At 41.8% G+C, this 47,182-nt stretch carries 45 protein-coding genes and 1 pseudogene; 29 read left to right on the top strand and 17 right to left on the bottom strand.

Annotation, left to right across the window (positions count from 1 at the left end):
- Nucleotides 1-386: 386 nt before the first annotated feature.
- The gene (locus BLQ44_RS15080) at nucleotides 387-755 is read right to left on the bottom strand and encodes a hypothetical protein (protein ID WP_093194724.1); all 369 of its coding nucleotides are present in this window, start codon (nucleotides 753-755) and stop codon (nucleotides 387-389) included.
- Nucleotides 756-1,058: 303 nt separating this feature from the next.
- On the opposite strand from BLQ44_RS15080, the gene BLQ44_RS15075 reads away from it, so the two are divergent.
- From BLQ44_RS15075 to BLQ44_RS15045, 7 genes are all read left to right on the top strand, one after another.
- Entirely contained in the window at nucleotides 1,059-1,316 is a 258-nt protein-coding gene (locus tag BLQ44_RS15075) for a hypothetical protein (RefSeq protein WP_143004730.1), read from the top strand.
- Nucleotides 1,316-1,639: a hypothetical protein gene (locus tag BLQ44_RS15070; RefSeq protein ID WP_093194722.1), complete on the top strand. Its 324-nt coding sequence runs from the start codon at nucleotides 1,316-1,318 to the stop codon at nucleotides 1,637-1,639. The genes BLQ44_RS15075 and BLQ44_RS15070 overlap by 1 nt, the downstream gene beginning before the upstream one ends.
- A gap of 970 nt (nucleotides 1,640-2,609) precedes the next feature.
- Nucleotides 2,610-3,728 carry a protein kinase family protein gene (locus BLQ44_RS15065; RefSeq protein ID WP_093194721.1) on the top strand — a complete coding sequence of 373 codons (1,119 nt, stop codon included), beginning with the start codon at nucleotides 2,610-2,612 and terminating at the stop codon, nucleotides 3,726-3,728.
- Nucleotides 3,729-3,922: 194 nt separating this feature from the next.
- Entirely contained in the window at nucleotides 3,923-5,932 is a 2,010-nt protein-coding gene (locus BLQ44_RS15060) for a type I restriction-modification system subunit M (protein ID WP_093194720.1), read from the top strand.
- A complete protein-coding gene (locus BLQ44_RS15055) occupies nucleotides 5,929-7,284 on the top strand; it encodes a restriction endonuclease subunit S (protein ID WP_093194719.1) in 1,356 nt (451 codons plus the stop codon). Before BLQ44_RS15060 ends, BLQ44_RS15055 begins: the two co-directional genes overlap by 4 nt.
- On the top strand, nucleotides 7,281-10,274 hold the full coding sequence (locus tag BLQ44_RS15050) for a type I restriction endonuclease subunit R (protein WP_093194718.1): 2,994 nt from the start codon (nucleotides 7,281-7,283) through the stop codon (nucleotides 10,272-10,274). Before BLQ44_RS15055 ends, BLQ44_RS15050 begins: the two co-directional genes overlap by 4 nt.
- A 191-nt stretch (nucleotides 10,275-10,465) precedes the next feature.
- Nucleotides 10,466-11,011 carry a hypothetical protein gene (locus BLQ44_RS15045; protein ID WP_093194717.1) on the top strand — a complete coding sequence of 182 codons (546 nt, stop codon included), beginning with the start codon at nucleotides 10,466-10,468 and terminating at the stop codon, nucleotides 11,009-11,011.
- Between the two features lie 116 nt (nucleotides 11,012-11,127).
- On the opposite strand, the gene BLQ44_RS15040 is transcribed toward BLQ44_RS15045, so the two are convergent.
- Both BLQ44_RS15040 and BLQ44_RS15035 read right to left on the bottom strand, forming a co-directional pair.
- Nucleotides 11,128-11,685 carry a recombinase family protein gene (locus tag BLQ44_RS15040; RefSeq protein ID WP_093194716.1) on the bottom strand — a complete coding sequence of 186 codons (558 nt, stop codon included), beginning with the start codon at nucleotides 11,683-11,685 and terminating at the stop codon, nucleotides 11,128-11,130.
- Between the two features lie 344 nt (nucleotides 11,686-12,029).
- The gene (locus tag BLQ44_RS15035) at nucleotides 12,030-12,623 is read right to left on the bottom strand and encodes a YczE/YyaS/YitT family protein (RefSeq protein WP_093194715.1); all 594 of its coding nucleotides are present in this window, start codon (nucleotides 12,621-12,623) and stop codon (nucleotides 12,030-12,032) included.
- A gap of 118 nt (nucleotides 12,624-12,741) precedes the next feature.
- On the opposite strand from BLQ44_RS15035, the gene BLQ44_RS15030 reads away from it, so the two are divergent.
- From BLQ44_RS15030 to BLQ44_RS14985, 10 genes are all read left to right on the top strand, one after another.
- Nucleotides 12,742-13,194: a MarR family winged helix-turn-helix transcriptional regulator gene (locus BLQ44_RS15030; protein WP_093194714.1), complete on the top strand. Its 453-nt coding sequence runs from the start codon at nucleotides 12,742-12,744 to the stop codon at nucleotides 13,192-13,194.
- 25 nt (nucleotides 13,195-13,219) lie between these two features.
- On the top strand, nucleotides 13,220-13,738 hold the full coding sequence (locus tag BLQ44_RS15025) for a GNAT family N-acetyltransferase (protein ID WP_093194713.1): 519 nt from the start codon (nucleotides 13,220-13,222) through the stop codon (nucleotides 13,736-13,738).
- Nucleotides 13,739-13,759: 21 nt separating this feature from the next.
- The gene (locus tag BLQ44_RS15020; RefSeq protein ID WP_093194712.1) at nucleotides 13,760-14,371 is read left to right on the top strand and encodes an FMN-binding negative transcriptional regulator; all 612 of its coding nucleotides are present in this window, start codon (nucleotides 13,760-13,762) and stop codon (nucleotides 14,369-14,371) included.
- A 280-nt stretch (nucleotides 14,372-14,651) separates the two neighbouring features.
- Entirely contained in the window at nucleotides 14,652-15,194 is a 543-nt protein-coding gene (locus tag BLQ44_RS15015) for an RNA polymerase sigma factor (RefSeq protein WP_093194711.1), read from the top strand.
- Between the two features lie 4 nt (nucleotides 15,195-15,198).
- Entirely contained in the window at nucleotides 15,199-15,960 is a 762-nt protein-coding gene (locus BLQ44_RS15010) for a hypothetical protein (RefSeq protein ID WP_093194710.1), read from the top strand.
- Nucleotides 15,954-16,841, top strand: a complete 888-nt coding sequence (locus BLQ44_RS15005) for an ATP-binding cassette domain-containing protein (protein WP_093194709.1) — start codon at nucleotides 15,954-15,956, stop codon at nucleotides 16,839-16,841. The genes BLQ44_RS15010 and BLQ44_RS15005 overlap by 7 nt, the downstream gene beginning before the upstream one ends.
- Nucleotides 16,838-18,076 carry a hypothetical protein gene (locus BLQ44_RS15000; protein ID WP_093194708.1) on the top strand — a complete coding sequence of 413 codons (1,239 nt, stop codon included), beginning with the start codon at nucleotides 16,838-16,840 and terminating at the stop codon, nucleotides 18,074-18,076. The genes BLQ44_RS15005 and BLQ44_RS15000 overlap by 4 nt, the downstream gene beginning before the upstream one ends.
- Nucleotides 18,077-18,087: 11 nt before the next feature.
- Nucleotides 18,088-19,251, top strand: coding sequence for a hypothetical protein (locus BLQ44_RS14995; RefSeq protein ID WP_093194707.1), 1,164 nt, complete (start codon nucleotides 18,088-18,090; stop codon nucleotides 19,249-19,251).
- Between the two features lie 428 nt (nucleotides 19,252-19,679).
- On the top strand, nucleotides 19,680-20,063 hold the full coding sequence (locus BLQ44_RS14990) for an AbrB/MazE/SpoVT family DNA-binding domain-containing protein (RefSeq protein WP_093194706.1): 384 nt from the start codon (nucleotides 19,680-19,682) through the stop codon (nucleotides 20,061-20,063).
- 3 nt (nucleotides 20,064-20,066) lie between these two features.
- Nucleotides 20,067-20,366: a type II toxin-antitoxin system RelE/ParE family toxin gene (locus BLQ44_RS14985; RefSeq protein ID WP_093194705.1), complete on the top strand. Its 300-nt coding sequence runs from the start codon at nucleotides 20,067-20,069 to the stop codon at nucleotides 20,364-20,366.
- 269 nt (nucleotides 20,367-20,635) lie between these two features.
- Here BLQ44_RS14985 and BLQ44_RS14980 read toward each other — a convergent pair whose 3' ends face one another.
- Entirely contained in the window at nucleotides 20,636-21,133 is a 498-nt protein-coding gene (locus BLQ44_RS14980; protein WP_093194704.1) for a hypothetical protein, read from the bottom strand.
- Between the two features lie 405 nt (nucleotides 21,134-21,538).
- Here BLQ44_RS14980 and BLQ44_RS14975 point away from each other — a divergent pair, with 405 nt between their 5' ends.
- Nucleotides 21,539-21,805 carry a hypothetical protein gene (locus BLQ44_RS14975; RefSeq protein WP_093194703.1) on the top strand — a complete coding sequence of 89 codons (267 nt, stop codon included), beginning with the start codon at nucleotides 21,539-21,541 and terminating at the stop codon, nucleotides 21,803-21,805.
- A gap of 76 nt (nucleotides 21,806-21,881) precedes the next feature.
- Nucleotides 21,882-22,103, top strand: a complete 222-nt coding sequence (locus BLQ44_RS14970) for a hypothetical protein (protein WP_093194702.1) — start codon at nucleotides 21,882-21,884, stop codon at nucleotides 22,101-22,103.
- Between the two features lie 350 nt (nucleotides 22,104-22,453).
- Here BLQ44_RS14970 and BLQ44_RS16820 read toward each other — a convergent pair whose 3' ends face one another.
- Together BLQ44_RS16820 and BLQ44_RS14965 are read right to left on the bottom strand one after the other, a co-directional pair.
- Complete coding sequence (locus BLQ44_RS16820) at nucleotides 22,454-22,588, bottom strand: hypothetical protein (protein ID WP_281241437.1); 135 nt, start codon at nucleotides 22,586-22,588, stop codon at nucleotides 22,454-22,456.
- Complete coding sequence (locus BLQ44_RS14965; protein ID WP_093194701.1) at nucleotides 22,585-23,856, bottom strand: helix-turn-helix domain-containing protein; 1,272 nt, start codon at nucleotides 23,854-23,856, stop codon at nucleotides 22,585-22,587. Before BLQ44_RS14965 ends, BLQ44_RS16820 begins: the two co-directional genes overlap by 4 nt.
- Nucleotides 23,857-24,120: 264 nt before the next feature.
- Between BLQ44_RS14965 and BLQ44_RS14960 the strand changes: the two genes are divergently transcribed.
- On the top strand, nucleotides 24,121-24,855 hold the full coding sequence (locus tag BLQ44_RS14960; protein ID WP_093194700.1) for a putative immunity/bacteriocin fusion bifunctional protein: 735 nt from the start codon (nucleotides 24,121-24,123) through the stop codon (nucleotides 24,853-24,855).
- Between the two features lie 31 nt (nucleotides 24,856-24,886).
- Here BLQ44_RS14960 and BLQ44_RS14955 read toward each other — a convergent pair whose 3' ends face one another.
- A complete protein-coding gene (locus BLQ44_RS14955) occupies nucleotides 24,887-25,537 on the bottom strand; it encodes an HAAS signaling domain-containing protein (protein ID WP_093194699.1) in 651 nt (216 codons plus the stop codon).
- A 9-nt stretch (nucleotides 25,538-25,546) separates the two neighbouring features.
- Complete coding sequence (locus BLQ44_RS14950; RefSeq protein ID WP_093194698.1) at nucleotides 25,547-25,885, bottom strand: PadR family transcriptional regulator; 339 nt, start codon at nucleotides 25,883-25,885, stop codon at nucleotides 25,547-25,549.
- 644 nt (nucleotides 25,886-26,529) lie between these two features.
- Between BLQ44_RS14950 and BLQ44_RS14945 the strand changes: the two genes are divergently transcribed.
- The 8 genes from BLQ44_RS14945 to BLQ44_RS14915 all read left to right on the top strand — a co-directional run bounded on the left by BLQ44_RS14945 (nucleotide 26,530) and on the right by BLQ44_RS14915 (nucleotide 33,428).
- Nucleotides 26,530-27,093: an ArdC-like ssDNA-binding domain-containing protein gene (locus BLQ44_RS14945; RefSeq protein WP_322787539.1), complete on the top strand. Its 564-nt coding sequence runs from the start codon at nucleotides 26,530-26,532 to the stop codon at nucleotides 27,091-27,093.
- Nucleotides 27,068-27,343 carry a zincin-like metallopeptidase domain-containing protein gene (locus BLQ44_RS16835; RefSeq protein WP_322787538.1) on the top strand — a complete coding sequence of 92 codons (276 nt, stop codon included), beginning with the start codon at nucleotides 27,068-27,070 and terminating at the stop codon, nucleotides 27,341-27,343. The genes BLQ44_RS14945 and BLQ44_RS16835 overlap by 26 nt, the downstream gene beginning before the upstream one ends.
- Before the next feature lie 129 nt (nucleotides 27,344-27,472).
- A complete protein-coding gene (locus BLQ44_RS14940) occupies nucleotides 27,473-27,673 on the top strand; it encodes a hypothetical protein (RefSeq protein WP_093194697.1) in 201 nt (66 codons plus the stop codon).
- A gap of 15 nt (nucleotides 27,674-27,688) precedes the next feature.
- Nucleotides 27,689-28,117 (top strand): hypothetical protein, encoded by a 429-nt coding sequence (locus BLQ44_RS14935; protein ID WP_093194696.1) that lies wholly within the window; start codon nucleotides 27,689-27,691, stop codon nucleotides 28,115-28,117.
- Between the two features lie 111 nt (nucleotides 28,118-28,228).
- On the top strand, nucleotides 28,229-29,050 hold the full coding sequence (locus BLQ44_RS14930) for an HNH endonuclease (protein WP_093194695.1): 822 nt from the start codon (nucleotides 28,229-28,231) through the stop codon (nucleotides 29,048-29,050).
- Nucleotides 29,051-29,110: 60 nt separating this feature from the next.
- A complete protein-coding gene (locus tag BLQ44_RS14925; protein WP_322787537.1) occupies nucleotides 29,111-30,934 on the top strand; it encodes a DNA/RNA helicase domain-containing protein in 1,824 nt (607 codons plus the stop codon).
- A 356-nt stretch (nucleotides 30,935-31,290) separates the two neighbouring features.
- Entirely contained in the window at nucleotides 31,291-31,506 is a 216-nt protein-coding gene (locus BLQ44_RS16870) for an HNH endonuclease (protein WP_218119011.1), read from the top strand.
- A gap of 155 nt (nucleotides 31,507-31,661) precedes the next feature.
- Nucleotides 31,662-33,428 (top strand): hypothetical protein, encoded by a 1,767-nt coding sequence (locus BLQ44_RS14915; RefSeq protein ID WP_093194693.1) that lies wholly within the window; start codon nucleotides 31,662-31,664, stop codon nucleotides 33,426-33,428.
- 189 nt (nucleotides 33,429-33,617) lie between these two features.
- Here the strand turns inward: BLQ44_RS14915 and xerS are convergent, their stop codons facing one another.
- The 6 genes from xerS to BLQ44_RS14880 all read right to left on the bottom strand — a co-directional run bounded on the left by xerS (nucleotide 33,618) and on the right by BLQ44_RS14880 (nucleotide 40,036).
- On the bottom strand, nucleotides 33,618-34,691 hold the full coding sequence (gene xerS, locus BLQ44_RS14910; RefSeq protein ID WP_093194692.1) for a tyrosine recombinase XerS: 1,074 nt from the start codon (nucleotides 34,689-34,691) through the stop codon (nucleotides 33,618-33,620).
- Nucleotides 34,692-34,807: 116 nt separating this feature from the next.
- Nucleotides 34,808-35,551, bottom strand: a complete 744-nt coding sequence (locus BLQ44_RS14905) for a hypothetical protein (RefSeq protein ID WP_093194691.1) — start codon at nucleotides 35,549-35,551, stop codon at nucleotides 34,808-34,810.
- 540 nt (nucleotides 35,552-36,091) lie between these two features.
- Nucleotides 36,092-37,069, bottom strand: coding sequence for a DNA/RNA non-specific endonuclease (locus BLQ44_RS14895; protein WP_245688176.1), 978 nt, complete (start codon nucleotides 37,067-37,069; stop codon nucleotides 36,092-36,094).
- 31 nt (nucleotides 37,070-37,100) lie between these two features.
- Nucleotides 37,101-37,757, bottom strand: a complete 657-nt coding sequence (locus tag BLQ44_RS14890) for a hypothetical protein (protein ID WP_093194689.1) — start codon at nucleotides 37,755-37,757, stop codon at nucleotides 37,101-37,103.
- A gap of 726 nt (nucleotides 37,758-38,483) precedes the next feature.
- Nucleotides 38,484-38,885, bottom strand: coding sequence for a hypothetical protein (locus tag BLQ44_RS14885; protein ID WP_093194688.1), 402 nt, complete (start codon nucleotides 38,883-38,885; stop codon nucleotides 38,484-38,486).
- 5 nt (nucleotides 38,886-38,890) lie between these two features.
- Entirely contained in the window at nucleotides 38,891-40,036 is a 1,146-nt protein-coding gene (locus BLQ44_RS14880) for a ParM/StbA family protein (RefSeq protein ID WP_093194687.1), read from the bottom strand.
- A 555-nt stretch (nucleotides 40,037-40,591) separates the two neighbouring features.
- Between BLQ44_RS14880 and BLQ44_RS14875 the strand changes: the two genes are divergently transcribed.
- The gene (locus BLQ44_RS14875) at nucleotides 40,592-42,091 is read left to right on the top strand and encodes a primase C-terminal domain-containing protein (protein WP_093194686.1); all 1,500 of its coding nucleotides are present in this window, start codon (nucleotides 40,592-40,594) and stop codon (nucleotides 42,089-42,091) included.
- Between the two features lie 179 nt (nucleotides 42,092-42,270).
- Here BLQ44_RS14875 and BLQ44_RS16875 read toward each other — a convergent pair.
- The 3 genes and pseudogenes from BLQ44_RS16875 to BLQ44_RS16660 form a co-directional block, all read right to left on the bottom strand.
- Nucleotides 42,271-43,063 (bottom strand): annotated as a pseudogene (locus tag BLQ44_RS16875) (transposase); the annotation flags it as partial.
- A gap of 3,020 nt (nucleotides 43,064-46,083) precedes the next feature.
- Nucleotides 46,084-46,404: a helix-turn-helix domain-containing protein gene (locus BLQ44_RS14870; protein WP_093194685.1), complete on the bottom strand. Its 321-nt coding sequence runs from the start codon at nucleotides 46,402-46,404 to the stop codon at nucleotides 46,084-46,086.
- Nucleotides 46,405-46,695: 291 nt separating this feature from the next.
- Entirely contained in the window at nucleotides 46,696-46,863 is a 168-nt protein-coding gene (locus BLQ44_RS16660) for a hypothetical protein (protein ID WP_218119010.1), read from the bottom strand.
- Nucleotides 46,864-47,182 lie beyond the last annotated feature (319 nt).

Genomic DNA, 47,182 nt, shown 5'->3' with positions numbered 1-47,182 from the left:
AAGATGCCGTTCTCATGGGGTCACTTTATCCAAACCGTGTTCTCGTGAACCCCTATTTTCAAGAAACTGTGCTTTCACGGGATCGAGTCTATGCCAAGATGCCATTCTCATAGGGGTGAGTTTATCCAAACCGTGCTCTCGTGAACACCTATTGATAACAAACCGTGCTCTCGTGAACACCTATTGATAACAAACCGTGCTGTGGTGAATACCTATTTTTCGGATATTATCCACAAGTAAAATCAGGCGGTCATCGAACAGGACGCTTGGTGTTCGAAGTCATTCCCATTCGGCACCTGTTCCGCAACAGAACAAAAAGAAACCCCACGCAGGCGAGCGCAGGGGGATTTATACGTAAAGGTGTACGTTTCAGAAAGTGGCGGGCGTCATTCGTTCCCGGAGTCCCGGTAGGCATCAAGGATGTTCGGCAGCATGAGGTGGTTGACGGTGAGATGTGTTTTCTGCCGGTCGTAGTCGTGGACCACGCTCTCCAAGTACGGTCGCCGGGAAATGATACCTCCGCGGCGGACATACATGCGTTTCTGCGAAAATCCGTCGAAGAACGGATCGATCGCTGACGGGTCGGTCGAACCGATGGCTTCAAGCAGGTCTCGCTCAGGGATCACAGCTTCGGTGCCGGACGGGTTGGTCCGGAGAAGCGTCTCAGCGAACAGGCGTAGGACGGCGACCTCCTCATCCGTTATGTCGTCCGACACCTCATAATCAGGGTTTGTTTCGTTGTTGTCGTGGGTCATGGAATCCCTCCTTTTCGGGTGTGGTTTTAGTATGCCACATGGGTCGACACCCGGCAACACGATAAAAATCGCTACTTTTCAAACGCCTCGACCTTGAAGTTTTCCCCTACACCTAAAAAAAGTACCTTATCGACATATAGGATGTTCATGATTTATGTGAATTACCCGGTCGCCGTCCTTGTTCAGAAGGGGATAGTGATTGACGTTATCCCTCTCCTGCAGGTATGATGAAGATACAACCACTTATACTTTTATTAAAAGTTGCATACACTAATCACCACAACCAAAGAGGTGGTGATACCTGTGCGTAAGTGGAAAAAGGAGGAGACGAATATGCCTCACGTTGCTAATTCTAAAACACCGTTGAAAAGAGCAAGAGTGAAAAAGTCCCTTCGTGTAGAGCGCCAGGAATTACACCAAAAGAAATTGGACGCGATTGCATCCACGATCGATATGAATAAATTAGCGGATCAAGAGACACTTCCTGTAGATACATTCGGGCGGGTGGATATATCCCCGGACCACCCTGATTATGCGTACTGGGCAAAGGACGAAGACTGATGCAGGTTGGTCATCTATATGAACTTTTGTTTCCGTATGAAGAAAAACAGGGTGGCAGTCGTCGCCCTGTTTTCATTTTGGCCGTAAACACAGAGCAACACAATGCACTGGGATTGAAGATTACGCATTCCGGTCCTACATATAATCATCCGTACCGGTACAGGGTTCAGGATTGGAGTCACGCCAACTTGGATGAAGGGTCCCACATTCAATACGACCGATACAAGCGGTACGATAATCAGACGTTACGTTCACGGGGCGTTCTCTCCGAGCGGGATTACCGGGAGATCGCCCGGTTGTTCACGAGGTATCACCTTTTATGAAACGAAACGGAGGATACTCCGAAAGAAAAAGAGACGAAATCCGTCAAAGAATTTTCTACGAACATCATGAGTATGTACGATGAGAAAAGTAAAAAGAAGACGGTCGAAGAAACGCATAGCCGTGCGACGTTCCTGTAGCGGAAAGATTTGCAGAAGCGCCTCGATAAACTAGTAGACGGAAAACGAGGGTTCAAGACCCTGTTTCTCAACCAGGCGATCGAAGCGATGCTCGATGAAATCTAAGAAGAACAGCAGGTCCAAGACGATTCCCGTTGAGGGGTCGTCTTTTTTTGTGACAGTTCGTCAATTTAAGTACAATAGTTTTTCCTTAAGAGCTTCTTCTCTGGTTTCCACTTTAGACATTTTCGTGGTCTTCGGTTTATCAATGTTAAAGTTTCTATCACTTCGTACGTTGAGGAGACAGCGAATTCTGTTTACTTAAGAAAGAATTTTTGAAGTAAATCACTGCTGTTTTCATTGTTTCGAATTATGAGGAACAGCGAAATACACAGCCACTACTAAATCTTTTGATAATACGCAATACAATGATCGCTCTTATCTTGAAAAACATCGGGGATGAACGGAAAGTTTTCCAGGTCGGATGTTGCCATGGAAGAGTCCCAGGTGATTTGCTTTTCTTCGTTGATAGATGTTTCATCAGCAGTAAAGGGTGTTCATTTCTTTGATGACCCTTAAGTGATCAAAAAGAAATACGTGCTTTCGACCCATGCTACCCGTTACAATAAAGAAAAGGGAAAAAGTGGGGAATGACCATGAAACCTGTCGGGAGAACCATACAAATCTTTTTACCATTTGGATCGCCACGTGGCGTAAAAATCTCAAAAGAAATATGCTTAATTTTAGAAAAGTATAAAGAGGTTTGTAGCTAATAGTCGGTCTGTCCCTCTAATCTTTAAAACGATTGTTTATCTAAAGAAACACGATAAAAGTACAGAATGGAAGTGTATTTATGGTTAAGCCAGGTGCAGTTGTTGAATTTAATAGAATCAAACGGTTTAAGCACGTTCAAGAGCTTGGTAGTGGTGGAACTGGAGATACACACTTGTTTAAGGATGAAACAACAGATATGTTATTTGCATTTAAAAAATATGATCCAAAAGGTAACAATGACATTGATGAAAACTATGGTCGTTTTGTTGATGAAATCAAAATTTTGTTTACAATATCTCATCCTAATATTGTTAGAGTTTATAATTATTACTTATACCCTGAAAACAAACTTGGATATCTCCAGATGGAGTACATAGATGGAAATCCAATTGACGAGTTCATACCACTTTTTAAGTCTTGGGAAGATATTTTTACAGAAGCAATAGTAGCATTCGAATATTTGGAGTCAAAGAAAATTCTACACAGGGATATCCGTCCCGCCAATATATTAATAGATATACATGAAGATGTTAAAGTTATAGATTTTGGTTTTGGAAAAGAGTTAATCGATCAAGATAATGAAGGTAGAAGTGTACTACTTAATTGGCCAGTAACTCAACTTCCCTATGAAACTGATAATGAGGGGATATACAATCACCAAAGTGAAATTTATTTTGTGGGGAAATTATTTAGTCGTGTTCTTGGTGAAGATTTGAAAAGTTTTAAGTTTAAACATGTCATCGATAAGATGACAAAATTAGATCCTAGTGAAAGGTACTTGTCATTTCGGGATATCTCAGTTTATTTATCTCAAGGTGCTTTTGTATCTGAATTCACAAAGAAAGAGAAGGAATTATATAGAGAATTTGCAGATTTACTTTCTGAATGCTTAATGAGTCATACGAATAATTACACACCCATCAAAGATCCTGGAACTGTCTTGTTTAAATTATCTACCTTGGTTCGAAATAGCTCACTTGAAACGCATATCCAAGATAATGGTCAATTAATAAGTTGCTTTGTTGAGAATGGTTATAGCTATAAAACTAATGTTCCTGTTTCTCTTTCGTTAGTGATGGAATTTTACAGATTTTTAGAAGGGTTAACTTTATATAATCAAAAAATAGTACTAGATAATATAGACACGAGGTTATCTAAAGTGAAAACTGAGATAGATTATAATGATTTACCATTTTAAGTATTAATACTAATTAATTATAAAAGTTAATAGTCACTTTTTTACCAAAAATAGTCAACAGTTTTTTCTATGGAAAAACCTGAAATCAAGAACGGCCTCTATTAAAAGTTCATGTATGCAGCGGACTTAGTTTAGCATGCGTTATATTTAAATTATAGAAATAAAAAAGTTTTGTATGTGAAGGAGAATAAGACATGGTGAATTTTCAGGATAAGGTAAACTTTTTATGGACCATCGCAGAAATATTGAGAGGTCCCTACAAACCGGAAGATTACGGGAAGGTCATCTTACCGATGGCAGTGTTGCGTCGTTTCGATAACGTGTTGGAAGATACGAAAGAGGAAGTATTGGAGAGTTACCAGCAATTCAAACACCTCCCGGAAGATGCTCGCGAGGAAATCTTGAACCGGAAGTCCAAGGAACGTTTTCACAATACCAGTAACTACGACTTCCAGAAGCTGTTGAATGATTCCGATAACATTGCGGAGAACCTTCGGGACTATATCAACGGGTTTTCGAAAACGGCAAGAGATATCATCGAGTACTTCGACTTTGATAAGCAAATCGAAAAAATGGACCGGAATGACGTTCTTTATCTGACGGTGAAACGATTCGCAGAGGTCGATCTTCACCCGGATACCGTATCTAACCTTGAAATGGGATATATCTTTGAAGAACTGATTCGTCGGTATTCGGAGCATGCCGAGGCCGGGGACCATTATACACCACGGGAAGTGGTACGTCTGATGGTCGGACTCATGTTCAATGAGGATGACGAGATTCTGACGAAACCTGGGATTACCCAGACGCTCTATGATGGCTGCGCGGGTACCGGTGGCATGGGGTCCATCGCCCAGGAATATCTGAACGAATTGAACGAATCAGCAGAGCTTGAGTTTTTCGCGCAAGAGATCAATGAAGAATCGTTCGCCATGTGTAAGGCGGATACGTTAATCAAAGGGGAGAATGCGCAAAACATTCGTTTCGGCAATACGTTGACCAAAGATGCGTTCCCTACGCAAAAATTCGATTACCTGATATCAAATCCACCCTACGGAGTCGAGTGGAAACCGTCGGAGAAGGTCGTGAAGGAAGAACATGCAGATTTAGGAATGCAGGGGCGTTTCGGTGCGGGATTGCCTCGCATCGGTGATGGTCAGCTGTTATTCCTGCAGCACCTAGTATCCAAAATGAAGCCAGTGAACGAAGAGAACCCGCAAGGGTCGCGCTTGGCGATTATCATGAACGGGTCTCCGTTATTCACGGGAGACGCAGGTAGCGGGGAAAGTGAAATCCGACGCTATATGATTGAAAATGACCTGGTCGAAGGAATCGTTGCAATGCCTCCAAGTCTTTTCTATAACACGGGAATTTCCACGTATGTCTGGATTTTGACCAATCATAAAGCGGCGTGGCGGAAAGGGAAGATCCAGCTGGTGAATGCTGTAGATTATTACGAAAAGATGCGGAAGAGCCTCGGAGAAAAGCGGCATCAGATTTCTCCGGACCAAATCAATGAAATTATCCAGATGTACGGCGCGTACAAAGAAAGCGATAATGTGAAGATTTTTGATAATGAAGACTTCGGTTATCAAAAAATCGTCGTCGAGCGCCCATTGAAGCTGAACTTCAAAATCGATGAGGAACGAATCGAGCGGTTATATGAACAAAAAGCCTTCCAAAACCTTGCAACATCGAAGAAAAAAGGGGAAGACGGAGCCCAAGAAGAAGCCGGAAAGAAAAAACAAGAGGCTATCATTGCTACACTGCAGCAGCTGAAAGACGGCACGCTTTATAAAAATCGCGAAACGTTCACCGAGAAAGTGAAATCCGCGTTTGCGAATGCTGGTATCGATATGAAGGCTCCGTTGCTAAAAGCAGTGCTGGCAGCGTTGTCCGAGAAGGATGAAACGGCAGAGGTATGTGTGAAGAATAAAAAGGGAGATGTTGAACCGGATCCTGATCTGCGTGATACCGAAAACGTGTCTATCAAAGAGGACATTCATGACTATTTCGAGCGTGAAGTAATGCCACACGTGCCTGATGCATGGGTTGATGAGGAGAAAACGAAAATCGGTTACGAGATTCCATTTGCAAGGCACTTTTATCAGTATCAGGAGCTTCGATCGTCGGAGGAAATCAAGAGTGAAATCCAGGAGCTTGAGGAGAGCATCCTAGAGAAGCTGAAGAAGGTGATGATGTGACGAAGAAATCAATGAAACAAAGTAAAGTCAGATGGATAAAAGAAATACCTCATGCGTGGGATATTGTTAAGATTAGAGAAGTAGCTGAAAAAAGATATAATAGTATAAATGTAAGTAATATAAAGGGTCGCTTTTGGAATTATTATAATATCCCCCATGTACAAAAAAATAATGATTACCAGGTAGAGAACGGAAATAATATTGAAAGCAATAAGTATTTACTTCAAGGGGACGAAATATTGGTTTCGAAACTAAACCCTAGAAAAGGTACGGTTGTAAAGGTCACCTCCCAAGAAAAAAATACAATTTGCTCTACAGAATTTGTACCTATAGCAATAAATAAAATTGAACGAGACTACTTGTATTATTTGCTCTCCAACCAAATTGTTGCTGATGAATTTAATTCAATGGTTCAATCTGTGACAAAAAGTCATCAGCGCATAAATCCGAATGAGATTATGAATTTTAATATTCCTCTTCCTAGCAAACAACAGCAAATATTTATACAGAAATTTCTTGATAAAAAAACTTCGGAAATCGACGCTTTAATAGCAGACAAAGAGAAATTGATTGAACTGCTCGAAGAAAAGCGGCAAGCGGTGATTACCGAATCCGTGACGAAAGGGTTGGATCCGGATGTGCCGATGAAGGATTCTGGGGTGGCATGGATCGGGGATATTCCTGAGCATTGGGAGACAAAAAAGCTCAAACATATTTACAAAAATGATGGCAATGGAATAAAAATTGGTCCCTTTGGTAGTAGTCTAAAGCTCGATGATATGAGTGATAGTGGAGTGAAAGTTTATGGTCAGGAGAACTTGATTAAACAAAATTTTCATATAGGTCAAAAATATATATCTGAAAAAAAGTTTCATCAATTAGCCTCCTATAAAGTAAGCCCAGGGGATGTTTTATTTTCAATGATGGGAACGATAGGTAAATGTGAAGTTGTGCCGGAGTACGCAGAAGTAGGGGTCATGGACTCGCATTTATTAAAAGTTTCTCCAGACGAGAGGGTTGTAGTACCTGAATATATTCCTCTAGTAATCCGTGATAGTATGCTATCTAAAATACAAATGGAACTTTTTAGTAAGGGAAGCATCATGGCTGGAATTAATTCTACGATTGTAAAGAATCTAGTTATAGTTACGCCCCCTTACAAAGAACAAGAATATATTTTAAATAGGATAAACAAATTTAACATTGAAATTTCGAGTATTGTTTCTGATACAAGAAATGCTATAGAGAAGCTTAAAGAATATCGTCAATCTCTTATCTATGAAGCCGTGACCGGGAAAATTGACGTACAAGAGATGGAGAAGGAGATAGAACAGGAGGTATCGTCCTCGTGAGTATCGATAAGACGGAAAAAGGGTTTGAGGAAAACATTGAACAAGAGCTCATCCAGGCAGGGTATCAAAAACGTGTGCTGACCGGGTCGGCGCTTGCCACATTTCAGAAGTGGGCCATCGATCAGGAGCTCCTGTTCTCCTTTTTCGAAGCGACGCAACCAAAAGCTATGGAACGGTTGAAAAAAGTATATAAAGCCGACTTTCAATACAAAGTGATGGATCGTATCGATAAAGAACTGAAGCGTCGGGGTATCATCGACTGCTTGCGCCACGGGGTGAAAGACTACGGGGTTTCTCTTACTCTTGCCTACAACAAACCTCCAACGGATATGAACCGAACCCTCGTCGAAAACTATGAACAGAACATTTTCACCGTGAGTCGTCAAGTCTATTACAGTACGGCCAATCGTAATTCGATTGATATGATGATTTCGTTGAATGGTCTTCCGTTGGTTGTGATGGAGTTGAAGAATCAGTTGACCGGGCAGACGGTGGAACATTCCATGAAGCAATTCCGCAAAGATCGGGACCCTAACGAGCTTCTGTTTCAATTCAAGAAACGCGCGGTGGTGTTCTTTGCCGTGGATACAGACGAGGTGTACATGACAACCCAATTGAAGAAAGGGAGCACCTTTTTCCTTCCTTTTAACCGGGGAAATGATGGGGGCAAAGGGAACCCACCGGTAAAAGATAATTACCGGACCTCTTACCTCTGGCAGGAAGTACTGGAAACGGATAGCCTCCTGGATATTCTTTTCCGGTTTGTGTACGTTCAGAAAGAAAACATCCGGGACAGCAATGGAGACATCATTGATGAGAAAGAAATCGTCATTTTCCCTCGCTATCATCAGCTGGATGCGGTACGTAAAATAGAGAAAGACGTAAAGGATCACCGGGCCGGGAAAAATTACTTGATTCAGCACTCGGCGGGAAGTGGCAAAACCAACAGTATCTCCTGGTTATCGCACCGTTTGGCGAAGACCCATGATGAAGAAGACAATCCCGTCTTCGATAGCATCATTGTTATCACAGATCGTAGGGTGCTTGACAGACAGCTCCAGGACGCCATTTACCAACTGGAACACAAAGCAGGCATGGTGGAGAAAATCGATGAGGACTCCGACCAACTAGCAAACGCGATTCGCAACAAGACGAAAATCATCGTGACGACCTTGCAGAAGTTCCCCTTTATCTTAGACAAGGTAGGTGAATTCAACCAGGGCACATATGGCATCATTATTGATGAAGCTCACAGCTCCCAGGGAGGGAAGGCGTCCTCCGCCATGACAGCCCTTCTTTCGAATAAATCATTGGAAGAAGCTTATGAACAGAGCATGCTGGAGGAAGAAGAAGCGACCGATGCGGAAGAGCAGATGATCCAAGAGATTGCGAAAAGCGGCGATCAATCGAATATCTCTTTCTTTGCTTTCACAGCGACTCCTAAGCCGAAAACGGTGGAGCACTTCGGGACGCAGAACGAAGACGGGACGTATGAACCGTTTCATCTGTATTCGATGCGCCAGGCCATCGAGGAAGGGTTCATTCATGATGTGCTACAAAACTATGTAACCTACGAGACGTTCTACCAGGTTGAAAAGAATATCGAGGACGATCCGGAAGTCGCGAAGAGCAAGGCAAGCCGGCAGATTGCCCGGTATGTCTCACTTCACCCTCATAACATTGCACAAAAAGCTGAAATCATGGTCGAACATTTCCGGAATGTCACTCGCCATAAAATCAATGGCCGAGCGAAGTCAATCGTTGTCACAGGAAGTCGTCTCCACGCTGTACGGTACAAGCATGCGTTTGATAAATATCTGAAAGCAAAAAGCTATAACGATTTGCAGACGCTGGTTGCCTTTTCGGGTACGGTCGAAGACGGCGGGCTTTCCTATACAGAAGCAGACATGAACGGCATAAGTGAGAATGAATTGCCGGAGAAATTTCATTCCGATGATTATCAGGTATTGATCGTGGCAGAAAAATACCAGACCGGCTTCGATGAACCGTTGCTTCACACGATGTATGTCGATAAGCCTCTCGATGGCATCAAGGCGGTGCAAACCCTATCCCGATTAAATCGGACGTGCAAAGGGAAGGACGACACCTTCGTCCTGGACTTCGTCAATGATCCGGAAACCATTCAGAGTGCGTTCCAAACCTATTATGAAGTGACAGGACTGGGAGAAGCGACGGACCCGAATATCCTGTACGATCTTCAGAACGAACTGGATGCCATGCAGGTGTACACGGACTATGAAGTGAATAGGGTTGCGAATCTGGAATACAGCGATCAGCCTTCGAAGAGTGCCCGGTTCCAGGGACAGTTGAATGCAGCGTTGGACCCTGGGGTGCAACGATTCACCAGTGAATTGGAGGAAGAAATGCAGGATCATTTTAAATCTTCCGCGATGAAATTCGTACGAACGTATGCGTTCGTCTTACAGATTGGTCCTTTCTCCGATGTAGAGTTGCACAAACGATTTATTTATCTCAGTTCCTTACTAAAGAAGCTTCCCAAAAAACCCGAAGACCCGGTCTATCTTTCCGATGATGTGGCACTGGAATATTATCGGAATGAAAAGTCTTTCGAAGGAAGTATTACGCTTGAGGTAACAGGTGGAGAACACCTCTCTCCTTCACAGCATGGCAGTGCCGGAAGTGGCGAAGAAGAGACGGAACGGCTGTCTTCCATCATTGAACGGATGAACGAACGGTTCGGTACGGAATTCACCGAAGCTGATAAGCTCTCGAGAGACCAGATCATTGAAGATATGAAAGCTAATGAGGACCTTATCCAAAAAGCACAGAACAACACGAAAGATAATTTCAAATTCAGTTTTAACCGAACATTTATGGACTTTGTCGTAGACCGCATGCAAAGCAACGAAGAGTTCTTTATGAAGATTCTCGAAGACCCGGAATTTAAAGAATATCTTATGGACGACATGGTTGATGAAGTGTATGAGGGGTTGAGAAGGGAAGGATAAATTCCTGTAAATAAACCTTCTGGACTTCCTACTGATTCTCTGGGTAGGAAAGAACTGCTTGAGAGGTAACTAAATCTTCTTCAATTTAAGCGGGCCCAATGCTTTAATTAGGGTTAGCGCCCGCAATTGAGTGGTAAGGCAGCTGCAAGCTTTTGGAAGATATATCGTCTTTTTTTGGAGGAGGAGAGAAAATGTTTGAGAAATTAATGATACCATCTTCAGTTTCAGCTAAAAGTGAGAAAGGAAATGAGGAGCTATTTGTTTTTGAGGATGAGGCTGGGTTTATACTTACAAAAGACCAAGTCATACATGGAGAACATAGTTTAATGGATATTATTAATAAGGCTATAGCGTTTTACGATGCGGAAGGCGCGCAAGAATGGATTGAACGAGTAAACAAAATAAAGGCGATAAAGTATTTTTCATCAATGAGTCACGATGAGGATTTTAAACAGAACGAAAATGGAAAGTTTATTATACCTGAAGTCAATATGCGCTATAAAGAATTTAGATCGAACCTAAAAAGGGACTGGTCTTTTAAATGTGATTGGTGCGGGAAAAAAGTATCAAGTAAAACAGATACCCATTATTACACGTTGAACTTTCCTCAGATTCCTGGATTAATGTCTGACTACTTTAAGAGAGGATGTTCCGAAGTATGCGCTAATTCCATATGGAAGGATGAATTCAAAAAATGGATATACGACAATGAATATCAGGATTTTTTTGAGTTATAGAAGCTTCTATGTAAATTGGAGAGACAGCACCCCCCCTCCTCAATTCGATTGCTGCCAATCGGTTAAAGAAAAGAGGAAGAAAGTAGACAAAGGTATAATAAAACGCTAAGAAAAGTCTATTTTTGGAGTTTTTTATTCGCTCTTTTCAACGTGCTCATACTTATCCCTGTCATTTGTTCCACTTCTCGGTATGAGGCCTTTTCCAACAACTGAAGCGCGTGATCAATCTGCTTCTTATTATATTTTTTCGGCCGGCCTTCGCGGAAGTCCGGTCGTTTTTTGGCTAGAGCTTTCCCGTCCTGAGTACGCTCGACGATCATGTCACGCTCGAACTGTGCGAATGAGGTCATGATATTAAAGATCAGCCGTCCGGTTGGTGTGTTTTCGATAATTCCCATGTTCAAGACGTGCACCCGTACCCCTCGATCGAATAAATCCTCAATAATACTCGTCGCGTCATTCGCCGACCTCGCAAACCTGTCCAGTTTCGTCACGACTAATGTATCTCCTTCATCTAATCGATCGATCAGTTCATTGAACTCTTTTCGCTTTTCCCGTTTCGTTCCCGTTACAAATTCCTGGTAAATTTCTTCGCATCCTTCATTTTGAAGTGCCTGAATCTGTCCTTCCAAATCTTGGCCTCTTGTCGACACTCTGGCGTACCCAAATTTCATGAAAATCGTCCTCACTTTTGACCATAAGTTATGACACCGTTCTATCTACTGATTTAATCACATCAGCTTATTGGTGTCAAAACTTCAAAGTTTTGGACTGATTCCATTATAAAATTGATAACTGATTATTTAATATTTTAATGCTTCATGGTGGTTGAATTGATAACATGTAATATATAACCAGTTGATTAAGTGTGAATTATTTGCAATCAAGGTTCTTTTACAAAGCATATATCTTGAAACTGAGTCTTCAGTTTAAGGGCAGTGAAAACGGAAAACTCAGTTTCGAGATAACTCAGAAAAAGCACTCTATATTGATGCATTCTTATGTTAACGTACTAGGATTAAGACGCTTGCTCCAGTACCTTTTTAGTAAATGACATAAAGTAGTTCAGGATTAGACCGCTTAAGCAGACGATTAATAAAGTTCCAATGCCAATTGGTCCTTTGAAAACCATGGCCAACACTAAAAATATTAGGTAAATGATTGATCTCGATAAAAATATATTTGTTCTAGTTAATTCATGTATGATTAACGTTAATCGGTCAACCGGAATTGGTGCAAAATTTGTGTGTAGATAGATGGCAGTACCCAATCCTATAACAATTAAGCCGAGTCCAAAATAAACAACTTTACTGTACAATAGCTCGGGTGTGTGCAAAGTTTCTAACAAAAAGAGCCACATATCGATACTAATCCCCGTTATAACTGCTGTTAACAACCCCAAAACTTCTGGCTTTTGTCTTTTTAAAAGCGAATTACAGCCTATCAGTATAAAAGCAATAATTATTTCCCAAGTACCTACCGTAAACCCCACGTGAATAGACAGCCCTACCAAAAGGGCGTCAAAAGGGGAAGTCCCTAGGTCAGATTGTATCGTGAAGGAAATGCCGAGGGTTAATATCAAGATTCCTAATACATAAATGAAAAGTTTCACATTAATCTACCTCTTTATCGATCGATATTTTTTTGTTGCAAATACAATAAAATTAAGTTAGGTTAAGTATACGATGATAAATGTTGTATTTGCAACAAAAATTGCTAAGGGGGTCAATATGAAGGAAATACTACGTGAAATTGGAATGATAGCGAGGGCGTTAGATTCAATAAGTAATATAGAATTCAAAGAATATGACCTCACGAGAGGACAGTATCTATACCTTGTGAGAATCTGTGAAAGGCCGGGCATCATTCAAGAGAAAGTAGCTGAGCTAATAAAAGTAGATCGTACCACTGCAGCCCGCTCGATTAAGAAACTTGAAATGAATGGCTTTATAGTTAAGAAAGAAGCTGAGCATAACAAAAAAATTAAAAAGCTTTATCCAACCGAGAAAGGAAAGAAGATTTTTCCTTTTATAAAAAGAGAAAATGATCATTCTAACACCGTTGCCTTAGCGGGGTTATCCGAAGAAGAAATAGAAAACCTTTTCGACCTTCTTAAAAGAGTAAGGGGAAATTTAGAAAAAGACTGGGAATTTGTTAAAAAAGGCAACAAGAGAAGTTATTGAATATTGAGAGGAGCGAAAGGTTTAAATGAATATTAAGATGATCAGATGTACAGTGGAAGATTCACGAAAACTTCAGGAAATTGGTTATGAAACATTTAAGGAGACGTTTGAAGATCAGAATTCTCAAGAAAATATGAAGGCTTATTTGGAAGCAGCTTTTAACATAAAACAAGTAGAAAAAGAGTTATCTAATCCTTTATCACATTTCTTTTTAGTTTCTATAAATGATGAGATTGCTGGATATTTAAAGGTTAATACAGGGGATGCCCAGTCTGAAGAAATGGATGATGACTCCCTAGAGATCGAACGGATTTATATTATTAATAAATTTCAAAAGAATGGACTTGGTAAATACCTGTTCAATAAAGCTAAGGATGTTGCTATGGAACAGAATAAAAAGAAAATATGGCTTGGCGTATGGGAAAAAAATGAAAATGCCATTTCTTTCTATAAAAAATTGGGTTTTGTTCAAACGGGAGCACATTCTTTTTATATGGGGGACGAAGAACAAACGGACGTAATAATGGTTAAAAGACTCCAATAATCTTTAAAGAGGTGAATGAACATGTATATTCCAAAGCATTTTAAAGTCACAGACTTCGTTGAAATCAAAGACTTCATTCAGAGAAACTCTTTTGGAACGATCGTAACGACAGAAGAAGGAAAACCTATAGCGACACACTTACCTTTGGAGTTACATAAAAAAGGGGATGACTATTATCTAACTGGACATTTCGCTTATGCGAATCCACAGTGGAAAACTTTCGGCGATGCTCCTGTTCTTGTTATGTATCAAGGCCCTCATGCTTATATTTCATCCTCGTGGTACAAGTCTGAAAATGTGCCGACATGGAATTATCAGGCAGTCCATGTATATGGAACGGCTAGTATTATGAGTGAACAAGAATTGCAGGAAGACCTGAAGGCTCTATTGCAAAAGTATGAACAACACCGTGAGAATGCAGCGTTATGGGAGAAGTTCTCTGCAAAAACCAAAAACCAAACTAAAGGTATTGTTGGATTTAAAGTAAAAGTGCTAGAAGTTCAAGCAGCCTATAAATTGAGTCAAAACCGAAGTGAAGAAGACTATGACAACATTATTGATAAACTTAATAAGGAGAAAGATTTGAACTCTCAACGATTAGCTGAAGTGATGAACAATAGAAATACGAAGTGATCCATCTCTATATATCCTTTATAAAAGGTGTTTTTATCTTGAATTCGAGTCTTAAACAAATGGGGGCGATTACTTAAAAGGATGCCCTTTCTTATTATATAAACCCACTGAGCAAAGAATTATATCAGTTAGTGCCTGAGCCTTCTCTTATCATGATAAAGAGTAGCTCAGGCACTTTTTTATAAATAATTTATTGGGAAGAGAAAAAGAAATTAAAACTTTTGTCAGATTTATTACGAATATATAAATAGACACAGAGAGAAAGCATAAGGAGAATCACATGAACAAGGAGAAGCGATGGATCAAGGCGATACAAAAACATGGAAATGAACATAGCGCTAATCAGCTCATAGAAGCCTATTATAAAGAGATTTTTTCCTATGTTTATAAACAAATGTATGACAAAGAGACGGCGAAAGATGTCACTCAGGAAATCTTCATCAGTATGTTAAAAAGCCTTTATCGTTATGATGGCCGATCATCGTTTCGTACCTGGCTGTATATGGTTGCGAAATTCCGGGTGATTGATCATTATCGTTCCAAGCAGTTTAAGGAGTCGTCCCGAGGCGTTGCCGTTGAAGAGGAAAGGATAGAGGATACGTCAGATTTTACTGAAAGGCTTGCTACTCGTGCTGAAGCGGAGAGAGCGCTTAAAGTGCTGGAAAGTTGTCCATCTGATGAAGAGTTCATCGTCCGAATGAAGCTTTTGGGCGGGAGAACATTTCCTGATATTAGTGCGGAGACAGGACTTGCATTATCAACAATTAAAACGAAATATTATCGAACGCTGAAGTTTATGAAGCAGGCGTTAAAGGAGGAATAATGGAATGAATGATCAAGAGAGAATTCCATATCCAAATGAGTCAGAAGTGGAAAAAGAACTGGAGTGTATAACATCAAAGGGGTTAGAAACAACCCCGTCTTTTTTCGTAAGCATCTCTCGAATAATAAAAGAAGTGGGGATGAAACATATTTTCCGAGATGCGACCGAAATGATATTCATACTTATCATGGCTGTCATTTCCTTGTTAGGTTTTTTAATTGTCACATCTAGCTGGCTCACATGGAAGGAAGTCAATATGTATGTGATCTCATTCGCTGGCGCTCCGTTTATATATGGTGTACTCGTTTACTTCTTCTTTATAAGGAAAAAACAAGAGCTCACCTTTGATCTAGAAATGACGTGTAAATACAATCTGAGAACCATCGCTGCCGTTCGAATGCTTCTTTTCAGTATCATCAGCCTGGTGGTCAACGGAGCAGTTATCTTCGCAATGACAGTATCTTTTGAATTTCATGTATGGTTTGCGTTTCTTTTGTCTGTGGCAGCACTTTTTCTTTGCTCTGCGGCATTTCTATATATTCAGCATTTATCGGAGCACGTATTGCCCCCTTTAGTTGTAATCGGAGGATGGATTGTCGGTAATGTGTTTCTATCAACAGTTTTAGGAAGTAAGTATGAGATGTTCCTCCAGCAAATTCCGTATTATATTTACTTAGTGATCGCAGTTGGAGCAGCATTTTTTTATATTCAGCAAACAGTAAAATTTCTTCAAAAAACTTTAGCCAGAGGAGGCCATTTATGCTAGAGATGCACCATGTTACTAAAGAATTTAAACAATTTACTGCTTTAGAGGGGATAGATCTTCAGTTTGACCGGGGTATTTATGGTCTGCTTGCCCCCAACGGTGCAGGAAAAACTACTTTGATCAAAATGCTCGTGACTTTAATTTACCCCACTAAAGGTGAAATCACTTACTACGGGGAAAACATCCTAGATTTGGATGAAAAATATCGGGATATCTTAGGCTATCTTCCCCAGGAATTCGGCTATTATAAAAACTATTCACCAGAAAAATATCTTATCTATCTGGCTTCCCTCAAAGGATTAACCAAACGAGAAGCTAAAGAAAAGATCTCGGAGCTTCTTACTCTCGTAGGCCTCAAAGATGTAGCAAAAAAGAAAATGAAGAAATTTTCTGGAGGCATGATTCAGCGAGTCGGAATCTGCCAAGCATTGTTAAATGACCCTCAGGTTCTCATCCTTGATGAGCCGACTGCCGGTCTGGATCCTAAAGAAAGAGCACGCTTCAGGAAGATATTATCTAATCTAGCTCGTGATCGTATCATAATTTTATCGACCCATATCGTATCGGATGTAGAATCGATAGCCAATGAAATCGTTATGATTAAGAAGAAGCGGGTTCTTTATAAGAAGAGACAGGAAGATCTGCGTCAACTACTTGAAGGAAAACTTTTCGAAACAAGAGTTCCGTTTGAAAACGCTGAGCAGTTCCGGGCAGATTACTCTGTTCTTGCTGAAAAGCAAGAAGAGAACAGGATGGTTATGCGCTTCGCTGTGGAAAATGGTGAAAGGGAGCAAGAGTGGATAACTGTGAGTCCGACGCTTGAGGATATCTTCCTCTATATATTCGAAGAAGAAACCGATTTGACTGGTGGCATTGCATGATCAGATACGAAATGAAAAAAGTATTTCAATCTCCTTTGTTACTTGGTCTTCTCCTTTTTTTTACCGGTATCAATGTTTTGCTTATGGCTGAGCACCTCCCGTCCCGAGGGAGTATGAATGCTCTTTCAGATATCTTAGAAAGGTACGGAGGGTTGGCCACGGAAGAAACCTTATACACAATGGAAGGTGATCTTAAGGAGGGTTTAGTGTGGGTGAACTCCCATGTAGAAAGTAAAAGGTACCAAACGCTAAATGAGGCCTTCAATGATCCGTCTGCTCCTTGGAAAGAAAGTATTCCTCAGGAGCGTTACGAACAGCTTCAGAACCTACACTTATACAATGAGACTGGTGAGCAGGCGAACGCTTTTTACAGAGAACTCGATTTTACTACACTCAGCTCATCAGTCATACAACAGTACGGTCTAAGTGGAGGAGCTGCTGACATAGTTCGTTCTCAATTCAAAAAAATTGAGGAGCGTAAACAAGAAGTGATAGCCAATGATGAGCACCTTTCTTTCTTTTTTCATGGTCTTACCTATGAAATGCATACCTTTCTGTTTAAAGATATAGGTCTCGTCCTTCTCTTTGAAATAATGACACTTGTAGTTTTACTTTCTGCTTATGTAAGCACTTATGAGTTTGAGCAAAGAACTGACCTCGTCGTTTTCTCTACTAAGCGCGGGCGAAAGCTGATGAGAGATAAACTGGCTGCGTCATTATGTTCAGCTAGTATTTTTGCAGGTTCCCTTACCGGGTTGACGATGCTTGTCTACTTCAATTTTTATGATTACAGTCAATTGTGGCACTCTTCCTTCAGTAACTATTTCATGAGGGAGACCCCTTTGCCTTACATATCCTGGTGGAACTTATCTTTTATAGAATATGTAGGTTTGTTTGTAGCTTTGGTTATAATCGTCCAACTGATCTTTAGTGCTATAAGCTGGTTTTTGTCGATATGGATAAAAAATAGCTATCTTGTCTATTTAGCTTTTTCTGTATTGTTCGGTCTCTTAATATGGATCCCGGGGTTGATGCCTGGTCATAGTCTTATGATTTTTGCTGCTCAGTTCAATCCCTTCACCCTCATGCTGAACCCACATACTTGGTTTACTGTTAACAATCCGATGACAATGTTTTCTTACTATGAGCTAATGACCATTTTGATTTGGGGGATCGGTCTTTTTGGACTTAGTCTATTCAGTCTTTATTGCTTTAAATGGCAGGAAATATCTTGAGGAGGGGTAGCGTGTCTGTATTTTTGCATGAACTTAAAAAACTTTGGAATCCTAAGGTATTGCTTGGAGTCGTGCTTATCAGTCTATTGTTTTATGAATTTTTTCTCAGTTTTGAAATTGAACATTTTCCTAATGGCAGACCGGCCCTCGACATAAAGCGAATTTATGTAGAAATGATTGAGGATTATGGAAATGAAATGAATAAAGCAGAATTTGAAGATTTTCAAAAAAAGCTACAAACTGCAAAAAAAGAAGCTGGGATTTATTTAAAGAACAATGATATGGCACAGGAACTTGGGGTTACTTCTTATGAAGAATACAGGAATATTTTAAATAAAGCGGAAAGTGGTACAGATGTCTATGAAAAAATAGATAACTTGCATGCGAAAATTATGTTTGATAAAGGTGTTGATGTTTTTTGGGAAATACAAGGTTTTGAAACTATACTGTCTGATTACAAACAAAGAGGACAGTTAAACATGGGTGGATCCATGCATTTTTCTGTTCAAAAAAGGGTGGATAAGATTTACAAGGAAACAGATTTTCAGTCCATCCTCCCCTTTCAAGTGTACAACAACTATGTAAACCTCATTAAGTACACAGGTATCTTAATTATGATTGTTATTTTTATAGTTATTGGTCGCTTGTATCTTCCAGATAAGAAAAAAGGTTTATTACAGTTGCAATATACGACGAAAATGGGAAGAGGGTTATTCTGGTCAAAACTTTCAGCCGGTATGGTAACTACCTTTATACTGACAACAATGTATCTCGGCCTTTTCTTCCTTCTCTATTCCAGAAATGAAACGAGTATGTTTTGGTCGAGTGAACTCAGCTCCTTCAGTTTAGTAGGTCAAATGTTGAGCTGGTATGATTTCACATTTTTGGAGTACATAGGAGTTACGGTGGCGATCATTTATACGCTTGCCTTTTGCACAGCTGCAATCAGTGCCATGATTTCAAGTATCGTACCCAATTATATGACTCTAGTGGGGTTCCAGATTCCGGTGGCCATATTGTTAGCACTTCTGATTTCTTCTTTTCTGCTAGTTCATGTATTTAGTATTATGAACGCACTATGGGTGTATTGGTTGATTTTTATTGGTTTGGTTGCTGGATCAGGAGGAATTCTTTTCTTTAGAAGCAGGAGAGAGAAAAGGGCAGATATTACTTAGCTGGGTCCTATCCTTTAAAAGAGGCTAGCTTTCAACTGATTTGTGGCTTTACTAGAGAGATGGAGGATTAATAGAAAAGCTCATTTGATACCGCGGTTTAGTTCGCTACGGTGGGTTCTCTGAATAGCTAAAAATGATAAAATGTCTCGAGTTCAAGTCTTCCGTTAAAGGGGGCTTTAATCGAATAGGGTTAATTTGAGAATCGGTTCCTATCGAATGAAAGGAACCGATTTTTCTATGCCTTGATTTAATTTTCTGTAGACCCCTTTTTTCCTGAAGTTACCCCTGGATCCGCCGTTCCTAGCTGAGGGAACCTTGCGTATCCTATACAGTAGTATTATAATTATAACAAGGAATCCTAGAAACAAAGAAACGATTTTTTGGTTTCTAGGAAAACGTGAATACTTGAACGAAGGAGGGGCATACTGATGGCTATAGAGGAAACTGTAAGGAGGAGTGGAGATATGGCTCAAGGACCTAGAAAAAAGGCTCGCCGTATAGCTATATCCAACAAACGCCAAATCACCGTCCCGAAAGAATATTATGATTACCTTGAAATGGAAACCGAAGCGAATATAGAGCTTGAAGGGAATAAGATCGTGATCACCCCGGTGCGAGAAAACAATGATGATTTTTCGGAGTTTATTCTGAAAGACTTGATTGACGAAGGGTACGGAGGGGATGAACTGCTCCAGGAATTCAATCGTCGGAAGAATAACATACGTCCTGCGGTCGAAGCGTTGATCAAAGACGCTCAGGAAAACGCAGAGGACGTAGAATCTGTGTCAGACCTGTTCGAAGAGGACGAATAAGCCATGGAAAAAGCGAAACTGAGAGTTCAGAACCCGGCCAAAAAGTTCTTCAAGAAAATCAAAGACAAACAGCTCACAGGTAAGTATGAAGATGCGATCGAGACCATACGCTTAGACCCCTATCACGCGGGAGAACCGAAAACGGGGGACCTCTCTGGGGTCTACGGGTATGATATCCGCCATAACAAAACAGGGTACGAGTTGGCGTACACCATCGACGAAGACGACGAAGGGAACATCGTCATCATTCTCCATGCAGGTACGCGGGAACAGTTTTACAAGGAACTGAAACGGTACTTATAATGAATGATATACATAGGCATCACTCACGGAAGGCGGGCGAACCGTCTTCCATCTTTTTTAAAAGACAGAAAAATAAAGGAATCGTTCGATATGTACCGAATAAAAACATAGTACGTTAATGAAGCAGGAGCGATGAATTGGAAGAAAAACAACCAGGCTCTTTTCTAATGACGATGACCGGTTCCTCACGTTGTCCGATGTTGCCTCTGTTCTATGTAAAACGTAAATAAGAGCCTAGGTTTATAGCCTAGACCCTTATCAGTCTTTCTTTATCGTTTAATATCAAATCCCCCGAACATCTTCTGAGAAGCAACTTTATCTCCAAGCTGTGCACTGAAGTAGTGAGTATGAATAGCCTCATCATCAGCTCTTAGATCATAATAAGTTAAAGGCTCTTCTACTTCTTTTTCAAAAACTAGAACAAAACTTTCTTTCTCAGATTTAGTAGAGGATGCCCAAGCTGTCTCATCTACAAACACGTGAATGATTCCTTCTCCTTTGTATTCAATATTGTGAATGATACCAGAGGAGAACATGATGGAATCTTGAAAGGCCGCATTTACTTGAGCAAGTTTTTCGGGATCTTTATCTCTTTCTTCTTCTGCTTTCTTAGCTTTACTTTCTTCTTTCTTCCCTTCTTCTTTCTTCTCAACTTGTTCAGTTTTCTCTTTATCGTCGGCTTGAACTTCTTGTTCTGGTTCCATTTCAGAGCAACCAACCAATAAACTAACTGCTAACAATCCAGAGGCAACCATTACTTTTTTCATTTTGCTTCCTCCTGGTTAGTTTCAGAATTTTTTAGTACTAATCTAAGTCTTCGGATGCTTCTTTTAATTCTCATGAATCGCGCATCAAAGTCCGGTTATCCTTTCTGGAAAAGTCAGTAGTAATGTAGAAAGTGGTTTGCAAGATAGATAAGTTGAAGGGTTGAACTTACTCACTTATTGTAAATCCATTTCCTTTTTTATACTGCACCATACCCCAAAATGGTTTAATTATTCCATAATTTTGTACATATTTGTATTTCCTCCGATTTTTTTATGAAGCGTTTTACTTAAGAAGCTTCATTCATCTAAGTGGGACGTGCTATAACTAAATTAAAGAAAAATAAAGGGAACGTTCGATATGTGCCGAATAAGAAAGTGTACATATATGTGAAAAGGAGCGATGAAATGGAAGAAAAACTATCAGAAAACTTCTTGATGAACGAAGCAACCCAGATTATAAGGGAAATGAAAGGCGAAGGCCAGCTTCGTATTACTACTTGTGTCCTCCAGGCGGATGGCGACAGATACATCACCGTCTCTGATATCGCCTCCCTCAACGAATCCCCCATCACCTATATCTACTCGATGATTCCCTATGAGGACGACCCCGATGTCCAGGATTTCTTTATTCGGCACAAGAAACTGATCGAAGCTGGTATCTATGACAACTAAGTTTTATCTTTTTTTAAATTCGATGACACCAAAAGGCCTCCTTATCACGATTATAAGATAAGGAGGCGATTTTTTTATGTATATCTACAAACGTATTAGTTTCGATGGCAGTAATTGGCGTAGCAAAAGCATCAATACGGAAAGCCTGTTTGATGAGGATCCGTACAAGAACCAGACTCTGCCGGGGAAAGAAGTGAAGTTCACCCATGAACCGGTGGATGAGGATTATGACAAGTTATGTGAACAGTTATCCGGCGAGGTAACCATCTCTGTTTCCCCTCAAGATGCGTACCGATAAAAGGAACAGGTAGGTCTTACGCGTGTGGTTAGGTTCGGATAGAAGAGAGACAAGCCGATACACGCTTGTCTCAGGAATGGGAGGGTGCATAAGCATCCTCTTTTTTGTTCTATTCGTCTATTGATTTATCTTGTGATAATAGCTTCACAATTGTCTTCCTCACTTCCGGATTCTTTCCTGCCAAAGCTAATGCTGTTACACCTAGTCCTGTCCCGTTTGCCCAAGGGACCACCCCGAACGAGTCGGTAAACATTTAGATCGTTACGGAACGTACGGCTCTTTTTAATTTAAGATGAATGAAGATAAAAATCCCCTTCCTGAATAAAGAGTAATCAGGAAGGGGGAAGGGTTCATACAAAGGTGTCTTCTACTTTTTCGGAGTGAGCATCTGGATAGTCATCATTGAAAGGAGTTACTCCTCCTGGTGGCAATATGATAGATGCTGTAACCAAAGCAGTGAGAAAGAAATACGTTATTTTTTTCAATATAAAAACCCCCTGGAATGATTGTTGGTTGTGTTTTGGAGAATGTACATCTCAAAGTAATGACTAGCTTTTTTATATCGTTTGTGTTTCTTATATAAGTCGGCAAGGATTAAAACTAGTTCGTTGTGCAAGCTCGAATTTTGTTTCTTATAGAACGGGAGTGCTTCCTCTTCTAACGTTTGAAGAAGGTTTCCTTGAACATTATCTTCGAGAAAAGCCTCTGTGATCAGGAACTTGTAATAGTAAGCGTAGTCATTCTCTTTTAAGGATAGTTCTATCCCTTGATGAATGTAACGTAGGGCTTGCTCTGTTTGTTTGCACTTTTTGTAGGCAAAGGATAAGACATACAAACTGTTGATTTTTTCTGGTTGATAGGCTTTGGTTTCTAGTGCTTTTTTTACGTGAGGAATACCTTCCTCATAGTCCCCACGGAGTATATAGGTATGCCCGAGATTGTGTTGGAGCTTTCCAAAATACTTCTGGTCGTTGTGGTGAAGAAGAAGCTCTTGCAATCGAAGATATTGATCGATAGCAGCGGAATACTTTTCTAGACGTCTATAGTTTATGCCTATAAGCATGTTGCAATCGACGATTCTGGGGATGTTTAGTTTATCATTATAGTAATCCAATGCTTTTCTCGTATAAAACATAGAATCGTCTATGTGCATAAGATTTGAGTGCACTAACCCTAGTTGATAATTAACGAAGGCAATTTCTAAATGTAGATCCGTAAGAATCTCTCTACTCTTCCTATACTCATGTAAGCTCTGCTCCAGCGAGCCATACAGGTATTCATATAGCCCTTTTGAATAAAAGAAGCCTGCTAAAATCTCTTTATCCAGCAATGGTAAATGTCGTTTGACTTCTGTTAAATACTCGTAAGCTGGTGTTTGTGAGCGTTTATACAAATAGTATTGCGCGAGAAGTAATTTATAGGAAAGTTGGATATCAGGAGCTGCTACATCCCTTACAGCCAATGAAATATCTTTTATTAATTGTTCAATGTCGGGATCAGGGCGTCGCTCAGTGATAGAGATAAAGGCCTTTTTCATCAAATGTAATGTGTCGTCGTACCTATCAGCCCCTTTTACGTCAGTTATAGTAAGATCTAGTTTTTCACAAAGTAGTTTGAGGATATCCTCTTTTGGCTCTAAGGCATTATTTTCTAACTTACTTATGTAAGGAATAGAACATATACCTATAGCTAGAGATGCCTGGGTTAGGCCTTTTTCTTTCCTCCTATACTGAATCACTTCTCCTACAGGCATTAAAGTTCCTCCTTCGAAAGGTTGATAAAACTCATGAAAAAAAGAGGGTTTATTTCTACATTATTTTACATTTTTATCAATACAAAGACAGTGTAACATCTTTTAGACTTATAGTTGTAAGTAAATTTAGGTTTATATAAGGGAGGGGAAAGAATTTCTTTTTAAAGAACAACATTGTGAGGGGAGGTAAGGCGTTTATAGAGTTAGAAAAGATACGAAGTGTTGAGAAGAAAAATTTCTAAACAAAAAAGGAGTAAATACATTATGAAAAAAGCAAGTTTACTATTAATGGTATCCGTTCTTATACTTAATGGGTTGGCATTTGGTCCTACGATAGCTAGTGCAAATTCTACGACCAACGCAAAAGTATGTGAAGATTGTGTAGAAGATAATCTCGGGAAGAGTTTTGATGAGGTGGTTCAAGAGTTAGAAGAACAAGGTACGGAAACAAACTTAGATGTGAATGCGAAATCTAAGACCCGTCTCCTTAAAACTGTAAAAGAAATGGATAAAGAAGAGTTTTCCGAGAGGTTAAAAGAAGTTAAGAAAAAAGGATTTAAACATGAAAAAAAAGCAGATTCTTTTGTAACTTTTACAAACCTTAAAGACCAAGATACTACCTATGAAAAAGTTGGTATTGTCACTCAATTCTATTTAAAAAATGAAAGTGAACTAGTGCAAAAACAAGTGTTTGTAAACATGAAAAAAAATGAAGTAATTAGATATGACCTTCTACAAATTGAATCTATTGATGAAGGACAACCTTTTGTAAAAGAACTTGCGGGTTATGATGTCAAAGAGAAATCTTCTAACAATAATTCCGGCCAATTCCAAACAGCGGATTTCTCTTTTAATGGAGTGAGCTTTGCTTGTAGTACATCCGGTGTTATCGCATGTGCTGCTGCATTTGGTGGTCTTACAGTATACTTCCCAGCAGCTGGGGCTGCGCTAAGTCTTGGGTGTGTTTTGGCCTTTAATGCAGGGTGCAGCTTTACTTAAAATTAAACATACAAAAGAAAGAAACAAGGTTTTATTCTTGTTTCTTTCTTTTGTAAATCATTGAAAGGAAAATCAAATAAAGAATCACTATTGCTAAATATATCATCAAGTAAGTTAAAGCAAACGATTCTATAGCATTAGTTATTATTATTCGAACAGCAAAGAAGGCAAAAGGTAGAGCTATCAGTGCAGAAGCACCAAATCGAATCATTTTTTGAAAGTAATTTAATAGGCTGTGATTCCATAAGATTTTTTTATTTGTGATAAACCATATATTGCTACCTAAGAAAAAAAGAATTAAAGGAAGTGAAGAAGATATATTCATTTCTCCTAGCAGTATTGGGAGGGAAAGACCTCCCAAAGTAGCTATCGAAAATACTGTGTAGTATTTAATTAAATTATTATTCGACTTGTGATAATAGTTCAGATCGTCTTTATATTCTTCTGTTATTTCATCTGCTATTACTTCAGGTGAGGTGAAATCATTTATGACTTGTTCTGGTATTTCATTGTTACTTAAACTTTTTGAAGCATTTAGCTCCAGAGCATGATCGTATAGGTCGGATTTTACTTCAGCAATATGTTGATCGCGGATATCGTTAGGTAGACTTTTAAGGTGGTAGCTCAATTTGTCTATAAAATTTTTCACTATACCGCTTGAAAAGAATACATCCTTGTTCATGGGTTGTTGTCATTCTCCTTTCTCTAATAAGCTCATCAGCGCTTCATACACGGATTTGTGACTACGTAACCGATACTCTAGTACTTCGCTCCCTTCTTTTGTAATTCGATAATACTTTCTTTTTGGTCCGTCTTCCGACTCTTCCCAGTAAACGTCCGCCCATTCGTTTTTTGTGATTCTATTCAATATGGGATAGATCGACCCATTGGGAATCTCAAATACAGGAATTCTTTTTAACTCCCTAGTAATTTGATATCCATACATGGGATGTTTACTGATTAAGGCTAACACAGCGACTTCAAATACACCTTTTCTTAATTGAATTACCCATTTGTCTTTTTCATCCATATTTAAACAATACAATACATCCAGCTATATTTCAATGATATATAGTTGATTATTTTTAATTTTTCTCGTTTATAGAAGATGCAAGTGACCATGATTGAAGCTCTCACCATTTTATGAAAAGTCCCCGTTTAGAAAATCAGGGATATTCCATAAGTGAATACCACGGCTAGGGATGTTGGGATCGGGTTAGCGTGATTTCCAAAGGGGAGGCAGGAGTGGAATACTACTACCTCGTGCGGAAGAGGACGGAAACATCATACAAAACGGATTCAACAATAAAACCGGGAAAGAAGAACTGAAGTATAAAGAAGAGCAAATATAAATACATACAGAGACAAATGGAACGCAAGGTCTCCCTTGCGTTCTTTCTTTTAACCATGTTTTCCTTTTGCGCTCCGAATCGTAAACCCGGAGCCCACGTCCGGGGGCTGCCGGGGCAGGGACCGTTTACCTATCCCCGTCATCCTCCGCGGGCGTGGCGACGATCATCCACCCCCTTTCACGGCATATCCTCCGGTATTCCATGCTGGGGTGGACGACCGCCGAACCCCGGCTTTGTGATTCTTTCCGACAAAAGGGAAAACATCCTTCCCTTTTGGGAACGCCTTCGCTTCGGAGGCAAAAGAAAACGGGAGGTAAAAATCATGAGTCACAAGGTCTATCAACTGATTACCGAGCGGATTATGGAGAGGTTGGAAGAAGGTGTGATTCCGTGGAAGAAGCCGTTTCAGAGCGGGGTAGCAGTGAACTGGAAAACCCAAAAACCGTACCGGGGAATCAATACTATGCTGTTGGAGCCGGGGGAGTATGCGACGTTCAAGCAGATCAAAGAAGCGGGAGGGAAAGTGAAGAAAGGGGCATCCTCTCATCTCGTCGTATTCTGGAAGTGCTTAGAGGTCGAGGACGAAGAGACCGGGGAAGAGAAAACGATCCCGTTGCTCCGGTACTACCGGGTGTTCAACATCGCTGAGCAGGTGGAGGGACTGGAGCCGAAAGAAGAGCGAGCGACCTATGAGCATGACCCGATCGAGAAAGCGGAACGCATCCAGAAGGAGTTCACGCCGGCGCCTTATTACACGGAAACCTCCGGTAGAGCTTTCTACCAGCCGGGAACGGATCGGGTGAATGTCCCGCCGAAAGAAGACTTCGCCGATATCCATGAATACTACAGCACGCTGTTTCATGAAATGGTGCACGCCACCGCATAAGTCGCGACTGAACCGGGAGGGTGTCACCGGGCGGCACGAATTCGGCAGCGAGAACTACAGCAAAGAGGAGCTGGTCGCCGAGCTCGGAGCATCGATGCTTTGCGGGGTGACGGGCATCGCGAATGAAACGATCGACAATAGCGCGTCGTATATCCAGTCCTGGCTGCGGGTACTTCGGGACGACCATACCTTGATCGTTTACGCCTCTCAGCAAGCCCAAAAAGCAAGCGACTACATTCAAGGCATGTGAGAAGGAGAATCCCTGTTATCCGCGGCAGGGATTTTTTCGTTCCCGCCCACCCGCCCGGCTGCCTTAGGGGCAGCCCCTGTGGTACGATAAAGGTAGAAAATGGACACGTACAACAGGGGGAGGAGAAGCATGCCAAACAAATACACCACGGTCAAGGGGGAGCGGATGACCGATCGGCACATTCAGCGATCCTTCTGGATCGACAAAGACTTATGGCGACGCCTGGACGCCCTGGCGAAAAAACAGCCGAAAGGGTTCAAGCATCAACTGATCAATGAAGCGATTGAAAACATTGTAGAGGATCTGGAAGAAATCTCACGAGATACATAGGAGTGGAGAATTTTGATGAATGAAACTATACAGGCGTTCCTTCCATTACTAGGTGTTTTGCTAGGAGGGTTCATTTCCTATTTTGCACAAACGCACCAACAGAAAAAAGATGAAATAAGAAAAGATAAAAGAAACAAGTTGCTCGCCTACAACACAATTCTCAAACTGGATGGTTCTAACACCCCGTTGATTCATCCGACACACTATGGCATGGCTGTAGATTTTGACTACACTGTATATAAAGGAAAAATTAGAGAGGTACTTTATGATAATTTACATCTTTTTGATTATGAAATAGCCAACAACATAATGGAGATTGACGAGGTGGCATTAAGAGCAGAGATTATGGGTCCAGAACATGAAGATACAGAGGAGATTTATGATTTATACAAAAAAGTCATAGAAGCTATCTATACTGATTATAAAAATCAAAAGATGAAGTAGAAAGTTATTTGTTTGAACAGAATGAGCTCTTAATTATAGAGAAGCAGTGATTAAAAGTACGGTTATAAAAGAGACTGAATGATTTCCATAAAACACCAAGGAGCTGGGAGAATGATAACGACACTAGAATACAACGCACCTTTTGAAAAAGGGAAGCATTACCGACGCACTCAGGTTCATCAATTATACAAAGGACAGCCTCAGAATGGTATTTCCACGCCAGCGAATTATCCGTATATTTTCATCTTTACCGGAGATTCTGGCGAACAGTATGGCTATCGAGACGGTTGGAATGAGACATCGACAGTATACTACTACACCGGAGAAGGGCAAAACGGCAACATGGACTTTACGAAAGGGAACAAAGCTATTCGGGATCACGCGGAGAATGGGGAAACCATTTATTTGTTCAAATACGTGGCTTCCGGCATCGTCGAATTTATTGATGAGATGGCGTATGTCGGTCACGAAATGCGCTTTGTACCAGACCATGATGGGAATGAACGAGAAGCTATCGTTTTCTATCTGGAGCGGATTGAGCACATTGAACAAGAATCGGAAGCGTCTCCGTTTGATGCATCGACTCATTCACTCGAACAGCTGCGAGCCATTGCAGGGGCTGTAGAAACGTCCGACGATCCACGAGAAACGAAAGTACAGGTGCGACACCGAGCGGCGGCCGTGAAAGCGTACGCCTTAGCAAGAGCGGATGGAGTATGTGAAGCGTGTGTGGAAGAAGCACCTTTTGTGAAGAAGGACGGCACCCCGTTTTTAGAGGTGCACCACTTGTTTCGCTTATCCGACGGTGGAGCCGACAAACCAGAAGCGGTTGCCGCAATCTGTCCCAACTGCCACCGACGCGTTCATTATGGACAAGACGCATCTTCTTATAATGACGAACTTATCAGTAGGATTGCTAGACAAGAAGGATAGAGAAGATAGAAGCTAAAGGCTTTTAGTAAAAAAAAGTGAAAGACTAATGTAGATAAGAAGATGATTTTTGTGAATTGCGGCTGGCAAGGTAGTATTCAAGAGTTTCTACAACTTCCGTATGAGGTGTTGGAAGAAGCACTTACAACATTCGTTTACGGCGCTGGGGAGCCACAACATAGTGAAGAAGAACTTGAAAAGGTTCAGTCTCAACAGCGTGCGTGGAAAGACAGCTATGAAAAAATGCAGAGCATTTTACGTTCCTTTGATCACGTAGATGGTTCCATCATTTTTGAATACGCTCTTATCAGAGGCAGTGGACGACGCCCCGATATCCTGTTAATACTCCCTGGTCAAATACTGGTTATTGAGTGCAAAAGCTATAATGCAGTTCATGCAGGTGAATATATGCAAACATCTTTATACGTGCGTGATCTACAGCATTATCATTCAACGATTCAAGCGTCGAATGTAAAAGTAAGTGGTGTCTTATTTTTAACGAATGACCAAAGGGCAGATGTGCTTTCTATCCATCGTTTTCAAGTTTACCAAGCATCTCAAAGAAGTTTAGGTTCACTGATTAGCAAGCTTCTACGAAAAGGAGAGGCTATTACAGCTGATAGGTTTTTAAGCGGGACATATCAGCCCTCGCCGTCGATGTTAGAAGCCGCACGAAGTATATTGAATGATGAAGATTTACCACGCATTAAAGCCGTTGATAGTAGCAATTTCGAGGATGTTTACGATACTGTTCAAGATGTTATTCAAGTAGCGCAACGTACAAATACTCACCATTTAGTTCTTGTTTCTGGAGAGCCCGGGGCAGGAAAAACGTTCTTAGGGCTGCAAACAGCTCATAACACCTCTGATTCCGTGTACCTTTCAGGAAATGGGCCACTCGTAGAAGTTTTACAGGATACGTTAAATAATAAAGTGTTCGTGCAATCCCTCTATGGCTATAAAACGGACTTTTTACGGTATGGTCGTACCCCGCATGAACAAGTTATTATTTTTGATGAGGCGCAGAGAGCATGGGACGCTGAAAAAATGGGAGGGGCTTTCAGTGAACCCGAAGTGATCATCCAAATTGCTAAGCAAAACAAACCCTGGAGTGTAGTGGTTGGTCTCATCGGAAATGGTCAAGAAATTCATTTAGGAGAAGAGAGCGGCCTGCCATTATGGGATGCCGCCATTAAAGAAAAAGAAATCACGGTGCACGCGAAGCATGAAAATAGAAAATTCCCTAACGCTGCAGGGTACGAATCCCGAGATCACTTGCATTTGAACTCTTCCTTACGTTCCCATGCGGCCCTGCAATACTATGCCTTCATTCAAGCGCTTTTGGAGGGAGATGTAGAGAAAGCGTTAGAGTTAAAGCAACCATTACAACCCCAGCGCTATCCTATCTTTGTAACGGATGATTTACATAAAGCAAAAGAGTATATGAGCTACCTATACAAGGATGATAAGAAGACATTTGGGATCATTTGCGCTTCGGGTGTAGATCGATTAAAACATGTTCCAGTCGTTCCTTTCGGCAATAGAAACGAGCTACCCAAACCGGCCACAGCTTATTTCAATTATCCAAGTAGCTCTTTTTATTGCAAAAACTTAAATTACGCAGCGACGGAATTTCAAACTCAAGGTCTTGAACTTGATGCATCCATCGTTCATTGGGATGCGGATTTATGTTGGAAAGAAGGGCAGTGGCATTGCAAGCATACGAAGAGAAACGCTAGGGATCCTGAGCAAATGAAGATTAATGCATACCGCGTATTATTGACCCGCGGTCGTGACACAACGGTTATTTATCTTCCCAACAAACCAGAATTAAAAAGTACATGGGATTTGTTCGTTCACACGTTACAGATACCGATTCTACCGTAAAAACACCTTTGTGAAATCGTTGTAGAGACTTGTAAGGGTGGGTATCAGTGGGATGGTATGCTCGGTACAAAAGTGAATGTTGATCGAAATAGAATCAATGAATGAAAACCCATAGGAGATAAGGGATAGAACAACGGAGAGACGTGTGAGGCATGTCCAGAAGACATCAGATGCGAAGAATGCTATCAGTTTGGAGAAAAGGCATTGGATTGTTTTTGGAAAAACCTCCTTACGTTTCGAAGTGAATGGATGATGTATCTTACCATGCTCTTATTCTTTGTACAAAGGTCTATCTAATTAAAAAAAGAAGAACCGAGTAACCGCCGTTATCGATTCTTCTTCCTAGTATTAGTCATATGTGGGGAGAAGGCGCCTTTTATAGAGAAAGATGGTACCCCGCTTTAGAAGTGAATCACCTGTTTCGCTTGTCCGATGGCGGAGCCGACAAACCAGAAGCGGTTGCCGCGATCTGTCCCAACTGCCATCGACGTGTTCATTACGGACAAGACACATCTTCTTATAATCAGAGGTTAATTGAAAAGATCTATTTTAAAGAATATTCAAGAAGTTAGGGATTTTCAAAGTTTTTAAATAACATTGCAAAAAGATAGAGTATCAGAGTAAGAGAAAATGAACCATCTTATCTTTGTTGCTACACAGTATCTGAGAACACCGAACCAAAGAGAAAGTTATAGTAAATAAATTATTTAACGAATGGAGGTTAAGAATGGAAAAAATAGACCCTAAGTTATGGGGCAATGTTGTAGGATTAACTAATTCACAAAAGTTCTTCATAGAAGCATGGATTGAGTTAACTGATTTCAATACAAACGAAAGTTATAGACCGAGAGTTATGAATTTAAAAAAAATACTCAATGAACTTTACACTTATTTAAGTGGAGTTTTAGAGGGACAGGACCGGTTTAAAATTTATGTAGAAGAAATAACTAATGAAGCCCTTGAAATACTTGAAAAAGAAAAGATTCTATTAGAGAATGAGCCCGTATTATTGCTTGAATTGCAAGACGTACTTAGAAAATTAAAAGGAATAAAGAATAGGAAATCCAGTGAGGTTTATAAGGCTCGGGAGCAACTTGTGATACTTAAAAAGATAATATACAAGTTGGAGCCGCAGTATAGAGAGAAATTGATAAGTAGATTGAAAGAAACAATAAATGAAGGAAACAACAACAGACTAGTACTTCAACTGACATCCATGTTTTTAACTGATTTAATAGCTGATGGCCATTCAATGAAACATTTATACTTTTGTAAAAGAGCGCTAATTGAATGGAAGGAGGTTAGACCTGATAGTGATTTCGAATCAAGATTTACCCGAATGTTAGAAAACCTTGAAAGTGAAAAGCAATGGACTGTTTATTTTAAAATTTATTCAAATGAACCATTTGATATAGAATTCCCCAATTACGGCATGGTTAAATTTTATAATGCTTTACGTTTCTTCGGGGCGCAACAAGACCTTACAGTTCCAGATGATTTTACTGAGGAGACTCCAGAAGTTAGATATGCTAGTGTTAAAGTTACTGCTACTAACCCGCATGGAGCAACATTAATAGGAAGAGACATAATTGAAAATTTACTCGATACAATTGTTTATACCATCGTAAATCAACACTTGGAGATCTATCATAAAGTTTTTATTCCTAATGATGGAGGATTAAATGAGTCATCTTTGAGACAACTACATCAGGTCAATACGAACACGAGATTTTCATTTGAAGAAATAATTTCTTTTTTTGAAAATGTTGAAAATAGTAATTTTAATAATGAATCAATAGAAAGATTAAAAGCTGCATTAAGGTTTTACAGAATGAGCATCACTACTAATACGGAACATGTTGCATTCATCAATTCCTGGACTTCTATAGAATATTTAATTACTGGAAACAATTCGAACATTAATCAAGACGATGTTCGTAACATAATATCAACGATCCTTTCATTACGTTATGTAACTGATTTAATTAATGACTTAAAATTAAATTTATTTAACTTGGAGATCAAACATCCGTATGGAGAGTGTTGGGAGGAAATAGATGAGAGTGAGTTCATTAAAAACTTAAGGGATTCAGAATTTAAAGATGAATTGAGTGAGACACTTGAGGACAACGAGTTATTAAAGCATAGAACTATGGAGTTAGCTGAAAATATAAGCTCCAATGAAAAAATGTTAGCACATATAGAAAAGCATAAACAAAGGATCGAGTGGCATATTAGTAGGCTTTATAGAACAAGGAACGTAATAGCTCATGAGGCAAGCGATGTTGATGTTACTTTAATATTACCTCATATCCAACTTTACAACTTTTTAATAATTGAAACTGCTCTTAATTTTATCAGTGAAAAAAATATGTTCACATCCTTAGATGAAGTTTTTATTAAGGTTCAATCATGGTATAGTATTGCTACTTCTTATGTAAAGGATAATGAAGATTATAATCCTATTGTGAAGTACTACGAAGGTCTTTTTTAATTTTACGCTTTACAGTTAACTCAGTATTGAATGTAACAACGATATTTAGAGTTTAAAAAACACTAAAAAATCTTCCTTTCAAATTAATTGGAGAATTTATTGTACTATATGTTTGTCCTGTATACATTGATCTATAATCGCAAAGGAAGAAGCACCGAGAGATAATTATTCGGTACTTCTTCCTTTTTATTAATCATCCATCCGGTCTATCGCGTTCTGTGCTTCTTGTTCCTGAGCATTCACGTAAAGGGTAGAGGTATCCGTCGAGGTGTGCCCCAGCTGCCGCATCAGGTCGTACATCGTGTTTCGTTTGGCGAACTCCGTGGCAAAGCTGTGCCTCATCTTGTGAGGAGACAGTTGTTCGTCCCGATAGGCTTTCGTATACTTCATGACGGTATGCTGAATGGCACGAACGGACATTGGATTCCCTGCACCCCGATAAACGGAAAGGAAAAGGTATGGCTCTTTGCCTTGTATTTTGTATTTTTCCTCTCGGATATCCAGGTAAGCTTGCAGGTATGGCACAGCAAAGGAGCGGAAGAATACAACAGACTCTTTACTTCCTTTGCGGAGCATCGAGAGCTTTCTCTGCTTTAGGTTGATCGACGATACCCGGATATTGGCGAGCTCACTTACACGAAGTCCGGATGCTAAAAGAAGAGCGATGATCGCCTGGTCTCGTTCTTTGTCGCGTTTGTAGTAAGCGAGACGTTGTTTCTGATCCTGCACAATCTCCTCGTAGCCTTCGCCAACGAACTTGACAAATGATTCGATGTCTTCCCCGGTAAGAACCTTGTTACTAATACGCTCAGCGCGGGAAGATAAGGTTTCTGAGGTTTTGGCCATCTTTACTTTAGCCATGACGTTCCGATAAAAATAACACTCTCCCTCTTCATCTTCCGTACGGGTAGTCAAAAACTTGAACAGGGATTTAAGAGAACTCTTCTTACGGTTGATCGATTCTTCCTGCAGTTCCCGTTCCATGCTGAGGTGCGTAAAGAAAGCATTCGCTTCTACCAGACGCAATTTTTCCAGTGTCGACAGAGGGATGTCCTTCATATACTCAACGTCTACAATCCCTTCACGCATCAACCATTGGAAAAATGTCTCAAAGTCATGGATATACCCGAGAAGGGTGGAGGGAGACGTGTTTCCGGTGTACATGTCGTCTTTATATTCATCAATAAAAGGAGGCAGAGATGTAAGTTTTTCTTCCACTTTTTCTTTATGTTGGCGTTGCTGACGTGTAAGTCTTTGAACCATTGCTAAAACTCCTTATTTAATAAAAACAAAAGTTCTCATTAAATTCGATGTGTTGATGAAAAGGTGAAATTAATTGGGTTAGAGTACAACCTAGTTGTGGTTTCATGGATGTTTAACTATTGATTGGTTTTGTATTTATAGAGTTCTTCTTTGTCCTCCAACCACATTTTACGCGGATCGATCCTTTCTAAGACAAATTCAATATCAATATCAGTTTCAAGTGATTCCTTGGTATCATTACTAATTGGTACTATTTCAGGCTCATTTATGAACAAACTAGATTCAGAGACTCTAGGAAACTCACCATTGATAATGAAGTGGGGTTCTATAAGAGGGTCTATGATTACCTTAAACTTTTCTGCTGCCTTATCGGTAATTAACTGCATACGATTACTATATTTCTCCATGTTTGCTTCAATTAATTCTTCTTCTTTGGAATCTTTAAAATTTATGGAGATTTTTTTAAAGGAACTTATGGTGTATAACTCTGAACAGTTAGGGAACTGATTATAGATTGATAAAAGTGAGATATCCCTCATGATACGGAAATAAAATTCTGTTTCAGTATAGAGTTGGACCCCATGTTTTCCCATTGAATAACTCCAATTTTCCTTATTAAACTCATTGGAGCATACCAGCCACAATTCATCAAATTGTTTACTTTCACTCCCTACTTTGAGAGTACAAACATCTCTCAAATCAGGTTTATCAACAACATAGACAGCAATCTTTTTAAAGCTGTCTCCATTTAAACAAGGGTAGTTTTGTAAAACATAATGATAATAATCATAACAATGTAGGATGCTCAGGCCGGAAAGCTTTAAATATTGCGATACATTCTTCCGCAGTTGATTATTCAAAATTAAACCTCCAATAGAAGTAGTAGCAAAGACGAAAGAAGCAATAACCTAATGCCTTTAAGTCTTTTCTGTATTTTACCACTAACTTTATATACACGCCATTCTTTTCGTAAAAATAGAATTTCACGCAAAGATTAATGGAAACTATGAACCTGTAATCAAGTAGCTTTTGCTCCTCCCCTATTTTTCCTGTCTATTATTAGTCAAGGCAGTTCTTTCATGAAAGAACTGCCTTGGTAATTGAAGGATTGATTAAAAAAATCAGTATCCTGCACTGTCTACGCTATTTCCACACTTATCGCAGTAAATAGATATTACGATGTCCTCGTTATTTGTAATGTCTTCATCATTGAAAACTTCTATATCACCAGATTTTTTAGAAAATCTACCTTCTAGTTCTCTAGTACATCCGCAGCTTAGACATTTAATGCTAAACTGTGGCTCATCCTCTTTCGAATCTAAAAACTCCACTGCTATTTTTAAAATTGGTAGAACGAATGATCTCATCACTTCACCTCAGTTATATTTACTATGAAGAACTTATTCCCCAACCATTCCATCGCCATCTCTATCCTGCATGTGTTCGTATAACCAATGATCGCTGGTGATCGGCATGCTGAAACCAGCATCCTTGGCTTCCTGAATCGTCACTTGGCCATTGCCGTTCGTATCTACGCTCGAAACATCCCCTTTTTCCGTAGCTCCGGAAGAGTCGTTGGAATCGGAAGAACCGGAGGGTTCGTCATTCGTGAGCCCGAGGGATTCGTTCACCTCGTCCGGGTTCACGTTATCAAAGGTATCGACGACTTCGTTCCCCTGTATCGTATAGGTATACTGATAACTGGAAGGGATCTGTGTGACCGTATCCGGATACGTAATCACTGCTTCAAAATCCGTGGCTCCCCCTGCCTTTCGTATAGCATCTTCCATGTATGCCTGGTCCCCGTGACGGTTGAGCGTGCTTTCTTGTGGTGTAATGTTATACGCATTGGAGACGCCGCCGAGCGAGTCTGCAATGACGTGTCCTTGATCCAACTGATCGCTTTCGACCCCAGGCACTTGCGCCTCATCCCAATAGTACCTACCGGAGGATACGACGTCCTCTGTCTCATCGTCCTGCAGAGTGATTTCTTCCGCCACCACTCTCACTAACTGTCCGTGTTCATTGGTAAAAGCCCAGTACTCTCTGTCTCCGAATCCTATATCAACGACCACCTTCGCTTCTCGATGGCCACTTTGATCTCCGCCATCTATGTTGATGCGTTCGTAGCCGGAAAACTGGTCATCCGTTGTGTTCGTTGATTCTTCTGTGGAATTATTACTCTCATTATCCGAGGTGTTTTTCTCTTCGATCTCTTTTTCCGTATCTGCTTCTTCGTTCGTAGCATCATCGGTCGCTACTTCCTCTGTTTTCGGTTGCTCTTCCCCTTCTGTCGATGCTGTATCTTCCGCCTCGGTACAACCGATCATAAAGACGGTCATCAGCAGCAATAGAATATAGTTCATTTTCTTTTTCAACGCAGTATGCTCCTCTCCTCGACTTCGATGACTACCGTTCTTCCCCGTACTCTTCCAAGATTCTTTCTTCAAACCCGTTGTTTACATAGTCTTTCACAAACAATTCTCGCTTGTCCCGGTCCTCTTCTTTCCGGAACCATCCGACACGCTTCATCCGTTCCTCTTCCGGTTTCTCTCGCCACTTCTCCAGTGCTTCCTCTTCAAGCTTCTGCTCCACACGGCGGCGCGTAAACAGATCATTGATCCGGTTTTGACGTTCCTGATCGGCATCCGGTAACTGTCTGCGGAGCGCTTCGTATTGCTCCTGGACTTCCTGTACCTGTTCCTTGGCCATCTCCCGCGCCATGTCTTCCATCTCGCGGTACATTTCCCTTTTGAGGGCAGCCACATCGACGAGTTCTGCTGCTTCTTCCTCCCCTAAGCCTTCCGGAAATGGACGAAGCATAATGTCTGCTTGCCCTTGTTGCAGGTAGTTGAATATGCCGTCAAACGACCACTTCATCTCCCGTTTTTCCTTTATGTACATAGCAAGGTTCAGATCATCGGCATCGTAGGCTTTCTCGCCCCCTACCCGATTGATATAATGTAGCTTCTCCTCTTCTTCCATACGTTTAAACCAGCCATCCACGGTGTTCACGTGTTTTCCTACTTTCGCAGCAACGTCGCTGATGCGATAAAAATCTTCCATATCTTTTCCCTCCCCTGCTCTACATGGAGACCATATGCCACATATAGAGCACAAAATTGGATGATGACAGTCGTTTCTCTGTTCTATGCTTCCTCTATTATACCCCTCCACATGGAGACGACACAATACATGGGGAGCACATCATAACGATAATAAACCTCTAGTTGTAAACTTAGCCGGATCAAGGTTTGGTACGCTCCTCGTTTCTTAGCAAAAAATAGAATTAATAGATGTGTTTCTATTAAACACATGTGCTTCATACCCCACATATGGAGCACACATACTATCAAAACACTGATTTGTAGGGTTTTCATTTTTGAAATTATGGAGGAACATAGCTCATCACATGGAGACCACACCCTACATAGAGAGCACATTTTCATATTTGCCGAGCGTCCTGTACTGGTGGAAATCACTACCCATGTTGAGCACATTCCTACACGGAGACTACAAATACAATTCAGGAATCGGTCGTCTTTTGAATTATATATCGATTGATCGAAGCATCACACTAAAGGGGAATTTGCTTATCGGTGGTTCTGAAATAAGCAACTACATGGGGACCATAGAATACATGTGGAACCTAAAAAGCTGTTATGAGAGGGTTTTAAATAGTTCGATTTCGAGATAGTTAGTGTGTTTCTTTTAGGACACATGTTGAGCACAGGCTATATAGAGACCACAAAACAAAAGCAGCTTCGAAAGGAGAATCCGAAGCTGCTTACATCAATCATCATCCATATTGAATAGGTTCGACGCAAATTTGTTGTGCACGTTGCTTGTTTGGAACGTGGAGGAGGCTGATTTTTCCTTTTTTTCTTTCGGCAGTTCCAACGGAAAGTCTTCCTTAATCAAGTGATAGACGAAATGCCCGAGGACCCTTCGTTGCATCGGTGTATTCAGCATTTCTTTTTCTTCAAACGTCAACGGACCCGGGAGGGGGAGGTAGGCGTTGTCTCTCATCGTTGTTTCCGACAAAATAGAGTGGAACAGATGATCCGTGATGGCACGGCTAAAACCGCGTCCCTCCCTCTGTTTCAGTTCATCCAGTCGATCCAGCACTTCAGGAGGCGTATCTTTCGGAAGTCGAATGGCTATCGTTTTTCCTGGATAGAATGGCTCGCTCATGCGACTCACTCGCCAGCTGCAGCATCAAGCGTGATGTTTTTCTGGTTTGCGTAAATGTGCAGCAGCTTGTAGTAGGCACGGGCGATCGTCCAGACAGCTTCCTGTTCATCGGTTTCTCCGACAAAGTGAAGAGGGAATTCGTTCTCCTGTTCATTGATACGCTCCAGATACGGTTTTAATAGAAGAGATCCGCCGCCGATGAGGTAGGCATCATCAAGACTCGGTGCTGTTCGCCAGATTTTCTGGATATGTTTGTACTGCGTTTTGGCCGCGCGTGTTAGTACGGGATCGACAATCGACTGAATCGATACCGGTTTGCCGTCCACTTTTATATGGTTTTTTCGTTCATGGTTTTTCCCGGTCAGGACGTTCGCCACAAGCGGACGACTGCGGAATTCATATTTGTATTCGTCATATACTTTTCCTGCGATTTCATCCAAATACGTAGAAATTCCTTCATCGATACCGATACTCGCGTTGTTGTCGATATCTCCGTTTGGATTGATGACAGCTGAATCAGTGGAAATGCCGCCGATATCATTGATAAGTACGGTTCTCTCGAGCATTTCCTCATTCTTCGTCGCACCATTCTCGTGCGTCGTCAGATCAATGAACGCGCCAAAACCTTCAATATTAACGAGCACTTCTTCGAATTTGATTCTCACTTTTTTCCCTTGTACCTGTGGTGTTTGCAGGAACGTGATTTCGTGCTGGCTGTGTAGCAGTTTTTCCTGGAACTGCTTGCGGCGTTTTTTCTTCGTTTCATCTAATGGTAGCCCCGTGGATAGGAAGTACGTAGCTTCAACAACCCCGTTTTCTTCCTTAAAATGTTTTGTGGCATCTACCGCCAGGGAGGTGAGAAGCAAGACGAGTGTCTGGTCGCTATTCGCTTTTTCACTGTTGCTCGTCAGTTCATCATTAAATTGTTTCGTCGCAGCGAGACTTCCGACCGTATAAATTCCTTTTCCACGATCGAGGGAAGAGGAAGCGATTTCGATGTGCAAACCATTAAGTATGCTTTTTTCGTAGTCATATGTTTGCCTTTCTTCTTCTTCCTCAGCAATCACGTTCGGTATGTACATGTGTTCATCTAACCCTCCAAAATAGCCTTTCAGCGCATCATTGCCAACATCAATTGCAGCAATTCTCATAAAAAAATTCCTCCTTGAAATGAATTGATCATCTATTTGTTTGCAATTGTACCCCTTTTTGCAAACAAAAGCAATAATGTTTGCACAGAACCCCCTTTTTGCAAACAAAAAAACCCCGACGATTCGGGGTTTACGCGCATGTGAATCTATTGTATAGTTGAATTATTCCAAGATTCACAGAAAACGATCAAAATTCGTTTACATCTATACGTAATCAAAAATTTTATACATAAAAAGACAAATAGAAAAGACCGTGCAGGAACACGATCTTTTCGAAAACTATCAAGCTACCTAGGCTACCAACCACTAGCTTGAGAATGTGATTCACGCGCTACCAACGTGTGAACACTGTTATCAATTTATTTATGGCTAAATCATACCATAAATAAATCAGGGCGTGCAACCCTCTTAGTACCTTTTTTCCCCGATTTCCCGGGACTTAAAAGGGGTTTTCTAAAAAAGTTGCTCGCTTAGATATACAGGTACATTTTCAAGACCGGTCGCAGGTACGCTTGTGATCGGTCTTTTTGTGTAGTCAGAAAAGGAGAGAATTCCATGACTACGGCAAAACATGTACTTGCTTTCATCACGCAGAACAGTTTACATACATACAAACGGCTTGGCTCCCGGGCCTCTTTACCGGCGCAGCACGAGGCTTACGTGAAAGATAAAGAAAAACAGGGCGTCGTGTTCGTCTCCCGTTCGAAAGAGGACCTTCAGGAGGCGAGAGGGTATGTCGTCACATCTTACGAAACACTTCTCGAGCAGAACGAAGAGCTCACGCACTGGACGCCGAACACTTTCCTCTGGGGGAGTTATGCCGATAATCGGAAGCGCATTTTCCGGGGGCACCGGAAAGAGAACCTGAAACAGGTCAACACTATCGTGCTCGACATCGACACGAAAAAGACGGATCCGTATGCGATGTTTCTGGCATGTGAAGAAGAGGGGCTTCCAGCCCCGAGTGTCATCATTGAAACGCCGCGTGGGTATCACGTGTACTTCGTGCTGGATGCCCCGATGTTCATCCGTCCGGATAACGACTATAAAGCATTGACCGTGGCCGAGAGAATCTCGGAAAACATGAAACAGGCCCTAGCAACTCACATTCCGGTGGACACTGCCTGTAACCCATTCGGCTTTTTCCGCGTACCGACCGACGAAAACGTGCTTTACCAGGCGGAGACGAAAGTATCTGTCGCGCGACTTCTGACGTGGTCGAAAGACTATGAAGACAGACGGAAGCGGGGAGCCTTTCACGTCGTTTACGGTGGGGGAGGCAGTCGTCAAATCGATCAGCCGTGGTACCAAGAGCTCTTGCAGTGCCGCCACATCACTTCGGGTCACTACACGAGCAGCCGTAACAACACGATTCTGACGCTTGCGATAGCCAACTACGCTAGTGGCCGGTCATATGAGGACGCTTATGATGAACTGGATGAGTTCAACTCCCGCCTGGAACATCCGATGCGCCTGCAGGAATTCACCCGTACAGTGAAATCGGCCTACAGTGGCCGGTACAAAGGAGCGAAGCGTTCCTACATCGACATGCTTCTGTTGCAGTGGACGGGGGAAGCAAGCGAAGAAGCGCATGTCTCCGGATGGTACAAGTTTAAGAAAGAGCGTTCTGAGCGTGAACGTTCCCATTACGACGAGTGGGAAGCTGATATCCTTGAATACCTGAAAGAACATACTTCAGCGACGTCTCCGAGTCATTTGTTCATTGAAGGATCGCAAAAAGAACTGGCGGACCGCCTGGGGATGGCCGTGTCTACACTGAAAGAAGTTCTGAAACGCTCCAGAAAAGTGAAAAAAATCGTCAAAGGAAAAGGAAGGAGACAGCGTACCTATCTCGCGAATCGTGCTGTCTTGTTCTCTTATCTTCTACACGTGCGCAAAGCATACGTTGCACGCAAGCAGGAATGGAGAGACATGTACCAGGTGATTGGGGAAGAAGATTATCCGGTGCGTATGTTCCTGCGTGACCTTTATCAGGAATTCAGAGAGTGGGTCAGCACCTACGAGCAGCATTTCAGGCATCCGTGGATCTGTTGAAATTAATAAGCCAGTCTGCCAATACATATCTTTTTCCTCTCTTTTGTTGTTACTATATTAGGTTTTATTCGGAGTAGTTACTTAGTAGTAACTCCAAATAAAATCTACTTCAAGAATAGGTATCGTCAATAAGTTTGTGTAACACAGTGGGGTGATCCTCGGGACCTTGGGGAAAAAGGTTAATCGGCCTTCTCCCTTTCAGTCTGGGATCCATAACGTTCCTCAAACATAGACGGGTTCGAAACCATATAAATCACTGTTTATGGTTTCTTAGGAGGGGAGAATGTTCATTGTTTTAGACGTTTCTTGAATCCCTTCATGGCGGATTCGATGTTGTTTGGCGCGTAGATCATCAGGAGGATGGAGGAAGGAACGTGGTAAGGATGTGGAAGTCCTTTCACCAGGACTTGGCGATTTTCGGATATTCCTTCTGCCACGTGTCACGAAAAGTGTCCAGTTGCTTTTCAGCTTCTTCGTTACTATGAGACCGATGGATAGTTTTCATTACTTCCTCGATGACCAGGAACCCCGTCGAAAATTCTGAGAAGCACTTCTTTGCAGCTGTGACGATGGGGATATCGGAAAGAACTTCCTACGAGAGGAGGGAGCTTTCGTGACCACCGACATAGAAGTTGAGAATCTCGCGATAGCCGTCTTCCGTGACACCAATGATGAAGTAGACGACTTCGTTCTCCACATCGTCTCGGCGTAATTTCAGGTGTGTGCCATCGAGATAAAGCACGGCTTATCTGTTCTGGAGAGGACGCTCCTGCCAGGCACGGATATCTTCTATTGCTACATCGGTGATGTTATTTATAGTGGCGGGGGAGTAAGCATGGCCGAGGATGCGCTCGAGGAAGTTTCCGATTTCACGCGTGCTTATCTTTTGACTTGAAGATCTTCGATGTGTTCGTATTTTGTGTCCAGTTGGTGACCATAGCTACCGTTTTTATAATTCTTCAATTTCGGATTCTCTATCTCTTTACGTCATCTTTAACTATCATACTTCTTTTTGAAAATAGTAAAGGGATTTTATAGACAATAGAGAAGCGAATTTGATATAAGAGTTATCTCCCCAAAAATTTAACCCACTTCTGCGGTGTGAGTAGGCGAACACCGGGACGTAGTTGCACACCGGCGTACGTACAGTTGTTTTGTCGTGGGTGGACGACCAAAGCGTGAGCTTTACGAGGGAGCCCGTAGCTCCGATTCAGGTCTCTTTCCCAAAACGAAGCGGGCGGTCCGGATGGATTGCCCGGGGAGAGAAGGCGAAGGGTTTCGCTCTTTATAAATGAAAAAGCGACGAACAGGAGCTTTTGAATGAGCACCCTGGAACGCAGTGAAAGGGCAAGAACCAGGATGCGCAAGCATTCTGGGGCGCAGTAAGAGGGCGGGGTCAGCTATGCTGACTGACGAGGGCTGAAAGCCCGATGTCATACGCGCCCCTTATGCTCTTTCCCCTACACGTCGACCAAATACGCCCGCCCCGCAATACCGCCGCGAAAGCCCGGTATGCCAACAACGATGCTCCCTCGGCGATGACCATCGCAAAATAGGCGGCGGGCGGCACCCTGCATACACCCCGTGATATCAACGATTCCGGAATACGCCGACCCTATTTTCGGGGCGAAAGCGTAGGACGGCAATCACGGGGCGTATGTTCGCCGGAGTCCTTCGATAAAGAAGGAATTACGGCGAGTTCCAGGGTGGGAGACGGGTCGATATCCGGGGCGATGTTTCACGCCGCGGGAGGACTGTCAGCAGAAACGTGTAGGGGACGTTACCGATAAATAAAAGACCTTTCGCTGGGTGCCGATTCCCAGGCGCCGCAGGAAATAAAACGGTCTTCAGGCGATCGATCCCTCGGAAAACAGCGGGGACGACGCGGGGGACATCACACAGCAAAACCGGTTCTGTACGTACAGAGGACGGGATGGCTGTCGAACGGATACTCCCCCTGCGGCGGCGGAACTCCGCGCTGCTTTTCCAGAGGGAGCAGGTGCCGGAAAACGGAGCGGGACGCCCGGAGCGGTTATACGAGCGCCAGCGAGAAAGGCAGGAAACACCACCGACGGGCACGGGACCCGGTCCGTTTGGAGGGGTGGGCTACGTTGCCGGAAAACACTGTCTGCTCTGTGGTTTCAGAACGGGATTACGCCCCTGGATGACGGGTCGTGGGGGGAGGCCGGAGCGGTTATACGAGCGCCAGCGAGAAAAGGCAGGAAACACCACCGACGGGTGCGGGACCCACACGACCCGGAATCCCACCCCGGATACTCAAACGACTGTCTATTCAGGGGTTTCGTTATTTTCTCAGTAAATCCGACGCATCGAACGGGAAGCCAGGAGTGGTTATACGAGCGCCAGCGAGAAAAGGCAGGAAACACCACCGACGGGCGCGGGACCCGGTCGACTGCGGCGGTATTCTCTGTGATACCAGCGGGTAAATCACTGATGGCCCAGTCAAATAAGAATTTTCCGCGCGGTGCCGCGCAGCTGATCACGCCGCGGGAGGACGGGTCGTGATCGGTCTGGTGTTTCGGAGGAGTCTCTGGTCTGCTGGTCAGAAAAAAACGATAGCCGAGGGGCTACCGGTCCGGGTTCTTCATGGGATGCGGCACGGTGTGTCATATATTATGCTCACGAGATACGAACACTGTGTCGTATGCTGTGCGAATGGTTCAGGTTCCTTATGGAATGCTTATGATATGAGGCATGAGATACGCACATTGGGCCACACGCCGTGCGAATACCCCGGATTCTTTATGAGATAAGCAAGGGATGCTATATACCATGCGCACGAAAGACGTCATGAGATGCGAAACGACTCACGCACGCCTCTTATTTTTCATGGAATGCGTAGGTTGTCGGATAAAGCGATGTGTGGGAAGTGGGTATTCCAAAAAATAGAATTACCGAAGATTCTCGTCTATCCAGCGAGGGGTTTTTTGTATCACAGAAAAATGAACTGGAATCCGGTGCATACGTTTATATATAGAAGCCCTCGGCGCAAATGCCGTAAATCACGCACAGAATACCCAGACAAAGTGATAGTACCTCGCTGAACACAAGAGACACCCAGGCCACCAAAACGCCTCTCAGAACGCCTATAAGCGCCTAATACGAATAATGATAGCCTACCGAACCGGGACCACCCCCGGATTTGGTATTTTTAAAAACGGAACCCCGCCGGGATCTCCTTCACAGATACAAAGCTGGAAGATAAAGAGATAGGCACCTGTATGTATAACACAGAATTCCCCATCACAGAAACAGGATTATGCGACCACTCTCATCAGAAAAGAGAATTGTACCTTGGTACCTCTTTTTTTCGAAGAAACTTTTTATATGTGAAACGTGCGTCATATATGACGTGTCATTTTACTATATACTTCTTTTCTTTTTTAAATAAGGTACTAAGGTACAATTCTTTGTGAACCCTTGATATGACTCACTTTCGTTGTTCCTTTTGCGTGAAAATAACCAGGAACATGGAGGTACAACCAGGAACAAATCGCCTGTTTTTATGTGTTCAAACCCATTAATGTAATAATATGTATCTTCACTTCAAGATATAATTTTTGCCCAATCTGGTGAAAAAATGCGATTCGACCTTTAAAACAGGTACATTTCGACTGAAAAAGGAACAAAATCACCAAACTAGGTACAAACTAGGTACAGGATTTCGCACCGTCGATTAACCGGATTCTCCCGTAGGAGAGGTCTGTGGCGCACTACTTTTATGCAATAAATGTATGGATATACAGTTATATACATTTTTAGATAAACCGGATTCTATAAAAAAATGAGGGCGGAGGCCCCCGTTTTTTTGTGACAATCGGTATAATCAGGCGTCTAGGATGTAGCGTGCCAAATCCAGTACGAGCTGCGGGTTCTTTCCAGTCGCGTGATACGACGGATGCTTTCGTCGCCGGGTTCGTATCAGGTGCGGTATCGTGAAAAAACGACCGGAATTTTCCGGACGGTCCTACCTATATGTCTTCGCGTCCATCCGTCCCACGATCGGAGCTGGCCATTTGCTGGAACATCTCGGTGCATTCATTGAGAGAAACCCCGAGTGCCCGGAAAATCTTCTCGTACGTATGAACCCCGAGGTTCCCCGTGCCGCCCTCGGCGCGGGTGATGGTTTTGAGACCTACGCCTGCTTTCTCAGCGAGTTCTTTTTGCGTGAGCGATACCTGCCTACGCCGATTGAAAATCAAGCGGCCGAGAATCGTTCCGATACCGTAGAAGAAGTCCTCGGTTTCCGGAAGTTCCTTGATGACGTCATGGTTGCTTGTCAGATCCTTCATAGAATCATCTCCTTCTCAGCATACATCGAGTCCTGAGATCTGTTACACCTAGTATATCCTATTAAGATACAAGCCGTGAAACGATAGCGCCGGTATTCGGAAAAAAGAACAGAACATCTCTACAATATAGACAATCAGTCATAACACAAAGAATCCATGCTCTCGACAAACGGATTACGCCCGAGAACAAATCAGCACTCGAAGCGCTCGAACGGAACCAGAAATCGCTCAAGCACTCTCGAAAACTCGCATCCTCGGCTACCAGAACGTTAACCGAAAGACAATCGATGACTACATGGACATCTTACAGAAAGCGGGCGCTGTGATGGTTATGAAGACAAAGAAAAAACGAGATACCTGATCCATCCGGATCTTATGTTCCGCCTCGACAACAACGGAACCGACAAATATACACGTCATGTCCGTGCGATGTTCGATCAACACGAAAACTGACGTCAAACCGTTCCACTCTTTGGGGAGCGTTTTTTTATTTGGAGGAGTAGAGAAAACCGTGCTCTGGTGAATACCTATTTTTAAAAATAGCGCTTATAACGCCTTTTGACGCGAAGTTCAAAGACGGTGGGAAGGTGTACCGGGGAACATACGTCGAGGAATGTACAAACCGTGCTCTCGTGACCCTCTATTATCAAGAAACCGTTCTCTCACGGGGGAAGGTCTATGCTAAGATGCCGTTCTCATGGGGTCACTTTATCCAAACCGTGTTCTCGTGAACCCCTATTTTCAAGAAACTGTGCTTTCACGGGATCGAGTCTATGCC

The organism is Salimicrobium halophilum, assembly GCF_900100295.1.
Lineage (GTDB): Bacteria > Bacillota > Bacilli > Bacillales > Halobacillaceae > Salimicrobium > Salimicrobium halophilum.
Note: the sequence above shows the minus strand (reverse complement) of the source record. Positions and strands in the feature narration are given on the sequence as shown.

Coding starts and splice junctions, on each gene's coding strand:
- BLQ44_RS15080 (WP_093194724.1), bottom strand. CDS start 755: ATGACCCACGACAACAACGAAACAAACCCTGATTATGAGGTGTCGGAC.
- BLQ44_RS15070 (WP_093194722.1), top strand. CDS start 1,316: ATGCAGGTTGGTCATCTATATGAACTTTTGTTTCCGTATGAAGAAAAA.
- BLQ44_RS15065 (WP_093194721.1), top strand. CDS start 2,610: ATGGTTAAGCCAGGTGCAGTTGTTGAATTTAATAGAATCAAACGGTTT.
- BLQ44_RS15060 (WP_093194720.1), top strand. CDS start 3,923: ATGGTGAATTTTCAGGATAAGGTAAACTTTTTATGGACCATCGCAGAA.
- BLQ44_RS15045 (WP_093194717.1), top strand. CDS start 10,466: ATGTTTGAGAAATTAATGATACCATCTTCAGTTTCAGCTAAAAGTGAG.
- BLQ44_RS15040 (WP_093194716.1), bottom strand. CDS start 11,685: ATGAAATTTGGGTACGCCAGAGTGTCGACAAGAGGCCAAGATTTGGAA.
- BLQ44_RS15030 (WP_093194714.1), top strand. CDS start 12,742: ATGAAGGAAATACTACGTGAAATTGGAATGATAGCGAGGGCGTTAGAT.
- BLQ44_RS15025 (WP_093194713.1), top strand. CDS start 13,220: ATGAATATTAAGATGATCAGATGTACAGTGGAAGATTCACGAAAACTT.
- BLQ44_RS15020 (WP_093194712.1), top strand. CDS start 13,760: ATGTATATTCCAAAGCATTTTAAAGTCACAGACTTCGTTGAAATCAAA.
- BLQ44_RS15015 (WP_093194711.1), top strand. CDS start 14,652: ATGAACAAGGAGAAGCGATGGATCAAGGCGATACAAAAACATGGAAAT.
- BLQ44_RS15010 (WP_093194710.1), top strand. CDS start 15,199: ATGAATGATCAAGAGAGAATTCCATATCCAAATGAGTCAGAAGTGGAA.
- BLQ44_RS15005 (WP_093194709.1), top strand. CDS start 15,954: ATGCTAGAGATGCACCATGTTACTAAAGAATTTAAACAATTTACTGCT.
- BLQ44_RS15000 (WP_093194708.1), top strand. CDS start 16,838: ATGATCAGATACGAAATGAAAAAAGTATTTCAATCTCCTTTGTTACTT.
- BLQ44_RS14990 (WP_093194706.1), top strand. CDS start 19,680: ATGGCTATAGAGGAAACTGTAAGGAGGAGTGGAGATATGGCTCAAGGA.
- BLQ44_RS14985 (WP_093194705.1), top strand. CDS start 20,067: ATGGAAAAAGCGAAACTGAGAGTTCAGAACCCGGCCAAAAAGTTCTTC.
- BLQ44_RS14980 (WP_093194704.1), bottom strand. CDS start 21,133: ATGAAAAAAGTAATGGTTGCCTCTGGATTGTTAGCAGTTAGTTTATTG.
- BLQ44_RS14975 (WP_093194703.1), top strand. CDS start 21,539: ATGGAAGAAAAACTATCAGAAAACTTCTTGATGAACGAAGCAACCCAG.
- BLQ44_RS14970 (WP_093194702.1), top strand. CDS start 21,882: ATGTATATCTACAAACGTATTAGTTTCGATGGCAGTAATTGGCGTAGC.
- BLQ44_RS14965 (WP_093194701.1), bottom strand. CDS start 23,856: ATGCCTGTAGGAGAAGTGATTCAGTATAGGAGGAAAGAAAAAGGCCTA.
- BLQ44_RS14960 (WP_093194700.1), top strand. CDS start 24,121: ATGAAAAAAGCAAGTTTACTATTAATGGTATCCGTTCTTATACTTAAT.
- BLQ44_RS14955 (WP_093194699.1), bottom strand. CDS start 25,537: ATGAACAAGGATGTATTCTTTTCAAGCGGTATAGTGAAAAATTTTATA.
- BLQ44_RS14950 (WP_093194698.1), bottom strand. CDS start 25,885: ATGGATGAAAAAGACAAATGGGTAATTCAATTAAGAAAAGGTGTATTT.
- BLQ44_RS14945 (WP_322787539.1), top strand. CDS start 26,530: ATGAGTCACAAGGTCTATCAACTGATTACCGAGCGGATTATGGAGAGG.
- BLQ44_RS16835 (WP_322787538.1), top strand. CDS start 27,068: ATGAAATGGTGCACGCCACCGCATAAGTCGCGACTGAACCGGGAGGGT.
- BLQ44_RS14940 (WP_093194697.1), top strand. CDS start 27,473: ATGCCAAACAAATACACCACGGTCAAGGGGGAGCGGATGACCGATCGG.
- BLQ44_RS14935 (WP_093194696.1), top strand. CDS start 27,689: ATGAATGAAACTATACAGGCGTTCCTTCCATTACTAGGTGTTTTGCTA.
- BLQ44_RS14930 (WP_093194695.1), top strand. CDS start 28,229: ATGATAACGACACTAGAATACAACGCACCTTTTGAAAAAGGGAAGCAT.
- BLQ44_RS14925 (WP_322787537.1), top strand. CDS start 29,111: ATGATTTTTGTGAATTGCGGCTGGCAAGGTAGTATTCAAGAGTTTCTA.
- BLQ44_RS16870 (WP_218119011.1), top strand. CDS start 31,291: ATGTGGGGAGAAGGCGCCTTTTATAGAGAAAGATGGTACCCCGCTTTA.
- BLQ44_RS14915 (WP_093194693.1), top strand. CDS start 31,662: ATGGAAAAAATAGACCCTAAGTTATGGGGCAATGTTGTAGGATTAACT.
- xerS (WP_093194692.1), bottom strand. CDS start 34,691: ATGGTTCAAAGACTTACACGTCAGCAACGCCAACATAAAGAAAAAGTG.
- BLQ44_RS14890 (WP_093194689.1), bottom strand. CDS start 37,757: ATGGAAGATTTTTATCGCATCAGCGACGTTGCTGCGAAAGTAGGAAAA.
- BLQ44_RS14885 (WP_093194688.1), bottom strand. CDS start 38,885: ATGAGCGAGCCATTCTATCCAGGAAAAACGATAGCCATTCGACTTCCG.
- BLQ44_RS14880 (WP_093194687.1), bottom strand. CDS start 40,036: ATGAGAATTGCTGCAATTGATGTTGGCAATGATGCGCTGAAAGGCTAT.
- BLQ44_RS14875 (WP_093194686.1), top strand. CDS start 40,592: ATGACTACGGCAAAACATGTACTTGCTTTCATCACGCAGAACAGTTTA.
- BLQ44_RS14870 (WP_093194685.1), bottom strand. CDS start 46,404: ATGAAGGATCTGACAAGCAACCATGACGTCATCAAGGAACTTCCGGAA.